Raw genomic sequence first — 57,193 nt, 5'->3', positions numbered from 1 at the left:
CCGCATGGCGCATGGGCGATATCGCACGCACCGAGAACCTCGACGCCGCAGAGGCAGAGATCATCTCCGGCGCCAAGGGCGTCGACGCCGGCGCCTGCCAGATCGTGGGCAGCTACGCCTGACGCGTGAGCACGGGCGCTCGAGCCCCTCGAGCTCGGCGGCGGCCCACGCAGAAGTCAGCACGACGAGAGCCTCCGTCCCGATGGGATGGAGGCTCTCGTTCACGTCAACTCAAGAAAAAGCGGGTTGCGCGCTCGTCGTGGTCAGTCGTCGTCCGAGGCCCACTTGGAGTAGCGGTCATACTCGTCGCCCTCGTCGTCGGCTTGCGCCTGACGCGTTTCGTTCGCGCTGCGCGAGGCACGGAGCTCTCGCTCCAACGCGCTGAGGTCGGTGTCCGGCGAGAAGTACTTGAGCTCGCGTGCAACCTTGGTCTGCTTGGCTTTGGCCCGGCCGCGCCCCATGGCGAGACCCCCTCTGTCGTGTTGCCAGGGCGGCCATCATCACCCCGCACGCGGGCGTGCGGACGTCAGGCGGAGGGCCCTGGGGATCCTAAGTTTCTGTCGTGGGGGTAACGCTACCTCAGGTGCGTTGATTTCCGCCCATCGACGCGGATCACCGGGCACCTCGCGCGGCCATGAGTGACCGGTCTCACTCCGTGTGGGTGGTGGCCAAGCCTGGATCGTCGACGACACGCCGTCGGGCGACGACGAACGCCCCCGCGAGGGCGAGCGCGCCGAGGCCGAAACCACCCAGGACGAGGGCAGGTTCGTTGTCGCCGGGCTCGTCGACCGTCGGCGTCGTCGGCCCCTTGACGGTGCTCGGGGAGGCCGTGGCGGTCTGCACGGTCAACTCCTGAGCTCCCTCGGACGCCCCGGCGGTGCTGCTCGAGCTCACACCCGGGCTGCGCGTGATGGCGGCGGCGGGTGAGGACGACCCCGCGGCGACGGCGAGCACGCAGGCACCACCGACGACGAGGGTGCGAGCGGATGCGGGCAGATGGCGCGACGTCATGCCCCCATTCTGACGCCCGCGCGACGGGGGCGCCACGTTCCGCGTCGTCGTTTCGCATCATCGCGCCCGGTATCGTCGCCGGACATGACGACGTCTCGGTTCACCACCCTCGCAGGCCCGGCCATCGCCGAGATCGAGGTGAAGCGCTCGCGGTTCCTGTGTGAACTGACGCCGGTGGGCGCGGGTGACGACGAAGCGTCGGAGGTGGCCGCACGGGCCGTCGTCGAGGCCGCTCGTAAGCAGCACTGGGACGCGCGTCATCACTGCAGCGCGTTCGTGCTCGGCCCCCAGCGTCAGGTGCGGCGCAGCAACGACGACGGCGAGCCGTCGGGCACGGCGGGCGCGCCGATGCTGGAGGCGCTCGTCGCCTCGGGTCTGAGCGACGTCGTCGCCGTCGTGACGCGCTGGTTCGGCGGCACGCTGCTCGGCGCCGGAGGGCTCGTGCGGGCCTACGGCGACGTCGTGCGCGCCGCGCTGGCCGAGGCCCGCGTCGTCACGTACGAGTGTCGCCTCGTCATGGCGGCCGACGTCGGCATCGCCGACGTCGGCCGCGTCGAGAACGCCCTGCGAGCCGCCGGGCGGCACGTCGAGGGCGTCGACTACGCCCAAGGCGCGGCCTCAGGAACGGCGCGCCTGGTGCTCGCCGTCACGGAGGCCGACCGCGCAGCGCTCGAGAGCGAGCTCGCGAGCCTGACGGGCGGTTCGGCCGACCTCGACGAGTGTGGGCAGCGCTGGGTCTCACTCGCCGACCAGCCTGGGTGAGGCGTCAGCCGGCCGGACCTTCGCGCGTCTTCGGGGCGCACCGGCCGCCACCCATCAGCGACACCACACCTGCCCCGGTACTTCTGCCGCGCCACGGCGCGTCTCCCGCGCCCTGAGACGGGGTTGGCGCGTGGGCGTGCGAACCCCCAGAGTGGCTCCATGAGTGAACCGAAGACCTTGACCCCCGACGAAACATACGCACTCGACCGGGCCCACGTCTTCCATTCGTGGTCGGCGCAGGCCGCGCTGAAGCCGATGGTCGTGACGAAGACGTCCGGCTCCCGCCTGTGGGACGGCGACGGCAACGAGTACCTCGACTTCACCGGCCAGCTCGTCTACACGAACGTCGGCCACCAGCACCCGCGCGTCGTCGAGGCGATCAAGACGCAGGCCGAGACGCTGTGCACGATCGGGCCGAGCAACGCCAACGACCAGCGTTCGCAGCTGGCGAAGATGATCAGCGACCTGCTGCCCGACACGCTCAACAAGGTGTTCTTCACCAACGGTGGTACCGAGGCGAACGAGCACGCCGTCCGCATGGCGCGCGAGGTGACGGGCCGTCGCAAGCTGCTCGCCGCCTACCGCAGCTACCACGGCGCGACGGCGCAGTCGATCCACCTCACCGGTGAGGCGCGCCGCTTCGCCAACGACAAGGGTGCGAGCGAGGTCGTCCACTTCTACGGTCCGTTCCTCTACCGCAGCGAGTTCTGGGCGACGAGCGAGGACGAGGAGTGCGAGCGTGCGCTGACGCACCTCGAGCACACCATCACCTCCGAGGGCGCCGACGCGTTCGCCGCTCTCATCCTCGAGCCCGTCATCGGTTCGGCCGGCATCATCCCGCCGCCGCCGGGCTACCTCGAGGGCGTCCGCGAGCTCTGCACGAAGTACGGCATCATCTTCATCGCCGACGAGGTCATGGCCGGCTTCGGCCGCACCGGTGCCTGGTTCGCGCACCAGCACGCAAATGTCGTGCCCGACCTCATCACGTTCGCCAAGGGCGTCAACTCGGGGTACGTGCCGCTCGGCGGTGTCGTGCTGAGCGACGAGATCGCCCACCACTTCGACGAGCGCGCCTACCCCGGCGGCCTCACCTACTCCGGCCACCCGCTCGCGTGCGCGGCGGGCGTCGCGACGATCGCCGCGATGCAGGACGAGGGCATCGTCGAGAACGCCGCCCGCATCGGTTCCGACGTGCTCGGCCCCGGCCTGCAGGCGCTCGCCGAGAAGCACGACGCGGTCGGCCAGGCGCGTGGCGTCGGGGTGTTCTGGGCGCTCGAACTCGTCGAGGACGCCGCGCGCACGCCCGACGTCGAGCGCGCCGCCGCCGTCGCGGCCGCGTGCAAGAAGACCGGCCTGCTCGTCATCGCCGCCGCGAACCGGCTGCACGTCGTGCCGCCGTGCAACGTCAGCGACGACGACGTCCGTGCGGCCCTGACGATCCTCGACGAGGCGCTCTCCGCGAGCTGACGACGACGCGCCGTCGGTGGGTGGTCGGCCGTTGCGACGCTGCCGAACGAGGCAGCGTCGCACCCGGTGCAACGTCGGGGGTGCCGCGGCGTGGAACGCGCCTCGAACCGGGAGGCATATCGAACCGGGAGGCATGCAGAACACGAGAAAGCCCCCGAGACGAATCTCGGGGGCTTTCTCGGTGGAGCGTGGCCAGAGACGGGGTCGAACCGCCGACCTAGCGATTTTCAGTCGCTCGCTCTACCAACTGAGCTATCTGGCCCTTGGGAAAGGGATGGCGACCCCGACGGGACTCGAACCCGCGACCTCCGCCGTGACAAGGCGGCGCGCTAACCAACTGCGCTACGGGGCCTCGTGAAAGGCCGATCTGTGCGTGGTATCCCCAACGGGATTCGAACCCGTGCCGCTGCCGTGAAAGGGCAGTGTCCTAGGCCGCTAGACGATGGGGACTACACAAATCATTCCCGCGAGCCGCTCACCTTCCGGTGTTTGCCCCGCTGGAACTTGCGTAACTTTAGTACACGTTCGCCGGGCAACGCAAAACGCCCGGAATGGCGGGGATTCCGGCGGCATGGCGTGCGGTGCGCTGCCCGGCCCGGGCGGCGTCGAGGCGCTTCTCAGGCGATCTCCTTGCGCGCGAACGTACGCACCCGCTCGACGTCCCACGTCGTGATGACGCGCTCGAGCGGCACGCCGAGCTCCTCGATGCGGGCCGCGCCGTACTGGAGGAAGTCGAGCTGGCCGGGCGCGTGCGCGTCGGCGTCGAGGGAGAAGTAGCAGCCGGCGTCGATCGCCTCGCGGATGAGATCGTCGGGCGGGTCGCAGCGTTCGGGGCGCGCATTGATCTCGACGGCGACGCGGTGCTCGGCGCATGCAGCGAACACGGCCTTGGAATCGAACGTCGACGGTGGGCGGACGCCGCGTTCGCCGTCGACGAGGCGGCCGGTGCAGTGCCCGAGGATCGTCGTGTGGGGGTTCTCGATGGCGCCGAGCATGCGTTTCGTCATGGCGGCCGGGCCCGAACGCAGCTTGGAGTGAACCGACGCGACCCGCACGTCGAGGCGGTCGAGCATGTCGGCGCGCTGGTCGAGGGAGCCGTCCTCCTTGATGTCTACCTCGATGCCCTTGAGCAGGACGAACGGGGTGCCCGTCGCCCCGAGGGCCGAGTTCATCGCGTCGATGACGCCGAGCTGCTTCGTCAGCCGCTCGGCACTCAGCCCGTTGGCGACGCGCAGCGAGGGGGAGTGGTCGGTCTGCACGATGTACTCGCGCCCGAGGGAGATCGCTGCCATGACCATCTCGTCGATCGGTGAGCCGCCGTCGCTCCAGTCGGAGTGGGTGTGGCAGTCGCCCTTGACGGCGGCCATGACGCGCTGCGCGCCCTCGACGAGGTGCTCGGGGCTCGATTCCTCCAGCTGGTCGAGGTAGCTCGGGACGCGGCCGTCGAGTGCCTCGGTGATGACGGCGAGCGTCGTCTTGCCGATGCCGGAGACGTCCGCGAGGGAGCCGTCGGCGGCCTTCGCGCGCAACGTCTCCTCGTCGAGCGCGGCAATCGCGCGCGAGGCGCCACGGAACGCCTTGACGCGGTATGTACCCGCACGGCGACGTTCGAGCAGGAAGGCGATGCGGTCGAGCGCTTCGCGAGGCGTGGGAGCACCGGTCATGTGGTCACTGTACGAACATCGCCCGGACTTGCCCAGGGCCTCCGCCTTGCCCAAGGATCCTGATTTGCCCAGAGGTTAGGAGCCTTAGTTTGGATTTGGCTCGTCTGCGTGGCCTCGGTGTCGTTCCTTCGTGGGTGTCACTGGAAATGGCCGATCAGGATCGCAGCGAGGTGCCCTGCGGCGCCGAGGAGCCCCGACGAGACGAGGACATCGTGACGAACACCGAAGCAGCGCCGGCCTGCCCGCGGCGAACGCCCACCCACGTGAGAGTCGAGCAGACCGAGCGGCTGACCCGCGACCTCGTGCGCGTCCACTTCAGCGGGGACGGGCTGCGCGCCCTCGAGCCGAAACCGGTGACGGACGCCTACGTCAAGCTGCTCTTCCCGCCGCGCGGGGCCGACTACGCAGCGCCGTTCGACCCCGAACAGATCCGCGCCGAGCGGCCTCGTGAGGAATGGCCGGTGACGCGCACCTACACGATCCGGGCGATCGACCACGCGGCCGGAACGATGGCGATCGACTTCGTCGTGCACGGTGACGCCGGCCTCGCGGGGCCCTGGGCGGCTGCGGCGCGAGCGGGCGACGTCATCGGCTTCCTCGGCCCCGGCGGCGCGTGGGCGCCCGAGTCGGAGGCCGCTCATCACCTCTTCGTCGGCGACGAATCGGCCTACCCCGCGATCGCCGCGGCGCTCGATGCGCTGCCGCAGGACGCCGCGTGCACCGTCGTGCTCGAGGTGGCCGACGCGAGCGTGCACCCTCCGGTGCGCGCACTGGCGCACATGAACCTCGTCTGGGTGCACCGGGACGAGACGCGCAGCCACGGCGGCGGGCTCGTCGACGTCGTCGCCGCAGCCGACGTGCCGGGTCTGCGCGACGGTGATGCCCCCGACGGGCTGCGCGTGTTCGTGCACGGCAACGCCGAGATGATCAAAGAGATGCGCCGGTTGCTCATCGTCGAGAAGAGCGTCGCTCGTGCGCACGCGTCGATCTCCGGATACTGGCGCCCCGGCCATGACGAGGACGCGTGGCAGTCGAGCAAGCGCGAGTTCGTGCAGCAGATGGAGCAGGAACAAGACCGCGCCTGACCCCCGCGCCTCGCCCCCTGTGCCCATCCGCGATTCTCGTCCCCAACGGCGAACGGCGTCCCCATCGGCGATTTTCGTCCGCATTCGTCGAGGTCACGCTGATGGCCGGGCGCTCGCCCCCGCGTCACTGATCGCCTCGGCGCGATCGACGCCGAGGTCCGCGACGACAACGACGTCGAACGCGGCGCGCGGTCGCGGCGAAACGCGAGACAATGCCGCGGTGAAGTCCTGGTTGCTCCTGCTGCTCGTCGTCGCTGCTGCGGCCTTCGTCCTGCTGACGCGTCGTTCGGTGCGGACGTCCGTCGTCACGTGGATGGCGGCGCGGCTCGGCCCCGACGCGCGCAGCGGCCGGCGGGCCGCGCTGCTGTGGCACGGTTCGGCGTTCCTCGCCGCCGTCGCAACACTGACGGGCGCCTGGTTCGGTGTGCGCGCCGGGGGAGCGGCGCGCTGGGTCGGGGATGCGGCGGCGATCGCGGTCGTCCTCGGCTACCTGCCGTTCACGTCGCTGGGCGCGCCGAAGATGACGCGGTGGCAGAAGAGCTTCGGGCAGCACCTCGCCGAAGCGGGTGCCGCCCGAAGTGCCGCGACGGCCTGTGCCGACGTCGCGCGTGTGTTCTCAGTGGTCGGTGTGCTCGTCGCTCTCGCGGCGCTCGTCGTCGTCGCCGGCCGCGGGGCGTGAGGTGTTCGCGGACTCGATCTGACCGGCCGGCGCAGACGCCTTCTGCTTCGTGCCGAGCGGGTCGCTGAGCGTCGACTCGAGCGTCTCCTTCGGCAGCGCCTTCTCCTGCAGACGGGCCGTGGACGCCTGGATCTGCTTCGTCACGTACGGCCCGACGAGGCTGATCGCCGCAGCTCCGACAGCCATCCACAGACGCGGGTGGCGCACGCCGCGCTTGAGCAGCATTTTCTCGACGTTCTTGTCGATGCGCAGCGCGAGCCCGGACGTCACGAGGCCCATGCCGGCCGTCGCGGCGGCGGCCAGGTCGCTCATCGACGACGACGTGGCGCGCCCGTCGACGACGTTGATCGCCTTGTTCGAGTCGGCCAGGCGCGAGCTCGCGGGGCGGCGCTCGCCCGCCATCGCCATGCCGACGCTCGTCAGCGTCGACGACATCGCGACGCCGCGTCGCACCCAGCGCGGGAAGCGCGCGGGACGCACCAGCGTCGTGGCGGCCGCCGTCGCGGCGGAGATGGCGGCCTGCGCGGCCGGGGAGTCGAGAGCGGGAAGCGTGAAACGAGGCATGACCTCAGCCTAACGAGAGGCGCTGGCGCGGCACCACCACGTCAGCGACGTCGGCTGGTCACACCTGCGCAGCGCGCGCTTGCGCGCGCCGCAACAAACCGCGCGTCGCGACGGCGAGGACGAGGGCGACGCTCGTCGCCGTGAGCGTGACGGCGAACGCGGCCGTCGCGCCGTGGGCGTCGACGAGGCGTCCGGCGATGCCCGCTCCGCTGGCGTAGCCGAGGCCTGTCGCGCCGGCGAGGAACGTCATGGCCGTCGCGAGGCGCCCGCGATCGGTGATGAGTTCGCCGAGCGTGAACGTCGTGATCATGTACGGCGCGATCGCGAAGCCGAGGATGACGAGCTCACCTGCGAGCCCCCACAGCCCGTCGACGGCGAGCAACGGCAGCGACAGCACCCACATGGCCGTCGCGAAGAGGAGCAGCCGGCGCGCGTGATCCGGGGTGCGGCGCACGCGGCCCAACGCGAGGCCGGCGCTGACGGAACCGATGCCGAGCAGCGCGTGGAACAACCCGGCGCTCTCGGCGTGGCCGGCGGCGCGCGTCATCATCGTCGTACCGGTCTGGATCGAGCCGAACAGGTTGCCGATGAGGAACTGCGCGACGAACAGGACGGTGAACGCGGCGCTCCACACAGGTATACGCGACGAGCCCGTCGGGGCCGGCGTGACCAGTGAGGCGCTGGGGTGACGTGCGAACTGCAGACCGAACCACAGCAGCAGCGCCGAGGCGGCGAGCAGCGGCGCCCACGTCCCGAACAAGGCCGCGAACGCGCCGACGAGCATCGGGCCGACGACGAACGACGCCTCGTCCGCGGCTCCCTCGTAGGAGAATGCGGTCGTGACGAGCCGCCCATCGGCGCCGTGCGATCCGATGATAGGACGCCAGCGCACGCGGGCGAGCTGACCGATCTGCGGCAGCGCGAACCCGGCGAGCGCCGCGACGATGGCCGTCAGCCACCAGGGCGTATCGAAGTAGCGGGTGGCGACGACACCGACGAGGCCCGCCGCGCCGCCGAGGCACTGCACGAGAAGGATGCGCGTCTGGCCGAGCCGGTCGGTGAGGGAACCGAACCAGGGCGAACCGATGGCGTTGCACACCGCCAGCGCTCCCGCGCAGATGCCGGCGTAGGTGTAGGAGTCGGTCGTCGTCGCGACGAGCAGCAGCGTGCCGAGTTGCGACATGGCCAGTGGCAGGCGCGCGATGAACGCGACGACGACGTACCAACGGCCCGTGAGCCCGAACAACCCTGAATACCCGACGTGACTCACCCGCCCATGCTACCGGCGCCGTGAGGGCGCCGAAACCGCCGACAACCGCGACCTGACGGGGTTGTCGGTCCTGGCGCACCTAGGCTGAGCACGTGCTCGTCTCACTCGTGCGTCAGTCGCTGGCGCCCCATGGTCGGTTGCTGCTCGGGCTCGTCGCCGCGCAACTCGTCAGCGTCGCCGCGTCGCTGTATCTGCCGAACCTCAACGCCGACATCGTCGACCACGGCGTCGTACGCGCCGACACCGGTTACATCTGGCGCACCGGCGGCTGGATGCTGCTCGTCAGCGTTGTCCAGGTGTGCGCCGCGATCTGCGCGGCCTGGTTCTCGGCCCGCATCGCGATGAACGCCGGACGCGACATGCGGGCCCGCGTCTTCGGCGCCGTCCAGCGCTTCAGCTCGCGCGAGGTCGCCGAGTTCGGCGCGCCGTCGCTCATCACGCGCTCGACGAACGACGTGCAGCAGGTGCAGATGCTCGTTCTCATGGGCGCCAACCTCATGGTGACGGCGCCGATCATGATGGTGGGCGGCGTCATGATGGCGCTGCACCAGGACGTCGGGTTGTCGTGGCTCATGGTCGTCGCCGTGCCGGTGCTGGCCGTCGCGATCGGTCTCATCGTCTCGCGCATGGTGCCCGGGTTCCGCACGGTTCAGGAGCGGCTCGACGGCGTCAACCGGGTCATGCGCGAGCACCTGTCGGGCATCCGCGTCGTGCGTGCGTTCGTCCGGGAACCGCACGAGTTGCAGCGTTTCGGCGCCGCCAACTCGGCGCTCGCGAACGCGCAGATCCGCGTCGGCAACCTCATGGCCTTCATGTTTCCGACGGTGTTCCTCGTCATGAACCTCTCGACGGTCGCCGTCTGGTGGTTCGGCGGCCACCGCGTCGGTGACGGCGACCTGCAGATCGGCGCGCTGTCGGCGTACATGAGCTATCTCATGCAGATCCTCATGGCCATCATGATGGCCACGTTCATGCTCGTCATGATTCCGCGTGCCGCAGTGGCTGCCGAGCGCATCACGGCGGTACTGGACACGCGCTCGAGCGTGGTCGAGCCTGCGTCACCGATCCTGCCCGACGGTGGGGTGCGCGGCGTCGTCGAACTCGAGCACGCCGAGATGCGCTATCCGGGCGCCGACGAACCTGTCGTGCGCGACCTGTCGTTCACCGCCCGCCCCGGCCAACGCGTCGCGCTCATCGGCTCGACCGGTTCGGGCAAGTCGACGGTGCTCGGCCTCGTCGCGCGACTGTTCGACGTGTCGGCCGGCGCGGTGCGCATCGACGGCGTCGACGTGCGCGAACTCGACCCGCAGGCGCTGTGGGGCAGCATCGGCCTCGTCCCGCAGCACGCCTATCTGTTCTCCGGCACCGTCGCGTCGAACCTTCGCTACGGCAAACCCGACGCCACCGACGACGAGCTGTGGTCCGCGCTCGAGACGGCACAGGCGCGTGACTTCGTCGAGAGAATGGACGGCGGCCTCGACGCCGTCATCGAGCAGGGCGGTAGCAACGTCTCCGGTGGCCAACGGCAGCGATTGTGCATCGCTCGGGCGCTCGTCGCGAAGCCCCGCATCTACCTGTTCGACGACTCGTTCAGCGCACTCGACCTCGCGACCGACAGGCGGCTGCGTGCCGCGCTCGCGCCGCAGGTGAAGGACGCGACGGTGCTCATCGTCGCCCAGCGCGTCTCGACGATCACGGACGCCGACCTCATCATCGTCCTCGAGGACGGCGCGGCCGTCGGCATGGGCACGCACGAGGAACTGCTCGCCACGTGCGCGCCGTACCGCGAGGTGGTCGATTCGCAGCTCGGACGTCAGGAGGGAGCGGCGTGAGCCGCCGTCAGCCGTCGGGGCCCGCCGCATCGGCCGCATCGCCCGGCTCGGGCACTCGCCCGCCGGGCCCGCCGGCCGGAGGGCCGCGTCGCGGGGGTCATGGCGCGGCGATGGCGCCCGCGGAGAAGTCGCTGAACTTCGGCGCATCCGCGCGCCGCCTCATCGGGCTGCTGAAACCGCATCGGCTGCGCGTCATCGCGGTACTGGCGCTCAGCGTCACGGCCGTCGTCATGAACGTCGTCGCGCCGAAGGTGCTCGGCAAGGCCGTCGACGCAGTGTTCGCGGGCTCGGTGAGCATGCATCTGCCCCTGGGCTCGACGAAGGCACAGGCCGTGGCGGCGCTGCGCGCGTCGGGGCAGTCGAAGATGGCCGACATGGTCGCGGCGATGGACCTCGTACCGGGCGCGGGCATCGACTTCGACCGTGTCGCGACGATCCTGCTCACCGTCGTCGCGCTCTACGTCGTTGCATCGCTGCTGCAGGTCGTGCAGGCGCGTCTGCTCAACACCGTCGTACAACGGACGGTGGAGAAACTGCGCGCCGACGTCGACGCCAAGCTGCAGCGCGTGCCGCTGTCCTATGTCGACTCGCGCCCGCGCGGCGAGCTGCTCTCGCGCGTGACGAACGACATCGACAACGTCGGGCAGTCGATGCAGCAGTCGGCGGGGCAGCTGCTCGTGTCGATCTGCACGGTGCTCGGCGTCGTCGTCATGATGCTGACGGTCTCGTGGCAGCTGACGATCGTCGCACTGCTGACCATTCCCCTCGTCATGCTCGTCGCCGGGCAGATCATGAAGCGTTCGCAGGGGCAGTACGTGGCCCAGTGGGCGCACACGGGCACGCTCAACGGGCAGATCGAGGAGGCGTTCACGGCGCACGAGCTCGTCAAGGTCTTCGGGCGCGGGCCGCAGGTGGAGGCGGCGTTCGCGTCGACGAACGCCTCCTTGACGGAGGTCTCGCGCCGCGCGCAGTTCCTGTCGGGGCTGATGATGCCGATCATGATGTTCGTCGGCAACCTGCAGTACGTCGCGATCTGCGTCATCGGCGGCGTGCGCGTCGCGTCGGGGCAGATGACGCTCGGTGACGTCACCGCGTTCATCCAGTACTCGCGCCAGTTCACGCAGCCCGTCACGCAGATCGCGTCGATGATCAACTTGCTGCAGTCCGGCGTCGCGAGCGCCGAGCGCGTGTTCGAGGTGCTCGACGCGCCGGAGGAGTCGCGCGACGCCCGCGGGCGCGGTGCCGGCGAGAACGCGCACCTGCCGACGCCGCTGCGCGGAGAGGTCGTCTTCGATGACGTGCGCTTCGGTTACGACCCTGACGCGTCGCTCATCACGGGCCTCGACCTGCGGATCGAGCCCGGCCAGACGGTCGCCATCGTCGGGCCGACGGGTGCGGGCAAGACGACGCTCGTCAACCTCGTCATGCGCTTCTACGACGTCGATGCGGGTCGCATCCTCGTCGACGGGGTCGACGTGCGTGACGTGCCACGCGAGGAGTTGCGCTCCCACTTCGGGATGGTGCTGCAGGACAGTTGGCTGTTCCGCGGCACGATCGCCGACAACCTGCGCTACGGGCGGCTCGACGCGAGCGACGACGAACTGCTCGAAGCCGCTCGCGCGACGTTCGTCGACCGGTTCGTGCACTCACTGCCCGACGGCTATGACACGATCATCGACGACGAGGGCGGCTCCATCTCGACGGGTGAGCGTCAGCTCATCACCATCGCGCGCGCCTTCCTCGCGCGGCCCGACATCCTCATCCTCGACGAGGCGACGTCATCGGTCGACACGCGCACGGAGGCGACGCTCCAGCAGGCAATGGCGGCGCTGCGTCAGGATCGCACGAGCTTCGTCATCGCCCACCGACTGTCGACGATCCGTGACGCCGACATCATTCTCGTCATGGAGAACGGCGGCATCGTCGAACAGGGCTCGCACGACGATCTGCTCGCCGCGCGCGGCGCCTACTGGCGGTTGTACGAGGCACAGTTCGCCGGGGCGGCGCAGACCGACACGGACGAGGGGAAGGCAGCGGACGTGCGACCGGCCTGACGGGAGCCGGATGATTCCGGCGTCGTCGTCCGCATGCTTCGGCCGGGAAGACCGCCCCGACGTTCTCGAGGGCCGGGGCGGTCGACGGCATCTCAGCCCCGGGCGTGCTCCCACGCGCCGCGCGTGTACTGCGCCGGATACGGCGTCTCGCGCCATGTCAGACCCAGTTCGGCGGCGGCGCGCAGCGGCCAATACGGCTCGCGCAGGCCTGCTCGTCCGATGAGGACGACGTCGGCGTCGCCCTCGGTGAGGATCGCCTCGGCCTGCGCGGGCTCCGTGATGAGTCCCACGGCTCCGGTCGCAATATCGGCGCCGCGCCGGATCTCGGACGCGAAACGCACCTGGTAGTTGGGCCCGACGGGGATGTCGGCGGGCACGTTGCCGCCGGTGCTCGTGTCGACGAGGTCGACGCCGACGGACTTCAGCTCGCGAGCGAGGCGGACGGTCTCGTCGATGTTCCAGCCCGTCTCGGCCCAATCGGTGGCCGAGACCCGCACGAAGAGCGGCTTCGCCTCCGGCCAGGCCGCGCGCACCTCGGTCGCGATGCGCAGCAGCAGACGGGCGCGGTTCTCGAAGGAGCCGCCGTACTCGTCGTCACGGCGGTTGGAGGCAGGGGAGAGGAACTCGTGCAGCAGGTAGCCGTGCGCTGCGTGGAGCTCGACGACGTCGAAACCGGCCTCGTCCGCGCGTCGGGCGGCGTCGACGAAGGCGTCCACGACGTCGTCGATGTCGGCGAGCGTCATGGCGCGGGGCGTTGCGTAACCGTCGAAGGCGACCGCGGACGGGCCGAGAGCCTCCCAACCGCCTGCGTCGACGGGCACGCTGCCGGAGGGCTCACCCGCGAAGGGGCGGTAGGTCGAAGCCTTGCGTCCGGCGTGCGCGAGCTGGACTCCGATCTTCGCGCCGTTCGCGTGGACGGCGTCGACGACGCGGCGCCATGCGGCCACCTGGTCGTGGTTCCACAGGCCGGCGTCCTGGGGGCTGATGCGCCCCTCGGGCGCGACGGCGGTGGCCTCCGTCAGCACGAGCCCGAAACCACCGACGGCGCGCGTCGCGTAGTGGACGAAGTGCCACGCGGTCGGGATACCGTCGCACGCCTCGCAGCTGTACTGACACATCGGCGTGAGCCAGATGCGGTTGCGGAATTCGACGTCGCGCAGGGTGAGGGGTTCGAACAGCTGGGGCATGCGGGGGCCTTTCGTCAGGATCGGGCGCGGCCACGGACCGCGCCTCGTGGGGCCCATGCGACAACGGTGGTTAGGGACGCGATATTTCCTCGGCCCGTTGTTCTGGCCGCCAACCGCTCCGTCAGAACGCCGCCGATGCCTCGCCGCGCTTGACGTCGGCGCGCCATCGCGTGAGGAACGCGGCACCGGCGGCGTCGTTCGTCAGCGCCGGATCGGGCGCGACCTCGACGGGGTAGGTGCGCTCGAGCAGGCCGTCGGCGGGGCGAACGTCGCCGTGGCGCACGACGAATCCACGCTCGTGCAGACGATCAGCCATCGCGTAGTCGCTGCGTGAATCGCCGAGGGTGCGCCACTCGCGCGGGGTGATGCCGCGCGCGGCGAGCAGTTCGATCGCCTTGTCGGCACCGACGTTCTTGCCGACCCCGACGTGCTCGATGTCGGTCGAGATGATCGTCGGATCGATGCGGACGGCGATGTCTTCACTGCCGTTGAGCGCTTCTCGCTCACCCCAGACGACGCCGATCTCCTGCTCGGCGAGGTAATCCCAAACCCGCTGATCGAACGCGTGCTGACGTTCGCGGTAGACGTCGAGGTCGATGCCATGGTGCGCCTCGAGGCTCACCATGGCCTTCTTCGTGTCGTCGAAGAACATGGCGTCGTCGAAATCGGGGGCGATACTGCGGCAGTACTCGACGAGCCCCGTCGGAACGCGCAGGGCGTCGTCGACGCGCAGGTCGACGCCCGCGTTGCGCAGGTGCGCGCGCGTCGGGGTGAACCACGTCGCGCCCTTCTCACAGACGGCGATGACGGGCGCGTCGTCGGGTAGTCCGGCGTCGAGCAGCGCGGGCATGACGGTGGCTGCGACGAAGTCGTCGGAGCGACCCGTGTTGAACACGATGGGGACGCCCGCCCGCGCCATCGCGACGAGATCCGTGGCGATCGACGGGATCGCGACGGTGCGCGTCACCGGGCTCGCGATGGGTCCGTCGACGTCGAGGAGGAGGCCGTACAGGGGTTCGCGCAGCTGGCTCGTCATGCTCGAAGTGTCGTCGCGCGCGGGGCCGGTCGCAAGCCGCACCCCCACGCCTCGGTTAAGGATGATTAACTGAAGTCGGCATGGTGTGAGGTGCATCTCACGAAGCGCGATCTGGAGGGTTCATGGACAAGGTGGTGGCCTCGGCCGCGGAAGCGGTCGCCGACATCGGTGACGGTTCGTCGCTCGCCGTCGGAGGGTTCGGGCTGTGCGGCATCCCGAGCGTCCTCATCGCGGCGCTGCACGAGCAGGGCGCGAAGGATCTTGACGTCGTCTCCAACAACTGTGGGGTCGACGACTGGGGTCTCGGCGTGCTGCTGCGCGACGGGCGCCTGCGCACCGTCATCGCGTCGTACGTGGGCGAGAACAAGGAATTCGCGCGCCAGTACCTCGAGGGCGAGCTGGAGGTGCACCTGACGCCGCAGGGCACCCTCGCGGAGAAGTTGCGCGCCGGTGGCGCAGGCATCCCCGCGTTCTACACGGCGACGGGTGTGGGTACGCAGGTCGCCGACGGCGGCATGCCGTGGAAGTACGCGGCCGACGGCTCGGTGGAGAAGGCCTCACCGGCGAAGGAGACGCGCGTCTACGGTGACGGCGACGACGCGAAGCCGTACGTGCTCGAGGAGGCCATCACGACGGACTTCGCACTCGTGCGTGCGGCGAAGGGTGATCGTCACGGCAACCTGGTGTTCAACCTGTCGGCGCGCAACTTCAACCCGCTGTGTGCGATGGCGGGCCGCGTCGTCGTCGCGGAGGTGGAGCAGCTCGTCGAGCCGGGCGACATCCACCCCGACGACGTCCACCTGCCCGGCATCTACGTGCAGCGAGTCGTGGAATTGACGTCCGAACAGGCTGACGACAAGCGGATCGAGAAGCGCACGACCCGCGAGACGGAGGGTGACTGAGATGGATGGGCGACTGTTCGGGGGGCGTGCGTTCGACCGAGAGTGCGAGAAGCGCACGACCCGCGAGACGGAGGGTGACTGAGATGGATGGGCGACTGTTCGGGGGGCGTGCGTTCGACCGAGAGTGCGAGAAGCGCACGACCCGCGAGACGGAGGGTGACTGAGATGGATGGGCGACTGTTCGGGGGGCGTGCGTTCGACCGAGAGTGCGAGAAGCGCACGACCCGCGAGACGGAGGGTGACTGAGATGGATGGGCGACTGTTCGGGGGGCGTGCGTTCGTCCGAGAGTGCGAGAAGCGCACGACCCGCGAGACGGAGGGTGACTGACATGGCCTGGACGCGAGAGCAGATGGCGGCGCGTGCTGCGGCGGAGCTGCAGGACGGCGATTACGTCAACCTGGGCATCGGGTTGCCGACGCTCGTGCCGAACTACGTGGCGGACGACGTCGAACTCGTCCTGCAGTCGGAGAACGGGCTGCTGGGGGTAGGCGCGTATCCGAGCGATGGCGCCGTCGATCCCGACCTCATCAATGCGGGCAAGGAGACGGTGACGCTGCGGCGCGGCGCCTCGACGTTCGACTCGGCGATGTCGTTCGGCATGATCCGGGGCGGCAAGGTCGATGCGGCCATCCTCGGTGCCATGCAGGTGTCGGCGGACGGTGACATCGCGAACTGGATGATCCCGGGCAAGATGGTCAAGGGCATGGGTGGCGCGATGGATCTCGTGCACGGCGCGAAGAAGGTCATCGTCCTCATGGAGCACTGCGCGAAGGACGGATCGCCCAAGATCCTGCCCGCGTGCACCCTGCCGATCACGGGGCTCGGTGTCGTCGAGCGCATCATCACCGACCTCGCCGTCATCGACGTGACGCCCGACGGTCTCGTCGTCACCGAACTCGCACCGGACGTGACGTTCGCCGAGCTCGAGTCGAGGACGGGCGTGCCGCTGACGGCGGCGGCATCGGTGGGCTGAGGCAGCCATTCGGGCGCCGTGGGTGATCGACGGCGATCCGGGCGCGCGGGTGAGCTCGGGGCGTCGTCGGAGACCGATGACACCCCGAGCTCCAGCGCGGCCTCGGGACGACGCGGCGATCGATGGCGACGCGGGGGATGCCCAGTGTGACCTCGGGCGGCCCCGGGGGTGTTCCATAGTGCGACAACGCAGTAGCGTGGCAGTGAGGAAAGGTGGTGCGTCATGGGGACGTGGAACTACGTGGTGAACGAGAAGTTCACCGAGGAGTACGGCGAGGGTTCGCTCAGCCGGTTCGCGGACATGCTCGGCGACGTCGCCGGGCGAGTGCGGCCGGGCGATCGTGACGGCGCGATGGAACTGCTCGACGCAGGCTTCGAGCGTCTGGGCATGAACATGCCGAAGCTCACGCGTGACCAGCTCGCCGAGAACCTGACGATGGCGGAGCACAGCACTATCGTCATCAGCGATGACTCCGGTCGCATCATCGCCGAGCACGCGCTGCCCGGTGCGGTGACCAGCACCGACGAGGAGCGGCGCACGCACGTCGAACCCGAGGACGGCGACCGCCCGGCCTACAGCTGAGCCGCCGCTCGCCCCGTTCGTCGGCACCCGCTCGCAAGGCTCGCCCCGCCCGGTTCGTCGTGGCGCGTCGGGCGGGGCTAGGCTGTCTCGCGCTGCACGGTGGCCGTGCGAGTCGACGATCGTGAGTCGGACGACTCGTCACGATTCTCTTCTGGCGCATCGAGCCCGATGCAAGGATCTGGGTGCCAGGAGCCGAGCAGCAAGGGCCTTTAGCTCAATTGGCAGAGCTGCGGACTTTTAATCCGTAGGTTGTGGGTTCGAGCCCCACAGGGCCCACCACTCGTCGGCGCGACGAATGTGGACGAAAACCGCCGTTGTGCCAGGTCCCGACCTGCCCGTCCCTTCTGCGATTTGCAACGACATTCGGTCCAGCAGACACGCGGGTCACGACGCAGGTCGCGTCGCTCCACTCCTCGCGGCCCCGCCCATCGACGCACCACTCGTCGGCGGCAGGGGCTTGGCGTACTTGCCCATCGCGCGGGTGATGGCGGCGACGTAGTGTTCCGTCTCCGCGAACGGCGGGACGCCCTGGTACTTCGTCACGTTGCCGAAGCCTGCGTTGTAGCCGGCGAGCGCGAGGCGCATGGGGTTGTCGGCGATGCCTGAACGTTCGGCCCGCTGCTTCAGCTCACGCATCAAACGCCCCTGTGCGGCGATGGCGTCGGCGGGGTCGAACGGGTCGCCCTTGCCGTGGCTGGCCCACGCGTCGGGCGTGAACTGGGCGAGCCCCTTGGCGTTCGCGTGCGAGACGGCCTTCGGGTTCCACTTCGACTCGACCTCGAGCTGCGCAGCGAGCACAGCGCCGGGCACGCCCGATTCGCGCGACGCCGCCGCGACGAGCGGCCCCCAGCCGTTCGGCACCTTCGACTCGTCCAGCGCGCCGAGGGGCGCGTCGAACGACGGGACGAGCTGCGGGTCCGAGCGTGTCGACGTCATGAGCAGCAGCAATCCCGCGCACAGCGCGACGACGAGGCACGTCACGACGATGCGCCCACGCCGCGTCAGACGGATGGGCGCGGACGATGACGCGGCGCGTCGTGGGGTCATGATCTTCTCGTTCGCTCTCGTCTCGCGCGTCTTGAGGTCCGACTCTCGGCCGAACCCGGCTGCTTGCCCGCTGCTGCCTCACACGCTGCCAAACGATCAGGGGGCGTAGAACCCTGTCGATGTACGCATCCCCTCCGCAAGGCCGGGGTAGCGGGATGCTCCAGTCTGACAGGCTGCCGGCGCCCGTCTCGGCTGCCACGCTCCGAGGGCCTGACGACGACGCGTCGCTGCAACGTCGCACAACACGTCGACAGATGGTCGCAGCCCCCCGACGACGGGCAGCCCTGATAAATCGACGAACACATGAACGTCCGCCCAGACCTCATCCACGCGCCTCGTCGAGGTGAAGGGATCGAAGGGGGCGATGAGTAGCCCTTGCTGTTCGATCGACACCGCACCCTCGGGCGCCGTGGGCGCCTCAGATCTGGAGAAGACGATGACGAACACCCCGATCACCGCCGGCAACACGATCGGCGAATGGCTGGAGCACGCCTCGACCACCTTCCTGTTGAGCGACGACTCGACCAACATCAACGGCGCGGTGCTCACCTCGGACGGCGGGTGGTCGGCGGCCTGAGCCTCAGGGGCTCGGATTCGGCGGAATTCCGGGGTTGTCGGCATGATGTGGTTGGGTTGTCCTCGACGAGGAGAACCCGACCACACCGACGCCGAGGAGGCGCACCGATGGTGAACGACACCCCCGCAGCATCCGACGACCGCTCGAACGGCACGTGGCGCGACGTCGCGTCACCGCAGGCGCAGGCCGACCTCGACGAACTGCTCTCCGCAGCGCTCGGCGCGGCGATGGAGCACCTCGAGAAGAACGGCGAGTTCTACCCGTTCGCGATGTCGGTCGACGGCGAACCGACGATCGACTCCACCGGTGAGCCGACGGCCGCGAGCAACCAGGCCGTCGCGCCGGACGTCGACATCGTCTTCGCCGACCCCGCCGCGCTGGGCGAGCAGCCCGAGCCCGAAGCGGTGCTGGCCGAGCTGCGCCGCGTCCTCGCGGTGCGCGCCGAGAACGAGAACCGCACGGTCGCGCAGCGCGCGACGGCCATCGTCCTGTACGTCGTCGTGCCCGAGTTCGGTGACGCGGTGCGCGTCGACCTCGAGCACGCCGAGGGTGTGCAGCTCATGGTGCTTGCGCCCGTCAAGGGCAAGGGCAAGTCGCGCAAGCGCACCTTCGAGTACGGCGACCTGCGGCTGCTGCCGGGCCAGCGCCACATCTGGTGAGCCGCGCCCTCGACCTTATCCGCGATCCCGCACGTCGACTTCGCGCTGCGGAATGCCCCGTCGACCACACCGAGCAGCAAGGCTGACATGACGAACGAATCGCCCGACGACGCCGCGGCCGGCGCCGTCGAGACCGTCCATCCCGGCGCGCAGGACGTCGCGGGCGACTTCGCCGCGTCCGCGGATGCCGCTGCGCGGGAGGCGAACCCGCGCGTCAAGACGCTGACGCAGCGGTTGCCGAAGACGTTTGACGCCGACCGCATCTACGAGGAGTTCACCGCCTGGGCGGGCGATCGTGGCCTCAGCCTCTATCCGCACCAGGAAGAGGCCATCATCGAGGTGCTCGACGGCAAGAACGTCATCCTCGCGACGCCCACGGGCTCGGGTAAGTCGATGGTCGCGACGGCGGCGCACTTCGCGGCGCTCGCAGGCGACCGGGTGAGCTTCTACACAGCGCCGATCAAGGCTCTCGTGAGCGAGAAGTTCTTCGCGCTGTGCGAGATCTTCGGTGCCGAGCACGTCGGCATGCTGACGGGCGATGCCTCGGTCAACGCCGACGCGCCCATCATCTGCTGCACCGCGGAGATCCTCGCCAACATCGCCTTGCGCGAGGGCAAGGACGCCGACGTCGGCCTCGTCATCATGGACGAGTTCCACTTCTACTCCGAGGGCGATCGCGGCTGGGCGTGGCAGGTGCCGCTGCTCGAACTGCCGCAGGCGCAGTTCCTGCTCATGTCCGCGACGCTCGGTGACGTGCGCCGTTTCGAGGAGGACATGACGCGTCGCACCGGCCGCGCCTCCGTCACCGTCGCGGGGGCCGAGCGTCCCGTGCCGCTCAGCTATCACTGGTCGACGACACCACTCAACGAGACGATCGAGGAGCTGCTCGAGACGCGTCAGGCGCCCGTCTACGTCGTGTTCTTCAGGCAGGCCCAGGCGCTGGAGAACGCGCAGGCGCTCATGTCGCTCAAGGTCGCCTCCCGTGAGGATCGCGACAGGATCGCCGAGATGATCGGCGACTTCCGCTTCTCCACCGGCTTCGGCAAGACGCTCTCACGACTCATCCGTCACGGCATCGGTGTGCACCACGCCGGCATGTTGCCGAAGTACCGCCGTCTCGTCGAGACGCTCGCGCAGGCCGGTCTGCTGAAGGTGATCTGCGGCACCGACACGCTCGGCGTCGGCATCAACGTGCCGATCCGCACCGTCGTGCTCTCCGGCCTGACGAAGTTCGACGGCACCCGCCAGCGCATGCTCAAGTCGCGCGAGTTCCACCAGATCGCCGGGCGGGCCGGCCGTGCGGGGTTCGACACGAGCGGCACCGTGGTCGTCCAGGCGCCCGAGCACGTCATCGAGAACACACGCAACATCGCGAAGGCCGGTGACGACCCGAAGAAGCTCAAGAAGGTGCAGCGCAAGAAGCCGCCGGAGGGTTTCATCAACTGGAGTGAGGAGAGCTTCGAGCGCATCGTCGCGAGCGAGCCCGAAGCGCTCGTCAGTCGCATGCGCATCACGCACTCGATGCTGCTCAACCTCATCGCCCGCGACGGCGACCCGTTCGTCGCCGTGCGCGATCTCGTGCGCGACAACCACGAGGATCGCAAGGGGCAGGCGAAGCTCGCTCGCCGCGCGATCGGCCTCTACCGCGAGATGCTGGCCGCCGGCGTCGTCCGGCGACTCGACGAACCGCAGGCCGACGGGCGCCAGGTCGACCTCACGGTCGACCTGCAGGACAACTTCGCGCTCAACCAGCCGCTCGCACCGTTCGCCCTCGCCGTCCTCGACATGCTGAGTCCCGACGACGCCGCCCCCGCCCGCGGTGACGCGCCGGAGGTCGACACCTCGACGAACGAGGGCGCACGCGCTGCGGCGCGCACGAACGCACAGGATTACGCGGTCGATGTCGTCAGTGTCATCGAGTCGATCCTCGACGACCCTCGCCCGGTGCTCATGGCGCAACAGCACAAGGCGCGCGGCGTGGCGATCGCCGAGATGAAGGCCGACGGCATCGAGTACGACGAGCGCATGGAGCGCCTCGAGGACGTGACGTGGCCGAAGCCGCTCTCCGACCTGCTCGACGCGGCGTTCGAGACGTACGCGCAGAGCCAGCCGATGGTGCGCATGTACGAACTGTCACCCAAGTCCGTCGTGCGCGAGATGTACGAGAATGCCTGGGGTTTCGGCGATCTCATCCGCTTCTACGACCTCGCGCGCAGCGAGGGCGTCGTCCTGCGCTACCTGACCGACGCGTACCGCACCCTGCGTCAGAGCGTGCCCGAGTCGAAGAAGAACGAGGAACTCGCCGACCTCATCGAGTGGCTCGGGGAGGTCATCCGTCAGACCGACTCGAGCCTGCTCGACGAGTGGGAGGCCCTGACGCACCCGGGTGACGCGCCGGTGCAGCAGGAGACGGTGCTGAAGCAGCGTCCCCTCACGGCCAACCCGCGCGCGATGAAGGTCGCCATCCGCAAGGCGATGTTCAAGCGCGTCGAGCTCGCAGCGCGCGACGACGTCGACGGCCTCGCCGCGCTCGACGCCGCCGTCGCGGCGACGACCGACCCGCCGACCGAGATCGTCATGGATGCCGACGCGTGGGATGCCGACCTCGGCGCCTACTACGACGAGCATGACGAGATCCTCCTCGACGCGGACGCCCGCGGGCCGAGGATGCTGCGCATCACCGAGCAGCCCGACAAATGGGAGATCCGCCAGGTCATCCACGACCCCGATGACGACAACGACTGGGGGATCGACGCGGAGGTCGACCTCGCCGCCTCCGACGAGGCGGGCGTCCCGCTCGTCGTCGTGGTCGGCCTCAACCGCCTCGGGGACTGACGCGCGTCCGCGACGAGCGGCGGTCATCGAGAGCCGCATACCGGCCAAGGACGAAAAGCAGCCGAGCCAATCTTGTGAGCACGGGGAGCCCCTGACGACGAACACCGAACGCACGGGCTCGGGTCGAGCACGTACCCTGACCCGGTTGTCGGCCGGCGCGGTGTCGCACGAGCGTGCCCAGCGCGACGCTTTCAATGAGACAGCCACGCCTCACCCCAGCTCGTCGAAGGAGAACACGGTGGATCAGCAGGTCGGCGCCCACGCGGTCGAGGGCTCGGCGAGCACGGACGCCCCGGCGAGCTCAGAGGGTTCGAGTGGCCTGACGCGCAGCCTCGGGCATCGCACCATGCTGATGATCGGTCTCGGTTCGGCGCTCGGCACGGGCCTGTTCTTCGGTTCCGGCGCGGCGATCGGGGTGGCCGGCCCGGCGGCCGTCGTCAGCTTTGCGCTGGGCGCGCTGCTCATCGCCGTCATCGGCCTCGCCATGGCGGAGATGGCGACCGCCCGCCCCGAGCCGGGCAGCTTCGGCGCCGCCGCGGGGCGTTACCTCGGGGAGTGGGCCGGCTACGTCTCTCGCTGGTGCTACTGGGCGGCGAGCGTCATCGCGCTCGGCGGCGAGGTCGTCGCGGCCGGCGCGTATCTGCAGTACTGGTGGCCGCAGACGTCGCTCTCCGTGTTCGTCGCCCTCGTGGCGCTCGCGATCATCGTCATCAACCTGCTCTCCGTGCGCGCGTTCGGCCGCGCCGAGGTCGTCTTCTCCACGCTCAAGGTGACGGCTCTCGTCGCGTTCATCCTCGTCGCGCTCGTCCTCGTGCTGTTCGGCGTGCCCGGCCATCCCGCCACCGGGTTCGCTCACCTCACCGACCACGGCGGGTTCATGCCCGGTGGTATGGAGTCGATCTGGTTGTCGATGTCGATCGTGATGTTCGCCTTCGTCGGCGTCGAGGTCGTGCCGATCACCGCGGCCGAGGCCGACGACCCGCGCCGCAGCGTCCGCACCGCGATGCGCGCCCTCGTCGCCCGGCTGGGGTTGTTCTACGTCATCGCGGTGGGTCTCATCGTCACGCTCAACGCCTGGACCGACGTCGCGTCCGCGAAGGGCCTGACGGCGAGCCCGTTCGTCAAGGCGTTCGACGCCGTCGGGCTCCCGGCCGCCGCGGGCATCATGAACGCCGTCATCCTCGTCGCCGCGCTGTCCACGGGCAACGCGCAGCTGTACGGCGCCGGTCGGCTCGTGCACTCGCTCGCCGTCGATCGTCTCGCACCACGATTCCTCGCCCGCACGACGTTGCGGGGCGTGCCGCTCGCGGCCACGCTCGTCTCGACGTTCGGCCTCGTCCTCGCGATCTACCTCGCACAGACGGGGGTTGCCGACATCTTCACCAAGCTCGCCTCCATCGCGATCTTCTCCGTCATGGTGACGTGGCTGCTCGCCCTCGCCAGCTTCATCGCGTTCAAGCGCCGCGGCGACGTCGATGGCAGCGTCCACCTGCCCGGCGGCAGTGTGACGGCGGCGCTCGGCGTCGTCGGCGTGCTCGCCGTGATGGCCACCGCGTTCGAGGTCGACGACATGCGTCAGGCGGCGCTCATCGGCAGTGGCTGGGTCCTCGTGCTGCTCGTCGCGTACCTCCTCACGCGGGCCGGGCGAGCCCGGGCCCGTACCTCCTGACGCCCCACCTCACCCCTGCGGTGGGATGCTGCGGCCCCGACTCGATTTTCCGCGCGAATGGTGGTGGGGTTGGAGGCATGAGCGCGCCCGTGACGTCCACCTATCGCTTCCAGCTGCACGCCGACTTCCCGTTCGACGCTGCCCGCGCGCAGTTGCCGTACCTGAAGAAGCTCGGCATCTCGCACGCCTATTGCTCGCCGATCCTCACCGCCGTCCCCGGTTCGGTCCACGGCTATGACGTGCTCGACCACACCCGTGTCAACCCGGAGCTGGGCGGCCGCGAAGCGTTCGAGCGGTTCGCCGACGCCGCGCACGAGCTGGGGCTCGGTGTCGTCGTCGACGTCGTGCCGAACCACATGGCGTTCGTCGCGCCCGAGTCGAGCAACGCGCCGCTGTGGGCGCTGCTGGCAGGGGGGAAGGACGCCTCGACGGCGCATTGGTTCGACGTCGACTGGGACGCGCTCGACGGCGCGCTCGGCGTCCCGATCCTCGGCAAGCCGCTCGACGAGGAGATCGCGGACGGCTCGATCACGCTCGACCGCAGCGGTGACGAACCCGTCATCCGCTACTACGAACACGTCTTCCCCGTCGCCGACGGTTCCCTCGACGGCATCGGCGAGGCGCCGCAGGGCGACGAACTCGCCCGGCTTCTCGAGCGTCAGCACTACCGGCTCGCGTTCTGGCGCGATCGTGACGCGGTGCTCAACTATCGTCGCTTCTTCGAGGTCAACGAGCTCATCGCCGTGCGCGTCGAGACCGACGACGTCTTCGACGCGACGCACGCGCTGCTGCTCGAACTGCATCACGCCGGCCACATCGACGGCTTCCGCATCGACCACCCGGACGGACTGGCCGACCCGGCCGGATACCTCGCGCGACTGACGCAGGAGTGCCGCAGGGGCACGCCGATCTGGGTCGAGAAGATCCTCGAACCGGGCGAGCACCTGCCGAGCGACTGGGCCTGCGCGGGCACGACGGGTTACGACGCGATGGCCGCCATCACTGCCGCGCTGGCCGATGACGTCGCCGCCCCGACGATCGAGGCCTGCTGGCAGCGTGCGCTCGGTGACGGCGACGCCCGCGACGTCGAGGTCGCGACGCGCGAGGCGAAGCGCTTCGTCGTCGAGAACGGTCTCGTGCCGGAGGCCGAGCGGCTGACGCGTCGCGCCGCCGAGGTGCGCCCCGACCTGCAGCGCGAAGCACTGCGTGCCGCGATCGTCGAGCTGCTCGTCGCGGCGCCCGTCTACCGCGCCTACCTCGTCCCGGGCGCCCGCATGGCACCGGAGTCGAAGCACCACCTCGACGAGGCGCTCGAGGCCGCGCGCGAGGCCCGCCCCGATCTGGCCGACGAGCTCGATGCTCTCAAGCGCATCGCGCTCGTGCGTCCGCACGCCGGGGCCGACGAGTTCGACGACATCGAGCCGGCCGCGTCCGACTTCGCGGTGCGTCTGCAGCAGACATGGGGCCCGGTCATGGCGAAGTCGATCGAGGACACCCTCTTCTACCGGTGGCACGCGTTGACCGCCCTCAACGAGGTCGGCGGCGACGTCGACGTCCTCGTGGACGCCGGCGCGCACCGTCTGAACGCCTGGGCGCAGCACAACGCCGAATACTGGCCGCGCACGATGACGACGCTGTCGACGCACGACACGAAGCGCAGCGAGGACGTTCGCGCGGCGTTGCTCGCGATCGCCGGTGACGACGAGGCGTGGACGGCGTGCAGCGACGCCGCGTTCGCGCTCGCCGACGCGATGGGCGTCGACCGGCCCGCGGCGGCGCTGGCGTGGCAGACCATCGCTGGATTCTCCACCGCCTACGGCCCGTTCGACACCACCGATGCTGACGGCGCCGCACCCGACGCCGTCCACGGGCGGCGCGATCTCGGCATCGACGCGGATCGCCTGAGCGAGTACCTGACGAAGGCGCTGCGCGAGGCGAAGGTCTACACGGCCTGGACCGACGGCGACGAGGCGTACGAGAAGCAGGTGCTCGCCTTCGCCACCGCTGTCCTCGAGGCTGACGACGCCGCCGCCCCTCGAACGGGGGAGAGCGCTGCATCGGCGCCGGCCGCCGAGACGCTCGCCGCGGATCTACGCCGCAGCCTCCTCGACGCGCGTCGACGGAACGCCGAGGCGATCACGCTGACCGGGCACACTCAGAAGGTGCTCGAGCTGTTCCTTCCGGGCATCCCCGACACCTACCAGGGCTCGGAACGTCCGACGCTCAGCCTCGTCGACCCCGACAACCGTCGCCCGGTCGACTACGGCGAACTCGAGCAGCTCCTCGACGTCGGGGGCTCGCGTCCGCGCCTCGTGCAGCGTTGCCTCGCCGCGGACGTCCATGCGCCGGCGAACCCGGGGTCGGGTTACGAACCGCTCGAATCCGACAGCGAGTTCCTCGTCGCGTTCGAGAGGACGGTGCCGGCAGCGTCCGTGGTGCGCCGTCAGATCGCCGAGGCCGGGCGTCTCGTCGAGGCCGCGGGGCGTCAGGTGAGCAAGTTGGTCAAGCGCGCCCAGGGCGGCGAGCAGACTGACGCACCGACGCCCGCCGAGGCGGACGCGACTCCGCTCGCCGTCGCCGTCATCGGGGTGCGCGCTGCATCCCGGGCACTGCGCACGGGCGCGCTGGCCGATGCCCACGTCAGCCTGCCTGCCGGAGAGTGGCGGCACGCCTTCACCGGCGAACGCCTCACCATCACCGACGCGCCGGTCGCGTTCGGCGATCTCGGTGACCACGAGTTCGGCCACGTCCACGTCCTCGTTCAGGAGAAGCGATGAACACCTACTCCTCGCCCGGTTTTCACGGCGCGACCCAGACGATCTCGGTGTGGGCGCCGGCCGCCGAGCGCATGGTGCACCTCGTCGCGGACGGCGTGAAGGCGCCCATGAAGGCCGGCGAGAACGGCTGGTGGCATTCGCCCGAGCCGGTGCGCGTCGGCAGCGAGTACGCCTTCAGCATCGACGGCGGCGACCCGCGCCCCGACCCGCGTTCGCTGCTGCAGCCCGAGGGCATCCACGGCCCCAGCGAGGTCGTCGACCTCGCGGCCCACGACTGGCAGGACGACGGTTGGCGCGGCCACCACGCGGACGCGGCCTCGCACGACGACGCGATGCGCGGCGCGGTCTTCTACGAGCTGCACATCGGCACGTTCACCGAATCCGGGACGTTCGACTCGGCCATCGAACGGCTCGATCACCTCGTGACGCTCGGGGTGACACACGTCGAGATCCTGCCGGTGAACGGCGTTCCGGGAGAGCGAAACTGGGGCTATGACGGTGTCAACTGGTACGCGACGAGCGCCGCCTACGGTGGCCCGGCCGCCTTCCAGCGCTTCGTCGACGCGTGCCACGCGCGCGGCCTCGCCGTCTGCCTCGATGTCGTCTACAACCACCTCGGCCCGAGCGGCAACTACTTGCCCGAGTTCGGCCCCTACTTCAATGCGCTGCACCACACGCCGTGGGGCCCCGCCGTCAACCTCGACGGCCCGCAGAGTGACGAGGTGCGCCGCTTCATCATCGAGAACGCGCTCATGTGGTTCACCGAGTTCCACGTCGACGCGTTCCGCCTTGACGCCGTCCACGCGCTCGCCGACGACACGGCCGTCCACATCCTCGAAGAGCTCACGGCCGCACTGGAACTCGCCGCCGAGCAGACGGGTCGCAACGTCGTCGTCGTCGCCGAGTCCGACCGCAACGACCCGGCCACCGTCACGCCGCGTGCGCGCGAACCGCGCTCGGGTCAGCGCGGACTCGCGGTCGCCGACGGTGGCAGCGCCGGCCTCGGGCTGAGCGGGCAGTGGGCCGACGACATCCACCACACCCTGCACGTGCTGCTCACCGGTGAGACGCAGGGCTACTACGAGGACTTCGCGGCCCCCGCGGCTCTCGCCAAGATGTACGCGACGCCGTTCTTCCACGACGGCACGTACTCGAGCTTCCGCGAGCGCCGCCACGGCCGCCCCGTCGATCCCGAAGCGACGCCGGGTTGGCGCTTTGTCGCGTCCCTGCAGACGCACGATCAGGTCGGCAACCGCGCGACGGGCGAGCGCCTCTCGCAGCTCGTCGGCGTCGACCGGCTGGCCTGCGCGGCAGCGCTGCTGCTGACGTCGCCGTACACGCCGATGCTCTTCATGGGTGAGGAGTACGGTGCGCAGACCCCCTGGCAGTTCTTCACCGACCACGTCGACCCCGAGATCGCCGAGGGCACCTCACGCGGGCGCGCGGCCGAGTTCGCGGCCCACGGCTGGGGTGACGCGGTGCCCGACCCCCAGGAGGAGTCGACCTTCCGCAACTCGGTGCTGCGCTGGAGCGAGATCGACGACCCCGACGGCGAGCAGTCGCTCCTGCTCGACTGGTACCGCACCCTCATCAGGCTGCGCCGCGAGGTGCCCGACCTGTCCGACCCGACCCTCGGCACGAGCCGGGTCGAGCGTGACGGCGAGGGCCCGACGAGCGTCGTGACGGTGCACCGCGGCGACTGCCGCGTCGTCGTCAACCTCTCGGGCGAGGCGACGACGATCGACGCCGACCGTGTCATCGCCGCATGGCACATCGTCGACGAGCGCCCCGCCGACGGCGGGGGAGTGCGCGTCGTCATCCCGGCCGACGGGGTGGCCATCGTCCGCTGACCCGTAGCAGGGTCGTGCCGCCCGGTGCGACCCTGTGGAGTTCGCGGCGACGGCGTCCGGCGGATGTCTCGACGGCGCCCGGCGGAATGCCGCCCGCCCGCGCGTCGTTGACCCGATGACGCACTCGACGCCTCGTCGAGGCACCGAAGGAGCCTGCCGTACCCGTGACGCGTTCCCACCACAAGCCGTTGTTCTTCACCGACCGCGAGTTCCAGGCGTTCGAGGGAGCACCCGACCCCGCCGATGTCACCGCCATCGCGCACGAGAGCGCCGCCATCCTCGTCGGCGCCGGGCGCACCAACGCGGACCCGGAGGTGACGGCCCGGCTCATCGCGCTGACGGACGAGATCGGCTTGTCGACGCTCGCGCAGCTGTGGGCCGGGCGCCCGGCCGTCAGCCTGCCCGGCGTGCTGTGGCGCCTCTACACGCTGCGCGAATGGGTGCGCCGCGACGCTGTAGGCGCCGCGGGCGACTACAACGCCGGTATCCGGCACGCTCACGTCTCCCACGCCGTCGCGGGATCGGCCGACCCTAGCGGACCTGCCGAGATCAAGGTGCTCGCCGACCGCATCCTCGAGGGCGCCTACACCGGCGACTTCGCCGTCGCGCTCGAACGCGCCGCAGCCTTCTGTCGCGTCGTCGCCTCCGGCCGGGCCGAACGCGCCGAGCGTCACGACGGCCATGACGATGCCCTGGCCGCGCGCGAGGCGCTCAGCGCCGCACGGCTCGGCGACACAGCCCGTGACCTGACGAAGGCCGCCTCCGCCTGGCGCACCGGCAACCTCGACTGATCCGACCCGACTGACTCGACTCAGGTCATTCGACCCGGGCGGCCCGTCTCGACTGGTGCATCCCGACCGGTTCATGGGTTGCGCTGTCTGGTCTCGACCGGTGGTGACGCCTCGCCAGGCGTCGCCGGCTCCGGGACGACACTGCACTGCGTGACGTTTCTCGCAGCCGCCGGGAATGCGAGGGCCGGTGATGTTCGTTAAGGTGGATGAGCACGCTGGGCCGCGGCAGCCCCGGGTCCCAAATTCAGCCGCTACGAGCGGCCTAGTGCCGAGAGGCGCTCCCGGTCCAGCGTGTCTCACATCTCTCGCGGCGCGGCCATCCCCTGCGCCGCTACCGCACCTCTCGCGAGCGGCGAAGCACCTGCATCGCGCCGGGATGTATTGGCATTCGACCGTGCCGTGGTGGTCAGTGCGCCAGGAGGTAGTGCTCCGCCGCGTCGCGGCGGGCCTTCTCGCGGGCGCGACGCCCACCGCCCTTCCAGTCGCAGACGTGGCAGACGCCGTAGCTGAAGTTGCCGTCGTCGACGATTCCCGGGGTGTCCGAGAAGACGATCTCGTCAGGGGTCGGGTGAGCGCCGCGCGCGATCGCCTGCTTCTTGCGGTTCTTGAGCAGCGACTTGCGCGACCACGTTCCAATACGAGTTGCATCCTTCGGCACAAGCACAGTGTGCATGAAATCGGGATGAACGGCCCCTGAAGCATTGAGTCGATTTGCCCGACCCCGGGCACGATGTTCAGCGCCGGCTCGCGCTATGCCGAAGAGGGTTGCGCCCCAGGGAAACTCGATCGGCACACGGTCATAGCCCCCGCTCATATGTGATGTGAGTCATTCTGCATCCCGACGTGCAGCGACGCCTGCAGCGCCTCCCAGCGTGAAGTCAGGTTGACGCCGCAGGAACGCTGCCCGGCAACGCAGGCGCCCCCCACCGTCACGACGGTGGGGGGCGCACAACGCACGATGGATCAGCAGTGCTTCTCGGGCTGAGCTCGGGGGCGCCTGCGGACCTCGCTTCGTTCGTGTCCTCGGCACCCTTTCGCTTTCACCTGACGGGCTCGGAGGGCCGCGCCGGGCCGGTGCTCGCTTCGCTGCGCCCCGGTCCTCACGGCCCTTTCGCCCGGCTGTCAGCCGAAGCGACCGGAGATGTAGTCCTCGGTCGCCCGCTGATCCGGGTTGCTGAACATCTTCTGCGTGTCGTTCATCTCGACGAGCATGCCGGGCTTGCCCGTCGCCTCGAGGTTGAAGAACGCCGTCCGGTCAGCCACACGCGCCGCCTGCTGCATGTTGTGCGTGACGATGACGATCGTGTAGTCCTTCTTCAGCTCCAGCATCAGATCCTCGATGGCGAGCGTCGAGATCGGGTCGAGAGCCGAGCACGGCTCGTCCATGAGGAGCACGTCCGGCGACACCGCGATGGCACGCGCGATGCACAGACGCTGCTGCTGACCGCCCGACAGGCCGGCACCCGGCTTGTCGAGGCGATCCTTGACCTCGTTCCACAGGTTCGCGCCACGCAGCGACTGCTCCGTCTTCTCGGCGAGCACCTTCTTGTCCTTCACGCCGTTGAGGCGCAGACCCGCGACGACGTTGTCACCGATCGACATCGTCGGGAACGGGTTGGGGCGCTGGAACACCATGCCGACGGTGCGGCGCACCGCCACCGGGTCGACGCCCGGCGCGTACAGGTCCTCGTCGTCGAGGAGCACCTGACCCTCGACGCGGCCGCCGGGGATGACCTCGTGCATGCGGTTGAGGGTGCGCAGGAACGTGGACTTGCCGCAGCCCGACGGGCCGATGAAGGCCGTGATCGAGCGGGGCTCGATCGTCATGGAGACATCGTTCACGGCGAGGAAGTCGCCGTAGTAGACGTTGAGGTTGTGAACGTCGATCCGCTTGCTCATTGAACTCGGGTTCCTTTACGAGTCGTATCCGCGCGAGCGGATGTCAGTTCTTGACCTTGCTGAAGCGGCTGATGAAGCGGCCCAGCAGGTTGAGAAGAAGGATGAGGAGGATGAGGGTGCACGCCGCCGCCCACACGCGCTGCGCGGAGGCGTCGACGGCCATGTTGTCCTTGCCGTTGTAGATCATCGTCGGCAGCGTGCCCATGAGGCCGCCGAACAGGTTCGTCGACAGCGACTTGAAGTACGGCGCGAGGATGATGAGCGGTGCCGTCTCGCCCATGACGCGGGCGAGGCCGAGCAGCACACCGGTGACGATGCCGGAGAACGCCGTCGGGAGAACGATCTTGAGGATCGTCTTCCACTTCGGCACGCCGAGGGCGTACGCGGCCTCGCGCAGCTCGTTCGGCACGAGCTTCAACATCTCCTCCGTGGAGCGCACGACGACGGGAACCATGAGCAGCACGAGCGCCAGGCACACGGCGAACGGGATGCGGTCGAAGCCGAACGTCGTCACCCAGACGGCGTAGACGAACAACGCGGCGACGATGGAGGGGACACCGGTGAGGATGTCGACCATGAAGCTGACGATCTTCGCGGCACGGCCGCGCCCGTACTCGACGAGGTAGACGGCGGTCATCACGCCGATCGGCACGGCGATGAGAGCCGTGACGAAGGCCTGGATGAGGGTGCCCTGGATGGCGTGGGCGGCGCCGCCGGCGACCTCGCGGCGGCCGACGCCGCGCTGGCTCTTCGTCCACCAGTCGACGTGCAGGAGCAGCTCGCCGCCCTTCATGATGACGGTGGCGATGATCCACACCAGCGGTACGAGGGCGACGAGGAACGCGGCCCACATGACGACGGTGGCGATCGTGTTCTTCGTCGCGCGGCCGCCGGACTGGCCCTTGCCGGAGAGCGAGTTCTTCGACCGGGGCTCGGGAGCGGGGTTCTTCTCGAGGGAGTGGGCTGCGGTGCTCATTCGGTGAACGCCTTCCTGCGCTCGATGACGACACGGGCGATCGCGTTGACGACGAACGTCAGGATGAACAGGACGAGGCCCGCCGCGATGAAGGCCCCCGTCTTCGAGGGGTTGTCGAACTCGCCGGCGTTGTTGGCGATCTTCGAGGCGAAGGTCTCACCGCCCTTGAAGATCGAGAAGTTCCAACCCTCGCTGCCGTTGAGGGCGGAGACGATCATCATGACGGCGACGGTCTCACCGAGCGCGCGCCCGAGGCCGAGCATGGACGCGCTGATGATGCCGGGCTTGCCGAAGGGGAGCACCGCGGTGCGGATGACCTCCCACTTCGTCGCGCCGAGCGCCGTCGCCGCATCCTTGTGGGCCTGCGGCGTCTGCGCGAAGACCTCACGCGTCAGGGCCGTGATGATCGGCAGGATCATGATGGCGAGGATGATCGAGACGAAGGCGATGGTGCTCGCGGGGGAGGTGTCCGTCTTGGCGAACAGGGGGCACCAGCCCAGCACGTCCTGGATGACCTTGGCCACCGGGTCGAAGTACTGACCGACGGTGAACACGCCCCACAGGCCGTAGACGATGGACGGCACGGCCGCCAGCAGGTCGATGAGCGCAGCGCCCGGCTTCGCCAGCCACTTCGGCGCGTACTGCGTGAGGAACAGCGCGATGCACACGGCGAGCGGCACGGCGATGAGCATGGCGAGCACCGAGGAGGTGACCGTCACCCACAGCAGGCGGGCGATGCCGAAGTGCATCGGGCTCGAGTCGACGTCCCAGTCCTGGGAGGTGAGGAAGTTCGAGTGGTCGTCCATGATGGCGGGAACCGCCTGGATGACGAGGAAGGCTCCGACGAGCGCGACGAGGACGACGACGAGGAGGCCCGCGCCGCGCGCGAGGCCACCGAAGATCATGTCGCCCCTGCGGCCCGTCGCTGCGCGGTCACCGGAGGGGGCGTGTTCGCCGGGGCCCTCCCCGGGGGTGTGACCGTCGTCGGGGCCGGGTGCGTCGGCCACCGAGACGCCGGTGATTGAACTCATGAGGTTTCCTGCCTCTGCTCGAGCTGGTACGGGTGGAACGCGAGACTATGGACTCGCTCCGACGCGCAGACGGGGTGCTCGGGCGCCGAAGCGCCCGAGCACCCCGTCAGGCGCTGTGCGTCACTGGATGGCGTTGACGGCCGTCTTGACCTTGCCCTGGATGTCGGCCGGCAGCGGCGCGTAACCCTGGGATTCGAGGTTCTTCTGGATGTCGTCGCCGGCGAAGTAGGTGAGGAACGACTTCACGGACTTGCCGATCTCGGCGTCCTTGTACTTCGAGCAGACGACCTCGTACGTGACGAGGACGATCGGGTAGGCGCCCGCTTCCTTCGTCGCGTAGTCGAGCTTGAGGCGCAGGTCGTTGCCCGTGCCGTCGATCTTCGCGGCAGAGATGGCCTTGGACGCCGAGGCGCCGGTCAGCTCGACGGCGCCCGCGCCGTTGTCGATCTTCGCGACCTGCAGCTCGTTGTCCTTCGCGGCCGACCACTCGGCGTACGTGATGCCACCGTCGGTCGACTTCACGGACGAGGTCACGCCGGCCGTCTTGGCCTTGCCTTCGCCCTTGCCCGTCCACTTCTTGCCGGGCTCGGCCGTCCACTTGTCCTTCGCGGAGGCGGCGAGGTACTTCGTGAAGTTCTCCGTCGTGCCCGACTCGTCCGAGCGGAAGAAGACCTTGATGTCCTTGGCCGGCAGGGTGACGCCCTTGTTGACCGCGGCGATCGCCGGGTCGTTCCACTTCGTGATCTTGCCGTTGAAGATGTCGGCGAGGACGGCCGGCGTCAGCGTGATCGGGTCCTTGACGTCCTTCAGGTTGTACGAGACGGCGATCGGGCCGGTCACCATCGGGATGTTCCAGGCCTCGGAACCGCAGGCCGTCTTGGCCTCGTCGGTCTCGATCTTGCCGTCCTTCGGCTTCGTCTTGAGCGCGGAGTCAGAGCCGGCGAAGTTGACCTGGCCGGCGATGAACTGCTTGATGCCGTTGCCGGAACCGGTCGCGTTGTAAGTGACGTTGTTGTCGCAGGTCTTGCCGTACTTCTCGATGGCGTCCTGGATCGCGTTGTCCTGGGCGGAGGAACCCTCGGCCTTCAGGTCCTTCTTGCCGCAGTCGGCCGAACCCGAGTCGCCGCCGGACTTGGCGGCGTCCGTCGCGCTGGAGCCTGCGGACTTGGCGCCGTCGGTGGCGGAGTCGGACGACTCGCTGCCACAGGCGGACAGGGCAAGGGCGCCGGCCAGCGCGACGCCGGAGATGCGGGCGATGCTCGTGATCTTCACGGGATACAGACCTCTCGTCACAAAGTATTTCCGGGCACGTGCCTGGACGCTTGGAACCTAGGTCGTTCACGTGTCGCGAATCCCCCTTCGAGGTAAACGTTGAGTGAACGCAGTCTGAGGGGTGTGAGAGGCCTTGGGCAGTGGGAGATTGCCGGTCGGAATCGGTGCTCAGCGTTCCCGGGGTGGGGTGCGCAACCGCTCCACCGAGACGATCCGCGCCTCCTGGCCGCCACCGAGGACCTGGCAGACGAGCACCTCGCCCTTGTCCATCCCGTGCGCCTTGATGTGGTCGAGGCAGCGACGCGTCGCCGACCCGGTCGACGCGAGTGCGGACAACCCCGCCACGAGATCGGGGATGAGGGGGCGGTGAGTGCACAACGCCGTCGCATCGGCGCGCTCGAGGGCGCGCGTCAACTGGCGGGCGGCCTTCTCAGGACGAGCGGCGAAGGTCTCCTCCGACAGCGCGCTCCTCGTCTGCAACCGCGTCCCGCTCGCGGACGTGAACGGCTTGACCGTCTGCACGCACCGCGTCGACGACGACGACACGACGCGCTCAGGAGCCCACGCCCCGAGGACGGGGACGAGCGCAGCGGCCCGTGCGCGGCCGCGCTCGCTCAGCGGGCGGCGGGCGTCGTCGTCACCCCGATACGCGGCGCGCGCCTGGGCGTGGGCGTGACGCACGAGCAGCAGCGGCCACGTCTCGAGGCGGCCGTCACGCTCGGCTTCGAGCAGGGCGTCGAGGGGGATGCGGTCGCGTGCGTAGGTGAGCGTTCGTCGAGCCGTCTCGACGTCGAGCCAGCGCACCTCGTCGACCTCGTGCTCGAGCACTCCGCTGCCGCCGACGACCTGGGCGGCCCAGTACCGGACGAGCTTCGTCGCGCCGTTGTCGAGGCCGTAGACGAGCTCGGGCAGGGGGATGCCGAGACGCACCTGCAGCCCCGTCTCCTCGAGCACCTCACGCGCAGCGGCCTGAGCGAACGTCTCATCGGGGTCGAGCTTGCCCTTCGGCCACGACCAGTCGTCATAGCGCGAACGATGAACGAGCGCCACCTCGATGCGGCTGCGGCGGCGGCGCCACACGAGCGCCCCGGCAGCAGGCACCAGCTCGGGGTTCCTGCCGCGCGTCACCGCCGGCGGGCCTTGCGACGACGCTTCGAGTACGCCTCGATCAGATCGGCCTGGTAGTCGTTCTTCGGCGCGCCGTCGGGCGTGAGGTTCTCCCGGATCCAGCGGCCCTCGGCGTCGAGACGCCACGACGAGGTCTGCGGGCTCATGCCGGTGGCGACGAGGTCGACGACCGTCGCGACCTGGCGCTCGTCCGTAAGCCGCACGAGCGCTTCGACGCGGCGGTCGAGGTTGCGGTGCATCATGTCGGCGCTGCCGATGTAGGCGATCGGCTCCTGGCCCTCGACGTCGAAGACGAACACACGGCTGTGCTCGAGGAAGCGCCCGAGGATCGAGCGCACCTCGATGTTCTCGCTCAGTCCGGGTACGCCCGGACGCAGCGCGGAGATGCCGCGCACGAGAACGTTGACCTTCACCCCGGCCTGCGAGGCGCGGTAGCAGGCGTCGATGATCTGCTCGTCGACGATAGAGTTGACCTTGAATGACACGCTCGAGGCCTTGCCGGCCCTGGCCGCCTCGATGCACCGGTCGATCTGCTCGATCAAGCCGGAACGCACCGAACGCGGCGCCACGAGAAGGCGCTTGAACTTGGCGCGCGGCGCCATGCCCGACAGCTGGTTGAACAGCCGGCCCAGGTCCTCGCCCACATCGGGGTCAGTCGTGAGCAGCCCGAGGTCCTCGTAGAGACGAGCCGTCTTGGGGTTGTAGTTGCCGGTGCCGACGTGGCAGTAGCGGCGGATGCCGTCGCCCTCATGCCGCACGACGAGGCACAGCTTCGCATGCGTCTTGAGCCCGACCATGCCGTAGACGACGTGCACGCCCGCGCGCTCGAGCTTGCGCGCCCACGTGATGTTGTTCTCCTCGTCGAAGCGCGCCTTGATCTCGACGACGGCGAGCACCTGCTTGCCGGCCTGCGCTGCGTCGATGAGTGCCGAGATGATCGGCGAGTTGCCGCTCGTGCGGTACAGCGTCTGCTTGATGGCGAGCACGTCTGGGTCGGCTGCGGCCTGCTCGACGAACGCCTGCACCGACGTCGAGAACGAGTCGTAGGGGTGGTGCAGCAGGATGTCGCTCGAACGCATCGCGCCGAGGACGTCGGGGGCCTCGGAGCGCTCGACCGGCGCGAGCAGCGGGTGGGTCTTCGGCATGAACCGTGGCCACTGCAGCTCGCTGCGGTCGAGATCGGCGATGTCACCGAGGCCGCGCAGGTCGAGCGGCTCGGGCAGGCGGAAGACCTCGTCGTCGCTGACGCCCAGCTCACGCGTCAGCAGGTCGAGGACGTGATCGTCCATGTCGTCGGCGACCTCGAGACGCACCGCCGCGCCGAAACGGCGTCGCGTCAGCTCCTTCTCGAGGGCGGTGAGCAGGTTCTCGGCGTCGTCCTCCTCGACCTCGAGATCCTCGTTGCGCGTGACGCGGAAGGTGAATTGCTCGTGCACCTCCATGCCGGGGAACAGCACGTCGAGATGCTCGGCGATGACGTCCTCGAGGGTGACGAAGCGCGCGTCGTACAGCGGGTCCTCGCCTTCGCCCGTCGGCAGCTTGACCATGCGTGGCAGCAACGGCGGCACCTTCACGCGAGCGAAGTGCTCGCGGCCCGTCTTGGGGTCGATGAGCAGCACCGCGAGGTTGACCGACAGGCCCGAGATGTACGGGAAAGGATGCGCCGGGTCGACGGCCAGCGGGGTGAGGACGGGGTAGACCTGCGCCTCGAAGTAGGTGCCCAGGTAGTCACGGTCCGCGTCCGTCAGCTGCGAGAGCTTGAGCAGGCGGATGCCCTCATCCTCCAGGGCCGGGCGGACCTGGCGCTGGAAGATGCCGGCGTGCAGATCCATGAGGTCGTGCGAGGCGCGCGTCAGGTCGTCGAGCAGCTCGCGCGGTTCGAGACCGGACGCCGAGCGCACCGCGAGGCCGGCGGCGATGCGGCGCTTGAGGCCCGCCACACGCACCATGAAGAACTCGTCGAGGTTCGACGAGAAGATCGACAGGAAGCGGGCGCGCTCGAGCAGCGGCACGTTCGGGTCGGTCGACAGCTGCAGGACACGCTCGTTGAACTGCAGCCACGACATCTCGCGGTCGAGGAAACGGTCTGCGGGCAGCTCCGGCTCGTCAGCAGAGGCGGTCTTCGTCGACTTCGCCTTCTCCGTCGTGGCCGCCGAGCGCGCGACGTTGCGTGGACGAGAGGCCGCGCGTGGCTTGAACCGGGCGACGGCCGTCGACGGAGACGAGGGAGTAGTCTCGGGCGGCGAGTCGTCGGCGCGGCCCGCATCCTGCGGTTCCTTGGAGGCGGCGGTCTTGGGCGCAGTGCTCATGGCTCTATCTTCACATCGCCCGGGCAGGCGTGTGGACGTACATCACGTCGTGAGCAGCACGGACGAACCCACGCCGCGTGTAGGTGGCCTTGGCCGGTTCGTTGTCGCCCTCGACGTAGAGCTCGACGCTGCTCGCCCCCGCGTCACGCAGGTGAGCCAGGCCGAGGGCAGTGAGCGGCCCGGCGATGCCTCGTCCTTGCCACTCGGGTGCGACCGCGACGACGTACACCTCGCCGGCCTCGTCGCCCGGCTCGTGCTTCGTCCAGTGCGAGGCGACGAGCTCTCCGCTCGCCTCGTCCCACACGAGGATCAGACCCGCCGGGTCGAACCACTCCTGCGCCTCGCGCTCGCGGAAGTCGGCGAGCGTCATACGCCCCTGTTCGGGGTGATGCGCGAAGGCGCGCGCGTTGAGATCGACCCAGGCCTGCGCCTCGCGCTCGCTGCCGTCGTAACCGCGCGCGACCAGACCCGCGGGGAGTGCGACGTCGAACGTCTCGTCGGCGGTGAGCGGACGCGTCATGCGCCACAGCTCGCGCGCCTTGCGCGCACCGAGGCTCGCAGCGAACGCCTGGGCAGCGGGCAGATCGCCGTGGGCCCAAAGGCGTACGGGCGTCGCAGTATCGCTCCTGGACTCGTCCAGGGCCACGAGCAGAGCCCGTGCGACACCCGCGCGGCGGGCGTCGGGCGCCGTCACGAGATCGCATCCGCTTGCATCTGACTGCGCGTCGACGAGCACGCCGACCGGTGAGCCCTCCCGGGAGGCGACGAGGACGCGGGCCGGTGGCGCGAGGCGCTCCAGCGCGAACAGCGACTCCTCGTTGAGGGCAGCCACACCGTCGCTCTTCGCCGCGGAGCGCGCGAGCGCCAGCACGGCGTCGACCTCGTCGGGGCGGGCCGGGTGGACGTCGAGGTTCTGTGCGTCGATCTTCATGGCGTTCACGCTAGCGCGCACGGGTGACAACCGCGGAACGACGGGAGATGCAGAAGCCAAGATCGCGCCGGGAGCGCTGCTCGCGTCGGCCCGCACGGAAGCGTCACGCGCCGTTCACGCCACCATCGACGAAGCGGTACCCGACGTTGCGGACCGTGCCGATCGACGTCTCGTGCTCGGCTCCGAGCTTGGCCCGCAACCGTCGCACGTGGACGTCGACGGTACGCGTGCCGCCGTAGTAGTCGTAGCCCCAGACCTCTTGCAGCAGCTGCGCGCGGGTGAAGACCCGCCCCGGGTGCTGCGCGAGGTGCTTGAGCAGCTCGAACTCCTTGTAGGTGAGGTCGAGCGACCGCCCACGCACCCGCGCCGAGTACGACTCCTCGTCGATGACGAGGTCGCCGGCGGTGATCTGCGTGTTCGCCTCGTCGGGCTGCGAACCGGCGCGGGCCAGAGCCAGACGGATGCGGGCGTCGACCTCGGCGGGGCCCGCGACATCGAGGACCACGTCGCTGATCAACCACTCGGGGGTCAGTGCGACGAGGCCGCCCTCGGTGAAGATGGCGAGGACGGGCGTACCCGGCCACGCGGCCTCGACCATGCGGGTGACGCCGCGCATCGCGACGAGGTCGGTGCGCGCGTCGACGATGACGACGTCGGCGTCGAGCGGAGCGGCGAGCCGATCCGGGTCGGGCGTGCTCACGCGCACCCGGTGGCTCAGCAGCCCCAGAGCAGGAAGCACCTCGACGCTCGCGCCGCGAGCCGTCGTCAGAAGCAGGAGGTGCGCCACGCGTCAAGACTACGGTTAGCGTGGAGAGGCTGCAGGAGCATGGTCGAAGGATGGAACATCGGATGACGACAGACGTGGACGCTCGCCCGAGTGTGCGGGTGCGCTACTGGGCGGGTGCGGCGCAGGCCGCCGGGTGCGACGAGGAGAGCCTGCCGCTCGCGGTGGGTGAGGCGCCCCAGAGCCCCGAGATCACCGGCCGCGACGTACGCACGCTCATCATGCGGGCCCACCCCGACATCGAGGCCGTGCTCGCACGCTGCAGCCTGCTGCACGGCGGCCGTCGCCTCGCCGATGACGCCTCGTTCGAGCCGGCAGACGTCGTCGAGGTGCTGCCCCCGTTCGTCGGGGGATGAGCCGTCAGGGGATGAGCACCGGCGCGCGGGATGCGAGGATGGGCGCGTGACCTCCGCCAAACCACCGACGCCGTCGATGCGCGCCTCCGGCGCGTGCGCCGGAGCTGTTGCGTCCGCCGCGATCTGCGCGGCGTCCTTCGCGCCGGTGACGCTGATCGCGCTCGTCTTCGTGGTACTCGGATGTGGCCTCGCATGGGGGTGGCCACGACTGGTCAACCTACCGAGCCCGCGCGGGACGACGTCCGTGCTGACGGGCACCGCCGTGGCGCTCGCCGTCACGATGCTCGCCAGTGGCGCCGGGGATCGCACGCGGTGGGCCGGTGCCGTCCTGTGCGTCGGGCTCATCGCGAGCTTCCTGCACCAACTGCTGCGCGAGGACGGGCGTCCGCGCCTCGTCATGACGCTCGCCGGCACGGCGCTCGGCCTCGGCGTGCTCGGGGCAGGCGCCTACTTCATCGACGCCGCCGACTCGTCCCAGACGCGCCACCTCATGCTCGCCACAGGCCTCGCGACGCTCGTCGGCAGCGTCCTCGACGGCGTGGCGGGGGCGACGTCACGGCGCCTTGAACTGGGTGCGGCGCAGTGCGTGCTCGGCGCGATCGCCGGGTGCGGCGCCGTCATCGCGGGCGCATCGGTCGCGTCGGCCGCCCTGGCTGGTGGCGCGGCGGGCCTGTTGTCGTGGGCGTGCCTGCGTACGACGGTGACGCTCGCGACGTCCGCCCACACGCGGGCGCAGCTCGCCGCGGGGTGTGCGTGCGTCCTCGTCTGTGGCCTCGTGCCCGTCGCGGTGGCGCGTCTCGTCTGAGCGCCCGCAAGCCCGGTTGTCCGCACCAGGTCGTCGGCACGATTGCCGCTCGAACCACCACGGACGCCGATGGGCGCCGCACCCGGTGAGGGAGGCGGCGCCCATCGGCGCGTCAGGCAGGAGCGCAGAACGTCAGTCGACGCGCTTGAGCTCGGCGGAGGCGTAGCTCTGCAGCGGTTCGCCGTTGAGCGCCGCGTCGTAGGCCCACATGAGGTTGGAGTTGACGTAGCCGAGCATGCGCGCGCCGGCCGTGTACTCGGGCGCCTGCGGCGAGCGGATGACGCCGTCGGTGCGCAGTTCGATCTTCGCGGGGGAGGTGTTGCCGTAGTACATCTCCACGATGCCGCTCGGGTGCGTCACCATGAACTCGACCTCGTTGTTCTCCAGCGGGCGCCAGTAGCCGAACTCCGTGTCGATGGCGTCCGTTTTGTTGCCCTGCTCGTCGAGCTTCCACATGCGCGAGTGCCACTCGAGGAAGGGGCGCTCGTCGTGGCTGACGACGAGTTCCTGGCCGAAGTTGGCCGACTCCATGCCGGGGTAGCCGATGACACCGGCGCCCTCCCAGCGGCCGACGAGCCAGGCGAGGGGGGCGAGTTCGATGGGCATGTTGACATCAAGTTCGAAAGGCACGGCACCAGGTTATCCGGTGACGTGCCTCTCGATCGAGCCGCGCGCAGGGGCTTTCCGCATCCTGGGCCTCAGCTCGCAGCGCCCACGCGCCCGTTCGGGACGCCGGACATGTCGTCCTTGCGCAGGCCGTCGCTCAGCTTCTCGAGGCCTGCCTCATCGACGTAGTCGACCGATCCTGCGGCGCCCTCGTTGCCGAAACCGGTGTACGGCGCCGTGTAGAAGGTGATGTTCTGCGTGTCGAGGTCGCGCAGGCTGTAGGCGAGGCTCGTCATGTACCCAGAGGTGAATCCGTCGTCGACGGCCAGGTTGTCGGAGATGTCGCCGACGAGCTTGGTGATGGTCACCGGGTTGGTCAGGACGCCCTGGGTCTTGGCTTTCTTGAACATGGCGAGAATCCAGGCCTGCTGGTTCTTGCCACGGTCGATGTCGCCGTTCTTGAGCTGGTGACGCTCCTGGACGTAGTGGCGCGCCTGGGTGCCGTTCATGTGGTTCATGCCCTTGGACCAGCTGCCGTATCCCTTCTCGTCGAAGGCCTGCGGCACGTAGATGTCGACGCCGCCCATGTCGTCGGTGAGCTTCTCGAAGCCCTTGAACCCGATCTGCGCGACGTGATCGATGTGGACGTTCGTCGCCTTCTCGATTGTCTGGATGAGCAGGGTCGGGCCGCCGTACGCGTAGGCGGCGTTGATCTTGTTCTTGCCGTGGCCCGGGATGTCGACGTAGTAGTCGCGCGGGAAGTGCACGACGGAGACCTGCTTGCGGTCGTTGCTGATGTGGACGAGCTGGATGACGTCGGAACGGCTTCCGTCACGCAGGCTCGTGTTACGGCTGTCCGAGCCGAGCAACAGGATGTTCTGGGCGTCCCCGGCCGCGGCGTCTCGCGTCACGTTCGAGCTCGGCAGGAGCTTCTCGCGCGAGACGTTCGAGTCGAACACGTACTTGAGGTACAGGAAGAACCCGCCGATGACGAGGGCGACGATGAGCAGCAGCGCGAGCAGCGTGTAGAGCAGGACACGCAGCTTGCTACGCCTCCGTCGCCGGCCGGGGGCCTTCGTCGCGCGGGAGCTGGCACCGTCGCTCGTCTCGCCCGTCGCGCTCGTGCCGTCGTGGGGCGAAGGGCCCGGGGTGCCGGGCGCGTCGTCGGCGTGCGGCATCGAGGTCTCGTCTGACATGGCCCCAGCATAGGTGGGCCGACCGAGGCTCACCTGGGAGCCGCGCGGACCCGCGCGTACGGTGGTGCGGTGAATGATATGCAGCCCCTGCCCCCTGAGGTCTCGGACGCGGACCGGGCCACGAATCCGGACACCGTCGACGCCGCCCATGCCGGCGCGACGACGAACGCCCCCGCGTCGCAGCATGAGGCGGCCCACGCGGGCGACCGCTCGCCGTCCCTCGACCTGCCCGGCGCCGTGGCGGCCGACGGCGTCTGGGCGTCGGTGCCCGCCCACTACGGCAACCCGGTCGCCGAGCAGCGTGCGCTCGAGCAGGGCCGGGCTCACGTCGACCTGTCGGCCCGCGGCGTCGTGCGGGTCGCCGGCCCCGACCGCCTCTCCTGGCTGCACTCGATGACGACGCAGCACCTCGCCGACCTGGCGCCGTTCACCTCGACGGAGACGCTCGTGCTCAGCCCGCACGGGCACGTCGAGTTCGCCCTGCACGTCGTCGACGACGGCGAGGCGACGTGGCTGACGACCGATCCCGGCCGCAGCGCCGAATTGGCCGCATGGCTGCGACGCATGCAGTTCATGCTGCGCGTCGAGGTGGCAGACGTCTCCGACGAACACGCAGTCATCGGTGAGGTGAACGACGAGGAGTCGACCCCCGAGCAGGTGCGGGAGACCGGCGTCATCGCCTGGCGTGACCTGTGGCCGGCGCTCGGCCCCGTGAGCGCGGCGTACGGTCCGAGCGCGCAGCACCCTGGTTCGGAGCGTCGGTGGCGCGAACTCATCGTGCCGCGCGAGCGGTTCGAGGCGGTCTTCGCCGAGGCTCAGCCGGCGGGCCTGTGGGCCGCGGAGGCGCTGCGCGTCGCGGCCTGGCGACCCGACGGGCTGCTCGAGGTCGACCACCGGACCATTCCGCACGAGCTCGACTGGCTGCGCAGCGCCGTGCATCTGCAGAAGGGGTGCTACCGGGGGCAGGAGACCGTCGCCCGCGTCCACAACCTGGGTCGCCCGCCGCGGCGGTTGGCGTTCGTCCATCTCGACGGCAGCGACCACACGCTGCCCGAGGTCGGCGCCGAGGTCATGGTGCCCGGAGCCCCCCGTGCTGCGGGTCGGCTGACGTCAGTGGCGCGTCACCACATCGACGGGCCGATCGGCCTCGTCGTGCTCAAGCGTTCAACCCCAGCCGACGCGCCGCTGCTGATCGGCGGGGTGGCCGCCGCGCAGACCGTCATCGTCGCGCCCTGAGTGTTCGCGGCCGTGATGCTCGGGGCGGGGTCAAGGGGTCCTGACCGTGCAGGGTCTCAGATGAGTCTACCGGGACGGGATGCAAAAAATGTGATTCATGTCACAAAACCGATGGGTAGCGGTTGTCTGTATTGGCCATAGGGGTGGAGCTGTCACCCCTATGAGGCCGCAAAACGGCCCTGAAGCGTGTGGGGGTCCACTCCCACGGGTGAGATCCGAGGGGCGGGTGACGCGGAGGAGACCCCCAGGTTGCATCCTGTCCAGACCCCTTTCGCGGCCGGGGGTGGTGACAGCGGCCAGGAAAAATGATCGGCTGATGCCAAGCCGCACGGCGACCTGGACGGATGCGAATCCGGTCGGATCGGCGTGCATCCGCCATCACGAAGGAGAACGAAAATGCTTTCCGTTGACGACGTTCTGGCCACCCGATCCGGCAAGGCCTACGACAGCGACGGCGACAAGATCGGTTCGGTCGGCGAGGTCTACCTGGACGACCAGACGAGCCAGCCCGCCTGGGTCACGGTCAACACGGGCCTGTTCGGTACCTCCGAGTCCTTCGTCCCGCTCGAGGGCGCCCGCGTGGAGGGTGAGGACCTGCACCTCCCCTACACGAAGGCCAAGATCAAGGACGCCCCGCGTCAGGACGCTGACAAGCACCTCGACGTCGAGCAGGAAGAGGCGCTCTACCGCTACTACGGCCTGTCGAACGGTGGCACGACGCACGACGGTGACCGTCGTGACTTCGACGGCCGCGACGCCGCTGCCGCCGGCACGGCCGGAACCGCCGGTCACCACGACCACGACGCCAAGGACCGTGTGGAGGGTCGCGTCGACGAGGCTCGCGCCGACCACGAGTTCCGCAAGGAAGAGCACGACGAGCGTCGCGTCGAGCGTGACGAGCGCAACCTCGAGCGCGACGAGAACGGCGTCGTTCTTCACGAGGAGCGCCTCAACGTCGCCAAGGAGCGTCGTGAGGCCGGCAAGGCTCGCCTGCGCAAGTACGTCGTCACCGAGCAGCAGCAGGTCGAGGTCCCCGTCACCCGCGAAGAGGTTCACGTGACCCGTGAGCCCGTCAACGAGCGCGTCGACGGCAATGTCCAGCTCGGCGAGGAGACGCAGACGGTGACGCTGCACGAGGAGCGCCCGGTCGTCGACAAGGAGACCGTCGCCACCGAGCGCGTCGGCCTCGACGTCGACCAGGTCCAGGAGACGCAGCGCGTCCAGGCGGAGGTCGGTCACGAAGAGGTCCGCGTCGAGAACGGCGTCGAGGGCACGCGTGGCACCGACGGCGTCCGCGACGGTGACGACCGCTCCTTCGCCGACAAGGCCAAGGACAAGGTTCGCGACGTGAAGGACAACCACTGAGGTTGACCGCATCTAGCCTCGGCTAGTCGCAGACGAAGGCCCGTCGCTCCCTGGGGGAGTGACGGGCCTTCGTCATGCCCGCGCCAGCCCGTAAGGTCGGAGCATGAGTTCGCCCACCGCTGATCAGATCACCGCGATGCTCGCCGGGGCGCCGGTCATGGCCCGCGTCGACCGCTCAGGTTTCGTCGAGTCCGTCCATCGTGCGCTCGCGTGCGTCACCACTGCCGAGGGGGTCGTTCAGGCCGCGTGGGGCGAGCCGGACGCCGTCATCTATCCTCGCTCGTCGAACAAACCGTTGCAGGCGCTCGCGATGGTGCGTGCCGGCCTCGATCTGCCGCCGCAGCTGCTCGCGCTCGTGTGCTCGAGCCACTCGGGTGAGCGCTTCCACCTCGAGGGGGTGCGCAGCATCCTCGAACGGCACGGCCTGAGCGTCGAGGACCTGCAGAACACCCCCGACCTGCCGTACGACGACGTCGATCGTCGCCAGTGGCTGCGTGAGGGCCGCGAGCCCGAGTCGCTGGCCCAGAACTGCTCCGGCAAGCACGCCGGCATGCTCGCGACGTGCGTCGTCAACGGCTGGGACACGACGACGTACCGCGACGTCGACCACCCGCTGCAGCGACTCATGGCCACCACGCTCGAGCAGATCGCCGACGACACCGTCGAGGCGACTGGCGTGGACGGTTGTGGTGCTCCCGTCATGACGCTGAGCATGGACGGGCTGGCGCGTGCCTTCGGGCGACTTGCCGCGGCGGCGCCCGGCAACGCAGAGGCGCGGGTGGCCGACGCGATGCGCGCCGCGCCGCGCTACCTCGGGGGCACACGCCGCGACGTCACGAAACTCGTCGAGGGCGTCGATGGCCTCATCGCGAAGGACGGGGCGGAGGCCGTCTACGCGATCGGCCTCGCCGACGGACGCGGCGTCAGCGTCAAGATCGCCGACGGCTCCCAGCGCGCGCGCCCCGTCGTGGCTGCGGCGATCCTGCGGGCGATGGGGGTGGACGCGCCGGTGCTGGACGATCTCGCGTCGGCACCGATCCTCGGCCACGGTGAGCCCGTGGGCGCTGTCACGGCCGTGCTGCCGGAGCCGACGACGGGTTCGCTCGCCGCGGCGCACCGATGAGGGCCGTCCTGCAGCGAGCGCTCGAGGGGAGCGTCAGCGTCGCGGGCGAGGTCGTCGGCCGACTCGACGCGCCGGGTCTCGTCGTCCTGCTCGGCGCCACCCATGACGACGGCGGCGCCCAGGTCGCGGCGATGGCGCGCAAGATTGCCGGGTTGCGCATCATGCCCGGGGAGGTCAGCGTCAGCGACCTGCACGCCGGCGACCTCGAGACAGGTGAGGCGTGCACCCGCCTGCTCGTCGTCAGCCAGTTCACCGTGTACGGCGACACGCGCAAGGGTCGGCGCCCGTCGTGGGGAGCGGCTGCGCCGGGTGAGGTCGCGGAACCGCTCGTCGACGCCGTCGTGGCGGCGCTGCGCGGCGAGGGGTTGCGCGTGGCGACGGGCCGCTTCGGCGCTGACATGCGTGTGAGCCTCGTCAACGACGGGCCGTTCACCGTCGTCGTCGACGTATGAGGGCGACGTCCCCGGCCGCCACCTCGAGAACGCCCCGTCCGGCGCGGGTTGTCGGACCTCTCGCCTAGGCTGGAGGCATGGAGGTCATCTCTCAGATCCAGGCGTACGCGATGGTGGCGCTGGGCGTCATCGTGCTCGGCGTCGAGATCTTCGCGCTCATCGAGGCCGCGCGCGGTTCGGCGATCATGTATCAGGTGCACGGCAAGCTCTCGAAGCCCGCCTGGTTGGCGATCACGGCGGTCGCCGTCCTGCTCGGTTTCATCTCGCTGCTGCGGCCCGTCAGCCTGCCGGGCATCATCGGCATCGTCGCCGCCGGGGTGTTCCTCGCCGACGTCCGACCCATCGTCCGACCGAACAAGCCGAATTCCAACGGCCCGTACGGCCCCTGGTGATCCGCGGTGGCTGCTGAGTTCGTCGACGGCCCGAGCGGCCCGCTCGAGGTGGTGCGCTCCGGTCGCGGGGAGCCGGTGACGGTGTTCGCGCACGGCATGGGCGCCTCCATCCCCTCGACGCGTCCGTACGCCTCGGGCGTCTCGGGCACGCGCGTCTTCTTCCACTTCCGTTCGCACGGCCGCTCGGCGCCGGCGTTCGACGGGTGGGACTACGACCACACCGCCGACGAACTCCTGGCCGTCAGCGACCATGCCGCGGCGACGCGGGCGCTGGGTGTTTCGATGGGTGCCGGTTCGATCCTGCGCGTCCTGCTGCGCGACCCACGACGCTTCGAGCGGGTCGTCCTCGTGATCCCCGCCGTCGTCGACTCGCCGCGCAACAGCGCGGGCCTCGTGCGCTACGAGGCGATGGCGCAGGCCTCGCGTGACGGCGACGCCGCCACGATCCGTGCCCAGCTGGAGCGCGAGCTGCCGGCGTCGGCGCGTGGAAGTGACGCGGCGCAGGCCTGGGTCGATCAGCAGACCGAGGTGTTCCTGCGCCCCGGCATGGCCGAGGCGTTGCGCGACATGCCGCACGCCGTCCCGGTCGCCGACGTCGAGGCGCTGCGCGGCCTCGAGCTGCCCGTGCTCATCCTCGCCCAGCGCGGCGACGAGGTGCACCCGGTGAGCTCGGCCGAGCGTCTCGCACAACATCTGCCGAACGCGCGTCTCGAGGTCTTCGACGAGCACGGGCTGCTGTGGGGGCACCGCGCGCGGGTGCGGAAGGTCGTGGGGGAGTTCTTCGACGACCCCGCCGACGACATACGATGACGCCCGTCATGGGTGCAGTGGGGGAGGGGGCGCCGTGCTGAAGTTCGAGCCGTTCATCAAGGATTACGCGTGGGGTTCGCGTGAGGCGTTGGCAAGCCTCGCCGGGCGCGCGCCGAGCGAGGAACCCGAGGCCGAGCTGTGGGTGGGGGCTCACGAAGCGGGGCCGGGCACGTTCGATCAGGGGGGGCGTCGCTGCGGCCTCGACGAGCACATCGCGAGCGACCACGCCCACCATCTCGGTGCCCGCTCGCGTGAGCGTTTCGGCGACCGTCTGCCGTTCCTGCTCAAGATCCTCGCGGCCGACAAGGCCCTGTCGATCCAGGCGCACCCGGACGCGAGCCGCGCGGCGTCGGCGCCGGAGGGCACCTACTCCGATGCGTGGCCGAAGCCCGAGGCGTGGATCCCCCTCGTCGAGAGCGAGGCGTTCGCCGGCTCGTTGCCCTTCGCGCAGGTGCAGGAGCGCCTCCGCGCGCTCGGCCTCGTGAGCCTCGAGGCGATGATCGACGCCGCGCGCGGCACCGAGCGTCCCGAGCACGCGCTGCTCAGCATGATCCTCACGCTCGAGACGGAGCGTCAGGGCCCGTTCGTGCAGGAGGTCGTCGCGGCGCTCGAGAGCGTCGTCAAGACGATCGAGGACGACGCCGAGGCGCGCGCCCTGCGCACGGTCCTCACCGTGCACGAGCAGTTTCCGGGCGACATCGGCGTCGTCGTCCTGCTCACGATGCAGCACCACCTCATGACGCCCGGGCGCAGCTACTTCATCGGCGCTGGCGTCCTGCATTCCTTCGTCCGCGGCACGAGCGTCGAGATCCTCGCGAACTCGGACAACGTCGTCCGCGGCGGGTTGACGCCGAAGAAGGTCGACGTCGCCGAACTGCTCGCCATCGTCGACGTGTCGACGCCCGTGACGGCGGACGAACCCCGGCGCCCGCAGCCCGGGATGGCGCGATACCACTCCGAGGTGCCGCACTTCGCGCTGTGGGAGCTTCGACCTCAGAGTGAGCCCCTTGACGTGCCCGCCCACGGCGCGCCCGGTCTCCTGCTCGCGCTCGATGCGCCCGTCAGCGTCGAGTGCGCCGACGAGCGTCTGGTGCTCGGGCCCCTGGAGTGCGCGTGGTGGCCGGCGGGCGACCCACCGGCGAGCGTCACCGGTGAGCGGGGCGCGAGGTTGTTCGTCGCGACGCTCAACGACGAGTGATGCGGGCGCCGTCGTCCGCGGGTGCCACGGCTGCCCAGGCGACGGTGATCTCGCCGAGGCGCCAGCGGTGGACGTCGTCGAGCAGCGGCCAGCCCGACGCCCGCATCGCGCGGGCCGTCGCGATGAACCGCTGACGAGCCCCGTGCGGCGCCAGCGGCGCACTGAGCGTCCAGTGGTGTGACAGTGCAGCGAGGTAGTCGTGGATGCGCTCGCCGGGCACGTTGCGGTGGATGAGGGCCTTGACGAGCCTCGGGGCGATGTCCGCGGGGTCGGCGAGGCCCGCGAGGCGGTAGGAGAGCGTGAGGCTGACGGGCCCGCTCGCCTCGAGCGCCACCCACGTCGAACGGCGCCCCAGCTCGTCACACGTGCCGTCGAGCAGCAGCCCGCCCGGCGCCAACCGCTCGAGCACGTGCGCCCAGGCGCCGGCCACCTCGCTCTCGTCGTACTGACGCAGCACGTTCGCGGCCCGCACGATGACAGGGCGCTCGCCGCCCGGTAGCGGCACCTCGAAACCGCCACGGGCGAAGCTCAACCCCTCGAGCGGCGTGCGCGCGATCAGTCGGCGGCCCATCTCGACGCGGCTCGGTTCGATCTCGATGCCGACGGTGCGCACGTCACGGCGCACCGCGCGCAGTCGCGTGTGCAGTTCGACGGCGGTGATGGGGGAGGCCCCGTACCCGAGATCGACGACGACGGGCGAGCCCTCCGAGCGGCGCAGCCGCCAGGCCTGCGGCCCCGCCAGCCACCGGTCCTGACGGCGCAGCCGGTTGGCGTTGGTCGTGCCGCGGGTGACGGCGCCGACGGGTCGGGAATGCACGTGGCGAATCTACCGTTGCCGATGGCGTGGACGAACCCGACGTGAACGATGCCGCTGCCCGCGCGTGGCCACCGAGCGCCCCCGCCGCACCGTCGGACGGGCGCGGAGGAACGAGTCCGGCCACCTCGGCGTCCGGTGAGGCTCCAGAGCGCGAGGTCAAGCACGTCGCCATGGTGAGCGTCCACACCTCACCGCTGTCGCAGCCGGGGACGGGTGACGCGGGCGGCCTCAACGTCTACGTCGTCGAGACGGCGAAGCGGCTCGCGCAACGCGGCGTCGCCGTCGACATCTTCACGCGGCGCACGAGCGCGTCCGTGGGTGAGCAGGTCGAACTGGCGCCCGGCGTGACCGTCCACCACATCGCCGCCGGGCCGTACGAGGGGCTCGGCAAGGACGATCTGCCGGGCCAGCTGTGCGCGTTCGCGGCCGGCATGATGCGGGTCGGCGCGTCGAAGCCGGAGGGGTACTACGACCTCGTGCATTCCCACTACTGGCTCTCGGGCCAGGTCGGGTGGCTCGCGGCCGACCGGTGGCGGGTGCCTCTCATCCACACGATGCACACGATGGCGCGGGTCAAGAACAGTCAGCTCGCCGCGGGTGACACTCCCGAGCCGGCGGGGCGCGAGATCGGTGAGGAGCAGGTCGTCGACGCGGCCACGACGCTCGTCGCCAACACCCCCGGCGAGGCCCGAGAACTCATCGACCTCTACGGAGCCGACCCGGCGAGGGTCACCGTCGTCACCCCCGGCGTCGACCTCGACGTGTTCAGCGCGGGCGACGACATCGTCGCCGAACGTCATGCTGCGCGAGCGGAACTCGGCTTCGAGGAGGACGCTGACGTCGTCCTCTTCGTCGGCCGCATCCAGCCGCTCAAGGCGCCCGACGTCCTCGTGCGTGCCGTCGCTCGCATGATCGAGGACGCCCCGTGGCGCCGCGAGAAGCTGCGACTCGTCATCGTCGGCGGGCCGTCGGGCTCAGGCCTCGACAAGCCTCTCGCGCTGCAGGCGCTCGCACGCGAGCTGGGCGTCAAGGACGTCGTCGACTTCGTGCCGCCCGTCTCGCGGCGCGAACTCGTCACCTGGTTCCATGCGACGGATGTCGTCGCGGTGCCGTCGCACAGCGAGTCGTTCGGGCTCGTCGCGATCGAGGCGTCCGCCTCCGGCACGCCCGTCGTGGCCGCAGCGGTCGGTGGGCTGCCTACGGCCGTCGGAGACGGCGGCGTCCTCGTCGACGGCCACGACCCGGCGACGTGGGCGCAGGAGCTCGCTGCATTGCTCGACGACCCGCCACGCATCGATGAACTGGGCCGTCGCGCCGCCCGCCACGCTCAGGACCACAGCTGGGACGCGAGCGTCGACAAGCTCCTCGCCGTCTACGAGGACGCGTGCCGGCGGGAGACGAGCTCCGACATCGACGCCTCCCGTGCGCTCGCCGGTGTACCCAGCGCCATCGTGCCGTGACGGTCTGACGGTCTGAGCGTGCGACGGCCTGACGGTGCGAAGGCCTGACCGGGTGATGCCGCGAGCGGCGACGGCCGCGTAGGTTGGTGTCATGTCTGACGCTGACCTGGTCGAAGCCGCCACCGCCCTCGTGCGCGAATGGTTGGAGGAATCCGGCCTCGAATGGGATCTCGGGGCGCGCGAGCGCGAGTTCGTCGTCACGCTGCCGGGGGAGAAGAAGCTCAAGACGGTCGTCTCGCTCGTCGTCGGGGATCGCACGCTCAAGGCGATGGCGTTCGTCGTGCGCAACCCCGACGAGAACCACGAGGACGTCTACCGGCTGCTCCTGCAGCGCAACCTGCGCCTGCCGGGCGTCGCCTACGGCATCGACTCCTCCGGCGACGTCTACCTCACCGGCCGACTGCCGCTGGCGGGGCTCGACACGGCGGGCCTCGACGTCCTGCTCGGCGCGATGCTCGAGGCGAGCGACGGCATCTTCAACGACGTCCTCGCGCGTGGCTTCCTGTCGTCGATGAAGAAAGAATGGCACTGGCGCGTCACGCATGACGAGTCGACGCGCAACCTCGACGCCTTCCGCCACCTCCTCGAGAACGACCGCGACGACGAGGCTAGGGCGGACGATGAGGCAACGGCGAAAGATCCGACCACCGAGCCGTGACGCCCCACCCTCACACGGGCGTCGGCGATAGGCTGGAGGCATGACGCACACGCTGATCCTGCTCCGTCACGGAGAGTCCGACTGGAACGCCAAGAACCTGTTCACCGGGTGGGTCGACGTGCCCCTCACCGACAAGGGCAGGGCCGAGGCCACGCACGGCGGTGAACTGCTCGTCGAGAACGGCATCCTGCCCGACGTCGTCCACACGTCGCTGCTGCGCCGCGCCATCATGACGGCCAACCTCGCACTCGACGCAGCCGACCGTCACTGGATCCCGGTCAAGCGCAGCTGGCGCCTCAACGAGCGGCACTACGGCGCCCTCCAGGGCAAGAACAAAGCCGAGACGCTCGCCACGTACGGCGAAGAGCAGTTCATGACGTGGCGCCGCTCCTTCGACACGCCCCCGCCGCCCATCGAGAAAGGCAGCGAGTGGAGTCAGGACGCCGACCCGCGCTACGCCGACCTCGGTGACGACGCGCCGCTGACGGAATGCCTCAAGGACGTCATCGAGCGCTTCCTGCCCTACTGGCACGACGAGGTCGTCCCCGACCTGCAGGACGGCAAGACGGTGCTGCTCGCCGCGCACGGCAACTCGCTGCGCGCCGTCGTCAAGCACCTCGACGGCATCAGTGACGACGACATCGTCGGCGTCAACATCCCCACCGGCATGCCCCTCGTCTACGAACTCGACGACAACTTCGAGCCCGTCACCAAGGGTGGACGCTACCTCGACCCCGAAGCCGCCGCCGCAGCCGCTGCCGCCGTCGCCAATCAGGGCAAGAAGTAAGCACCCGCATCTGATGAAGCCCGCCACACCGATCGGTGTGGCGGGCTTCATCAGATCTGGTGCCCAGCGCGCGTTTTGTTTTGCGCGCTTCGTCAACGCTCGCCGACGCTGGAACTGGCTGGCCTCGCAAGCTCGGGCCCCAGCCCCGCGACGACGAGCTTGATCCTCAGCGCGCGTTTCCTCTTGCGCGCTTCGTCAACGCTCGCCGACGCTCGAGCTGGCTGGCCTCGCAAGCTCGGGCCCCAGCCCCGCGACGACGAGCTTGATCCTCAGCGCGCGTTTCCTCTTGCGCGCTTCGTCAACGCTCGCCGACGCTCGAGCTGGCTGGCCTCGCAAGCTCGGGCCCCAGCCCCGCGACGACGAGCTTGATCCTCAGCGCGCGTCGCGCGAGAGGCCCTCGTCCGGGTTGCCGTAGCGACCCGTCACGAGGTACACGATGCGGTCGGCGACGGCCACGGCGTGGTCACCGAAGCGCTCGTAGTAGCGCGACAGCAGCGTCGCGTTGACGCCGGCCTCCATGCCATGCTGCCAGTTGTCGAGCAGCGTCGTGAAGACCTTCTTGTGCAGCTCGTCCATCGCGTCGTCGATACGGCCGATCTCGACGGCCGCGTAGACGTCCTTGGACGAGATCGCATCACCGGTCGCCTTGACGAGACGCTGACCGACGGCCGCCATCTCGGCGATGATCGGGCGCATGTCGTCGGGGATGGCGAGGTTCGGGGCCGCCATGCGGGCGACCTTCGCGATATGACGGGCGAGGTCGCCCATGCGCTCGATGTCGGAGCTCATGTGCATCGCCGTGACGACCATGCGCAGGTCGGTTGCGACGGGCTGCTGGCGAGCGAGCAGGTCGACGGCGAGGTCGTCGATCTCCCGGCGCAGCGTGTCGATGTCGTCGTCGGCGGCGATGACGCTCTCGGCGACGGTGCGATCGCCCTCGAGCAGGGCGGTGGTGGCCCGCTCGAGAGCGGTGGCCACCATCGTCGTCATCGTGACGAGCTGGTCGGAGATCTTGTCGAGATCCTCGTGGAATGCGTCGCGCATTCGCGTCCTCCTCAGGCTGGCTCCGTGGAGCGCGTGCAGGCATGGCGGATGACCACCCTGCGGTGGTTCCCAACAGACGTTTCCATGACCTCATGAACGAAGACAAGCGCGAAGGTGAACATCCGGCGACATGTGCGAGGCGCCCGCGCTCAGGGCGCCGCCCGCGGCCATGGTGTGCGTACCCTTGCCCTGTGTCAGACCTCCTCGCCCTCGCCGCCGGTGCAGCCGTCGCCGCCCCGTTGGCCCTGGGCGGGGGATACGCGCTCGGTCGGCGTCCCGAACGACCGCCGCAAGGGGAGACGAGGGGCGCGGCGACAGCCGTGGCCGCGCCGAGCCTGATCGACACCCCTGCCGCGTCGACGACCGACCTCGTGCCGCGCATGCTGTCGCAGGACGCCGCGCGCCTACTGCGCCTGCTGCGCTCGGGTTGGCTCCTCGTCGACCGTTCTGACCGCGTCGTCGCCTCGAGCGAGGACGCCTCCGCCCTCGGACTCGTGCGCGACGTCGACCTGCGGCACGAGGAGATGAAGCAGGTCGTGCGCCTCGCACGTCGCGAACGCCGCACCGTCGAAGGCGACCTCGACCTGCCGCGCGGCCCGATCGACGACGCCCGCGTCGACCTCGGCGTCCGCGTCACCCCCCTCAACGACGACCTCGTCGTCGTGCTCGTCGAGGACAGGACGCAGGCGCGTCGCATCGAGGAGACGCGCCGCGACTTCGTCGTCAACGTCTCGCACGAGCTGAAGACGCCCGTCGGCGGGTTGCGGTTGCTCGCCGAGGCCGTCGAGGACGCCGCGGACGACGCGGAGGCCGTCGCGCGCTTCGCCGGCCGCATGAAGACGGAGACGGTGCGCCTCGCGAACCTCGTGCAGGAGATCGTCGACCTGTCGCGCCTGCAGGGCGCCGACACCGTCGCCGCGGCCAAGCCCGTCGACCTCGGCGAGTGCGCCGTCCGCGCGACGGAGGAGACACGGCTGCTCGCCGAGAGCCGCAACATCGAGGTGCTGCTGCGCGCCGACGAAGAATCGCACGTCGTCCTCGGCGACGAGAACCTGCTGACGACGGCCATCCGCAACCTCGTGAGCAACGCCGTCAACTACTCGCCGGCGGACACGCGGATCTCCGTGGTCGTCAGGACCGACGACGACGATGTGGCCGTGCAGGTCACCGACCAGGGAATCGGATTGTCCGCGGCCGACGTGGAGCGCATCTTCGAACGCTTCTACCGTGTCGACCCCGCACGCTCGCGTCAGACCGGCGGAACCGGGCTCGGGCTCGCCATCGTCAAGCACGTGTGCGCCAACCACGGCGGCCGCATCCGCGTCTGGAGCGAACCGGGCGTCGGTTCGACGTTCGAGATGCAGTTCCCCTGCTGGAGCGCCGAGCGCGAGCACCACCTCGCCGACCCCGACGCGCCCCTCACCCCCTCAGCCCGCCCGGTGCTCGCGACGAGCGGCGCCCCGACGAAGGAAGTCCAGTGACCCGCATTCTCATCGTGGAGGACGAGGAGTCCTACTCGGAACCGCTCGCGTACATGCTGAAGAAGGAGGGCTACGAGGCCGTCGTCGCAGCCACCGGCCCCGAGGGCATCGACACCTTCGAGCGCGGCGGCGCGGACCTCGTCCTGCTCGACGTCATGCTGCCCGGCATGTCGGGCGTCGACGTGTGCCGCGAGCTGCGCAGCCGCTCGGGCGTGCCCATCATCATGCTGACGGCGAAGGACAGCGAGATCGACAAGGTCGTCGGTCTCGAGATGGGCGCCGACGACTACGTGACGAAGCCGTACTCCGGGCGCGAGTTGCTCGCGCGCATCAAGGCCGTTCTGCGCCGCCGCGGCGAGGCGGAGGCGGGCGAGAGCGACGAGCTCGTCGTCGGGCCCGTGGCGATGGACGTCGAACGTCACGTCGTCACTGTGGGGGGCAAGGGCGTCGCGATGCCGCTCAAGGAGTTCGAACTGCTCGAGATGCTCATGCGCAACGAGGGGCGCGTCCTCACTCGCATGCAGCTCATCGACCGCGTCTGGGGCAGCGACTACGTCGGTGACACCAAGACCCTCGACGTCCACATCAAGCGCCTGCGCGCCAAGATCGAGCCCGACCCCGGCTCGCCACAGCACATCCTGACGGTGCGTGGGCTCGGCTACAAGCTCGAGGCCTGACGCGGCGGACCCTGCGTACCACCCGCAGCCCCGGCGCACGACGAAGGCCGGCATCCCGCGCAGGATGCCGGCCTTCGTCAGGCGTGGGACGCGAACACTAGTGGCTCGTGACGGACGTGCCCTTCTCCTCCTCGCCCGTGGGGGCGGGGGTCGATTCGCTGATGCCGACGTCGTGGCCCTCCTTCGGCTCGACGTCCTCGGCGTGCTCGACCGAGGCTGAGCCGTACGGGTACTGGTCGAGCACGACCGGGACGGCGACCTGCGTCGAGCCGCCGGGCGTGGCCTTGAGCGTCATGTCGATCTGGTCGCCCGGCTTCGAGTCGCCGATCGAGGCGACCTCGACGGGGCTGATCTTGGCGGAGCCGTTGCCGTTCGCCTTGCCGTCGAGGCGCACGCTCTGGCCTGCGGGAACGGTGACCTGCGTGTCGTTGCCCGCGACGGAGAGCGTCAGTTGACGATCTTCGTTCGCCTTGTTGTAGACGAGGCCCTCGAGAGCACCCTTGTGCGTCTTGTCGTCGTTGACGATGAGCAGGTTGACGGCCTTGAGGTCGCCCACCGTGGCAGAGACACCGTCAGCGGGGTCGTACTGCAGCTCCGTCGTGTACGGGTTGATGACCTGGCCGCAGCCGGTCAGGGTGGCGCCGAGCGTCACGGCGGCAAGAAGCACGCCTGCGCGGCGGCGCTGGGGGTTCATGATTCGTCGCGTCACGTGCCCAAGAGTATCGCCACCGCCGCGCGCATGCGCGCACCGGGTGCAGAGGTGACCGAATCGACACACAACTTTTTCGCCGTTCGCCGCGTGTCGCGCACCGCACGCACCTGCGAGGGGGCCTCATCAGGGTGTGCTATGGGCCGGTGGCGAGGTTGGAGACGCCGTCGTTTTGCCCGGAATGGCGCGGCTGCGTGGTATTCTTGGGGTCGCGAAAGGGGCTATTACCACATGGAATTCAAAGTCGGCGAGACCGTCGTTTACCCGCACCATGGAGCCGCCACGATCGAAGAGATCAAGGTGCGCAAGATCAAGGGCGAGGACAAGCAGTACCTCGTGCTCAACGTGGCTCAGGGCGACCTGACCATCGAAGTCCCTGCAGAGAACTGCGACCTCGTCGGCGTGCGTGACGTGGTC

General features: G+C 69.7%; 53 protein-coding genes, 4 tRNA genes and 1 pseudogene (2 of these 58 only partly in view). 33 read left to right on the top strand and 25 right to left on the bottom strand.

Features of this window, described 5'->3' with window-relative positions:
* Positions 1-122, top strand: partial view of a phosphoribosylformylglycinamidine cyclo-ligase gene (gene purM / locus EDC82_RS11755; protein WP_131941637.1) — the 3' end only. The gene continues 994 nt to the left of window position 1, outside the view; 122 of the gene's 1,116 nt are visible here — the last part of the coding sequence; its start codon lies beyond the left edge, outside the window; its stop codon occupies positions 120-122.
* 141 nt (positions 123-263) lie between these two features.
* On the opposite strand, the gene EDC82_RS11750 is transcribed toward purM, so the two are convergent.
* Positions 264-461 (bottom strand): DUF3073 domain-containing protein, encoded by a 198-nt coding sequence (locus EDC82_RS11750; protein ID WP_006943260.1) that lies wholly within the window; start codon positions 459-461, stop codon positions 264-266.
* A gap of 187 nt (positions 462-648) precedes the next feature.
* Entirely contained in the window at positions 649-1,011 is a 363-nt protein-coding gene (locus tag EDC82_RS11745; RefSeq protein WP_115296992.1) for a hypothetical protein, read from the bottom strand.
* 84 nt (positions 1,012-1,095) lie between these two features.
* Between EDC82_RS11745 and EDC82_RS11740 the strand changes: the two genes are divergently transcribed.
* A complete protein-coding gene (locus EDC82_RS11740; RefSeq protein WP_131941635.1) occupies positions 1,096-1,773 on the top strand; it encodes a YigZ family protein in 678 nt (225 codons plus the stop codon).
* A gap of 159 nt (positions 1,774-1,932) precedes the next feature.
* Positions 1,933-3,240 carry an aspartate aminotransferase family protein gene (locus EDC82_RS11735; RefSeq protein WP_131941633.1) on the top strand — a complete coding sequence of 436 codons (1,308 nt, stop codon included), beginning with the start codon at positions 1,933-1,935 and terminating at the stop codon, positions 3,238-3,240.
* Between the two features lie 189 nt (positions 3,241-3,429).
* On the opposite strand, the gene EDC82_RS11730 is transcribed toward EDC82_RS11735, so the two are convergent.
* The 4 genes from EDC82_RS11730 to EDC82_RS11715 form a co-directional block, all read right to left on the bottom strand.
* A tRNA-Phe gene (locus EDC82_RS11730) sits at positions 3,430-3,502 on the bottom strand.
* 13 nt (positions 3,503-3,515) lie between these two features.
* Positions 3,516-3,592: transfer RNA gene (locus tag EDC82_RS11725), tRNA-Asp, on the bottom strand.
* A 22-nt stretch (positions 3,593-3,614) separates the two neighbouring features.
* Positions 3,615-3,690, bottom strand: a tRNA-Glu gene (locus tag EDC82_RS11720).
* 167 nt (positions 3,691-3,857) lie between these two features.
* Positions 3,858-4,904, bottom strand: coding sequence for a PHP domain-containing protein (locus EDC82_RS11715; protein WP_131941631.1), 1,047 nt, complete (start codon positions 4,902-4,904; stop codon positions 3,858-3,860).
* Between the two features lie 263 nt (positions 4,905-5,167).
* On the opposite strand from EDC82_RS11715, the gene EDC82_RS11710 reads away from it, so the two are divergent.
* Positions 5,168-5,989: a siderophore-interacting protein gene (locus EDC82_RS11710; protein ID WP_074041021.1), complete on the top strand. Its 822-nt coding sequence runs from the start codon at positions 5,168-5,170 to the stop codon at positions 5,987-5,989.
* 220 nt (positions 5,990-6,209) lie between these two features.
* Positions 6,210-6,668 (top strand): hypothetical protein, encoded by a 459-nt coding sequence (locus EDC82_RS11705; RefSeq protein WP_131941629.1) that lies wholly within the window; start codon positions 6,210-6,212, stop codon positions 6,666-6,668.
* Here the strand turns inward: EDC82_RS11705 and EDC82_RS11700 are convergent.
* Both EDC82_RS11700 and EDC82_RS11695 read right to left on the bottom strand, forming a co-directional pair.
* Entirely contained in the window at positions 6,606-7,232 is a 627-nt protein-coding gene (locus EDC82_RS11700; RefSeq protein WP_074041014.1) for a hypothetical protein, read from the bottom strand. The two genes, EDC82_RS11705 and EDC82_RS11700, sit on opposite strands and share 63 nt — an antisense overlap.
* 58 nt (positions 7,233-7,290) lie before the next feature.
* Entirely contained in the window at positions 7,291-8,502 is a 1,212-nt protein-coding gene (locus tag EDC82_RS11695) for an MFS transporter (protein WP_074041013.1), read from the bottom strand.
* A 92-nt stretch (positions 8,503-8,594) separates the two neighbouring features.
* On the opposite strand from EDC82_RS11695, the gene EDC82_RS11690 reads away from it, so the two are divergent.
* Positions 8,595-10,334 carry an ABC transporter ATP-binding protein gene (locus EDC82_RS11690; protein ID WP_074041012.1) on the top strand — a complete coding sequence of 580 codons (1,740 nt, stop codon included), beginning with the start codon at positions 8,595-8,597 and terminating at the stop codon, positions 10,332-10,334.
* Positions 10,331-12,388 carry an ABC transporter ATP-binding protein gene (locus EDC82_RS11685; protein WP_074041011.1) on the top strand — a complete coding sequence of 686 codons (2,058 nt, stop codon included), beginning with the start codon at positions 10,331-10,333 and terminating at the stop codon, positions 12,386-12,388. The genes EDC82_RS11690 and EDC82_RS11685 overlap by 4 nt, the downstream gene beginning before the upstream one ends.
* 92 nt (positions 12,389-12,480) lie before the next feature.
* Here the strand turns inward: EDC82_RS11685 and EDC82_RS11680 are convergent, their stop codons facing one another.
* Together EDC82_RS11680 and EDC82_RS11675 are read right to left on the bottom strand one after the other, a co-directional pair.
* A complete protein-coding gene (locus EDC82_RS11680; RefSeq protein WP_074041010.1) occupies positions 12,481-13,575 on the bottom strand; it encodes an NADH:flavin oxidoreductase/NADH oxidase in 1,095 nt (364 codons plus the stop codon).
* Positions 13,576-13,696: 121 nt separating this feature from the next.
* Complete coding sequence (locus tag EDC82_RS11675; protein WP_074041009.1) at positions 13,697-14,611, bottom strand: hypothetical protein; 915 nt, start codon at positions 14,609-14,611, stop codon at positions 13,697-13,699.
* Positions 14,612-14,733: 122 nt separating this feature from the next.
* On the opposite strand from EDC82_RS11675, the gene EDC82_RS11670 reads away from it, so the two are divergent.
* From EDC82_RS11670 to EDC82_RS11640, 4 genes are all read left to right on the top strand, one after another.
* On the top strand, positions 14,734-15,513 hold the full coding sequence (locus EDC82_RS11670) for a CoA transferase subunit A (protein WP_074041008.1): 780 nt from the start codon (positions 14,734-14,736) through the stop codon (positions 15,511-15,513).
* Between the two features lie 329 nt (positions 15,514-15,842).
* The gene (locus EDC82_RS11650) at positions 15,843-16,487 is read left to right on the top strand and encodes a CoA transferase subunit B (protein WP_038569361.1); all 645 of its coding nucleotides are present in this window, start codon (positions 15,843-15,845) and stop codon (positions 16,485-16,487) included.
* Positions 16,488-16,709: 222 nt separating this feature from the next.
* A complete protein-coding gene (locus tag EDC82_RS11645; RefSeq protein ID WP_074041007.1) occupies positions 16,710-17,069 on the top strand; it encodes a hypothetical protein in 360 nt (119 codons plus the stop codon).
* Positions 17,070-17,272: 203 nt separating this feature from the next.
* Positions 17,273-17,348: transfer RNA gene (locus EDC82_RS11640), tRNA-Lys, on the top strand.
* Positions 17,349-17,453: 105 nt separating this feature from the next.
* Here the strand turns inward: EDC82_RS11640 and EDC82_RS11635 are convergent.
* Positions 17,454-18,116 carry a lytic transglycosylase domain-containing protein gene (locus EDC82_RS11635; protein WP_131941627.1) on the bottom strand — a complete coding sequence of 221 codons (663 nt, stop codon included), beginning with the start codon at positions 18,114-18,116 and terminating at the stop codon, positions 17,454-17,456.
* 490 nt (positions 18,117-18,606) lie between these two features.
* Here EDC82_RS11635 and EDC82_RS11630 point away from each other — a divergent pair.
* The 7 genes and pseudogenes from EDC82_RS11630 to EDC82_RS11600 all read left to right on the top strand — a co-directional run.
* A pseudogene (locus tag EDC82_RS11630) lies at positions 18,607-18,693 on the top strand (short-chain dehydrogenase); the annotation flags it as partial.
* Positions 18,694-18,800: 107 nt separating this feature from the next.
* The gene (locus EDC82_RS11625; protein WP_074041005.1) at positions 18,801-19,352 is read left to right on the top strand and encodes a hypothetical protein; all 552 of its coding nucleotides are present in this window, start codon (positions 18,801-18,803) and stop codon (positions 19,350-19,352) included.
* Positions 19,353-19,439: 87 nt separating this feature from the next.
* Complete coding sequence (locus EDC82_RS11620) at positions 19,440-22,187, top strand: RNA helicase (RefSeq protein ID WP_200829301.1); 2,748 nt, start codon at positions 19,440-19,442, stop codon at positions 22,185-22,187.
* Positions 22,188-22,425: 238 nt separating this feature from the next.
* A complete protein-coding gene (locus EDC82_RS11615; RefSeq protein ID WP_131941625.1) occupies positions 22,426-23,856 on the top strand; it encodes an amino acid permease in 1,431 nt (476 codons plus the stop codon).
* 77 nt (positions 23,857-23,933) lie between these two features.
* Complete coding sequence (gene treY, locus EDC82_RS11610) at positions 23,934-26,633, top strand: malto-oligosyltrehalose synthase (RefSeq protein WP_074041004.1); 2,700 nt, start codon at positions 23,934-23,936, stop codon at positions 26,631-26,633.
* Positions 26,630-28,483, top strand: coding sequence for a malto-oligosyltrehalose trehalohydrolase (treZ, locus tag EDC82_RS11605; RefSeq protein WP_074041003.1), 1,854 nt, complete (start codon positions 26,630-26,632; stop codon positions 28,481-28,483). The genes treY and treZ overlap by 4 nt, the downstream gene beginning before the upstream one ends.
* A 164-nt stretch (positions 28,484-28,647) precedes the next feature.
* Positions 28,648-29,274 (top strand): hypothetical protein, encoded by a 627-nt coding sequence (locus tag EDC82_RS11600; protein ID WP_074041002.1) that lies wholly within the window; start codon positions 28,648-28,650, stop codon positions 29,272-29,274.
* 406 nt (positions 29,275-29,680) lie between these two features.
* On the opposite strand, the gene EDC82_RS11595 is transcribed toward EDC82_RS11600, so the two are convergent.
* From EDC82_RS11595 to EDC82_RS11555, 9 genes are all read right to left on the bottom strand, one after another.
* Complete coding sequence (locus EDC82_RS11595; protein WP_062258103.1) at positions 29,681-29,947, bottom strand: hypothetical protein; 267 nt, start codon at positions 29,945-29,947, stop codon at positions 29,681-29,683.
* A 449-nt stretch (positions 29,948-30,396) separates the two neighbouring features.
* On the bottom strand, positions 30,397-31,173 hold the full coding sequence (gene pstB / locus EDC82_RS11590; RefSeq protein ID WP_006946474.1) for a phosphate ABC transporter ATP-binding protein PstB: 777 nt from the start codon (positions 31,171-31,173) through the stop codon (positions 30,397-30,399).
* Between the two features lie 43 nt (positions 31,174-31,216).
* A complete protein-coding gene (gene pstA, locus EDC82_RS11585) occupies positions 31,217-32,149 on the bottom strand; it encodes a phosphate ABC transporter permease PstA (protein ID WP_006946437.1) in 933 nt (310 codons plus the stop codon).
* On the bottom strand, positions 32,146-33,180 hold the full coding sequence (gene pstC, locus EDC82_RS11580; protein WP_131941623.1) for a phosphate ABC transporter permease subunit PstC: 1,035 nt from the start codon (positions 33,178-33,180) through the stop codon (positions 32,146-32,148). The genes pstA and pstC overlap by 4 nt, the downstream gene beginning before the upstream one ends.
* Before the next feature lie 120 nt (positions 33,181-33,300).
* The gene (gene pstS / locus EDC82_RS11575) at positions 33,301-34,452 is read right to left on the bottom strand and encodes a phosphate ABC transporter substrate-binding protein PstS (protein WP_074041001.1); all 1,152 of its coding nucleotides are present in this window, start codon (positions 34,450-34,452) and stop codon (positions 33,301-33,303) included.
* Positions 34,453-34,620: 168 nt separating this feature from the next.
* Positions 34,621-35,553 carry an NUDIX hydrolase gene (locus EDC82_RS11570; RefSeq protein ID WP_354082681.1) on the bottom strand — a complete coding sequence of 311 codons (933 nt, stop codon included), beginning with the start codon at positions 35,551-35,553 and terminating at the stop codon, positions 34,621-34,623.
* Between the two features lie 23 nt (positions 35,554-35,576).
* Positions 35,577-37,889, bottom strand: coding sequence for an RNA degradosome polyphosphate kinase (locus EDC82_RS11565; RefSeq protein ID WP_115297003.1), 2,313 nt, complete (start codon positions 37,887-37,889; stop codon positions 35,577-35,579).
* 10 nt (positions 37,890-37,899) lie between these two features.
* Positions 37,900-38,820, bottom strand: a complete 921-nt coding sequence (gene mshD, locus EDC82_RS11560; protein WP_040014911.1) for a mycothiol synthase — start codon at positions 38,818-38,820, stop codon at positions 37,900-37,902.
* 103 nt (positions 38,821-38,923) lie between these two features.
* Complete coding sequence (locus tag EDC82_RS11555) at positions 38,924-39,607, bottom strand: response regulator transcription factor (protein WP_038569345.1); 684 nt, start codon at positions 39,605-39,607, stop codon at positions 38,924-38,926.
* Between the two features lie 62 nt (positions 39,608-39,669).
* Here EDC82_RS11555 and EDC82_RS11550 point away from each other — a divergent pair, with 62 nt between their 5' ends.
* Both EDC82_RS11550 and EDC82_RS11545 read left to right on the top strand, forming a co-directional pair.
* Positions 39,670-39,960 (top strand): MoaD/ThiS family protein, encoded by a 291-nt coding sequence (locus EDC82_RS11550; RefSeq protein ID WP_131941621.1) that lies wholly within the window; start codon positions 39,670-39,672, stop codon positions 39,958-39,960.
* A gap of 46 nt (positions 39,961-40,006) precedes the next feature.
* Positions 40,007-40,765, top strand: coding sequence for a hypothetical protein (locus EDC82_RS11545; RefSeq protein WP_131941619.1), 759 nt, complete (start codon positions 40,007-40,009; stop codon positions 40,763-40,765).
* 132 nt (positions 40,766-40,897) lie between these two features.
* Here EDC82_RS11545 and EDC82_RS11540 read toward each other — a convergent pair whose 3' ends face one another.
* Both EDC82_RS11540 and EDC82_RS11535 read right to left on the bottom strand, forming a co-directional pair.
* A complete protein-coding gene (locus tag EDC82_RS11540; protein ID WP_038569341.1) occupies positions 40,898-41,395 on the bottom strand; it encodes an FABP family protein in 498 nt (165 codons plus the stop codon).
* Between the two features lie 68 nt (positions 41,396-41,463).
* The gene (locus EDC82_RS11535; RefSeq protein ID WP_050786567.1) at positions 41,464-42,567 is read right to left on the bottom strand and encodes an LCP family protein; all 1,104 of its coding nucleotides are present in this window, start codon (positions 42,565-42,567) and stop codon (positions 41,464-41,466) included.
* 78 nt (positions 42,568-42,645) lie between these two features.
* Between EDC82_RS11535 and EDC82_RS11530 the strand changes: the two genes are divergently transcribed.
* The 7 genes from EDC82_RS11530 (at position 42,646) to manA (ending at position 49,143) form a co-directional block, all read left to right on the top strand.
* A complete protein-coding gene (locus EDC82_RS11530; protein ID WP_131942084.1) occupies positions 42,646-43,803 on the top strand; it encodes a folate-binding protein YgfZ in 1,158 nt (385 codons plus the stop codon).
* 396 nt (positions 43,804-44,199) lie between these two features.
* Entirely contained in the window at positions 44,200-45,168 is a 969-nt protein-coding gene (locus EDC82_RS11525; protein ID WP_131941615.1) for a DUF2382 domain-containing protein, read from the top strand.
* Between the two features lie 103 nt (positions 45,169-45,271).
* Positions 45,272-46,291 carry an asparaginase gene (locus EDC82_RS11520; RefSeq protein ID WP_131941613.1) on the top strand — a complete coding sequence of 340 codons (1,020 nt, stop codon included), beginning with the start codon at positions 45,272-45,274 and terminating at the stop codon, positions 46,289-46,291.
* Complete coding sequence (gene dtd / locus EDC82_RS11515) at positions 46,288-46,743, top strand: D-aminoacyl-tRNA deacylase (RefSeq protein WP_131941611.1); 456 nt, start codon at positions 46,288-46,290, stop codon at positions 46,741-46,743. The genes EDC82_RS11520 and dtd overlap by 4 nt, the downstream gene beginning before the upstream one ends.
* A 77-nt stretch (positions 46,744-46,820) precedes the next feature.
* A complete protein-coding gene (locus EDC82_RS11510; RefSeq protein ID WP_006946484.1) occupies positions 46,821-47,135 on the top strand; it encodes a DUF2516 family protein in 315 nt (104 codons plus the stop codon).
* Positions 47,136-47,141: 6 nt separating this feature from the next.
* Positions 47,142-47,945 carry an alpha/beta fold hydrolase gene (locus tag EDC82_RS11505; protein WP_131941609.1) on the top strand — a complete coding sequence of 268 codons (804 nt, stop codon included), beginning with the start codon at positions 47,142-47,144 and terminating at the stop codon, positions 47,943-47,945.
* Positions 47,946-47,979: 34 nt separating this feature from the next.
* Positions 47,980-49,143 (top strand): mannose-6-phosphate isomerase, class I, encoded by a 1,164-nt coding sequence (manA, locus tag EDC82_RS11500; protein WP_074045664.1) that lies wholly within the window; start codon positions 47,980-47,982, stop codon positions 49,141-49,143.
* On the opposite strand, the gene EDC82_RS11495 is transcribed toward manA, so the two are convergent.
* A complete protein-coding gene (locus EDC82_RS11495; protein WP_131941607.1) occupies positions 49,130-49,960 on the bottom strand; it encodes a class I SAM-dependent methyltransferase in 831 nt (276 codons plus the stop codon). The two genes, manA and EDC82_RS11495, sit on opposite strands and share 14 nt — an antisense overlap.
* A 26-nt stretch (positions 49,961-49,986) precedes the next feature.
* Between EDC82_RS11495 and mshA the strand changes: the two genes are divergently transcribed.
* The 3 genes from mshA to EDC82_RS11480 all read left to right on the top strand — a co-directional run bounded on the left by mshA (position 49,987) and on the right by EDC82_RS11480 (position 52,865).
* A complete protein-coding gene (mshA, locus tag EDC82_RS11490) occupies positions 49,987-51,420 on the top strand; it encodes a D-inositol-3-phosphate glycosyltransferase (protein ID WP_131941605.1) in 1,434 nt (477 codons plus the stop codon).
* Positions 51,421-51,511: 91 nt separating this feature from the next.
* Positions 51,512-52,078 (top strand): YbjN domain-containing protein, encoded by a 567-nt coding sequence (locus EDC82_RS11485; RefSeq protein ID WP_131941603.1) that lies wholly within the window; start codon positions 51,512-51,514, stop codon positions 52,076-52,078.
* Between the two features lie 40 nt (positions 52,079-52,118).
* Positions 52,119-52,865 carry a phosphoglyceromutase gene (locus EDC82_RS11480; RefSeq protein ID WP_131941601.1) on the top strand — a complete coding sequence of 249 codons (747 nt, stop codon included), beginning with the start codon at positions 52,119-52,121 and terminating at the stop codon, positions 52,863-52,865.
* Positions 52,866-53,237: 372 nt separating this feature from the next.
* Here EDC82_RS11480 and phoU read toward each other — a convergent pair whose 3' ends face one another.
* Entirely contained in the window at positions 53,238-53,909 is a 672-nt protein-coding gene (phoU, locus tag EDC82_RS11475) for a phosphate signaling complex protein PhoU (RefSeq protein WP_115297011.1), read from the bottom strand.
* A 191-nt stretch (positions 53,910-54,100) separates the two neighbouring features.
* Here phoU and EDC82_RS11470 point away from each other — a divergent pair, with 191 nt between their 5' ends.
* Both EDC82_RS11470 and EDC82_RS11465 read left to right on the top strand, forming a co-directional pair.
* Positions 54,101-55,390 carry a cell wall metabolism sensor histidine kinase WalK gene (locus EDC82_RS11470; protein ID WP_235006217.1) on the top strand — a complete coding sequence of 430 codons (1,290 nt, stop codon included), beginning with the start codon at positions 54,101-54,103 and terminating at the stop codon, positions 55,388-55,390.
* Positions 55,387-56,067: a response regulator transcription factor gene (locus tag EDC82_RS11465; protein ID WP_115297013.1), complete on the top strand. Its 681-nt coding sequence runs from the start codon at positions 55,387-55,389 to the stop codon at positions 56,065-56,067. The genes EDC82_RS11470 and EDC82_RS11465 overlap by 4 nt, the downstream gene beginning before the upstream one ends.
* Positions 56,068-56,164: 97 nt before the next feature.
* Here the strand turns inward: EDC82_RS11465 and EDC82_RS11460 are convergent, their stop codons facing one another.
* On the bottom strand, positions 56,165-56,776 hold the full coding sequence (locus tag EDC82_RS11460) for a hypothetical protein (protein ID WP_147286927.1): 612 nt from the start codon (positions 56,774-56,776) through the stop codon (positions 56,165-56,167).
* A 231-nt stretch (positions 56,777-57,007) separates the two neighbouring features.
* Between EDC82_RS11460 and EDC82_RS11455 the strand changes: the two genes are divergently transcribed.
* Positions 57,008-57,193, top strand: the beginning of a protein-coding gene (locus EDC82_RS11455) for a CarD family transcriptional regulator (RefSeq protein WP_006946459.1). Its footprint extends 297 nt past the window's final position; the window shows 186 of its 483 coding nt (coding positions 1-186); the start codon lies at positions 57,008-57,010; its stop codon lies beyond the right edge, outside the window.

It is taken from the genome of Dermacoccus sp. SAI-028, assembly GCF_004346775.1.
Lineage (GTDB): Bacteria > Actinomycetota > Actinomycetes > Actinomycetales > Dermatophilaceae > Dermacoccus > Dermacoccus nishinomiyaensis.
The sequence above is the reverse complement of the archived record's forward strand: the minus strand, read 5'-3'. Positions and strand labels throughout refer to the sequence as shown.

Bases quoted from the DNA above. Each gene is read 5' to 3' on its own strand.
- EDC82_RS11750 (WP_006943260.1), bottom strand. From the start codon at position 461: ATGGGGCGCGGCCGGGCCAAAGCCAAGCAGACCAAGGTTGCACGCGAG.
- EDC82_RS11745 (WP_115296992.1), bottom strand. From the start codon at position 1,011: ATGACGTCGCGCCATCTGCCCGCATCCGCTCGCACCCTCGTCGTCGGT.
- EDC82_RS11740 (WP_131941635.1), top strand. From the start codon at position 1,096: ATGACGACGTCTCGGTTCACCACCCTCGCAGGCCCGGCCATCGCCGAG.
- EDC82_RS11735 (WP_131941633.1), top strand. From the start codon at position 1,933: ATGAGTGAACCGAAGACCTTGACCCCCGACGAAACATACGCACTCGAC.
- EDC82_RS11715 (WP_131941631.1), bottom strand. From the start codon at position 4,904: ATGACCGGTGCTCCCACGCCTCGCGAAGCGCTCGACCGCATCGCCTTC.
- EDC82_RS11700 (WP_074041014.1), bottom strand. From the start codon at position 7,232: ATGCCTCGTTTCACGCTTCCCGCTCTCGACTCCCCGGCCGCGCAGGCC.
- EDC82_RS11680 (WP_074041010.1), bottom strand. From the start codon at position 13,575: ATGCCCCAGCTGTTCGAACCCCTCACCCTGCGCGACGTCGAATTCCGC.
- EDC82_RS11675 (WP_074041009.1), bottom strand. From the start codon at position 14,611: ATGACGAGCCAGCTGCGCGAACCCCTGTACGGCCTCCTCCTCGACGTC.
- EDC82_RS11670 (WP_074041008.1), top strand. From the start codon at position 14,734: ATGGACAAGGTGGTGGCCTCGGCCGCGGAAGCGGTCGCCGACATCGGT.
- EDC82_RS11650 (WP_038569361.1), top strand. From the start codon at position 15,843: ATGGCCTGGACGCGAGAGCAGATGGCGGCGCGTGCTGCGGCGGAGCTG.
- EDC82_RS11645 (WP_074041007.1), top strand. From the start codon at position 16,710: ATGGGGACGTGGAACTACGTGGTGAACGAGAAGTTCACCGAGGAGTAC.
- EDC82_RS11635 (WP_131941627.1), bottom strand. From the start codon at position 18,116: ATGACCCCACGACGCGCCGCGTCATCGTCCGCGCCCATCCGTCTGACG.
- EDC82_RS11625 (WP_074041005.1), top strand. From the start codon at position 18,801: ATGGTGAACGACACCCCCGCAGCATCCGACGACCGCTCGAACGGCACG.
- EDC82_RS11620 (WP_200829301.1), top strand. From the start codon at position 19,440: ATGACGAACGAATCGCCCGACGACGCCGCGGCCGGCGCCGTCGAGACC.
- treY (WP_074041004.1), top strand. From the start codon at position 23,934: ATGAGCGCGCCCGTGACGTCCACCTATCGCTTCCAGCTGCACGCCGAC.
- treZ (WP_074041003.1), top strand. From the start codon at position 26,630: ATGAACACCTACTCCTCGCCCGGTTTTCACGGCGCGACCCAGACGATC.
- EDC82_RS11595 (WP_062258103.1), bottom strand. From the start codon at position 29,947: ATGCACACTGTGCTTGTGCCGAAGGATGCAACTCGTATTGGAACGTGG.
- pstB (WP_006946474.1), bottom strand. From the start codon at position 31,173: ATGAGCAAGCGGATCGACGTTCACAACCTCAACGTCTACTACGGCGAC.
- pstA (WP_006946437.1), bottom strand. From the start codon at position 32,149: ATGAGCACCGCAGCCCACTCCCTCGAGAAGAACCCCGCTCCCGAGCCC.
- pstC (WP_131941623.1), bottom strand. From the start codon at position 33,180: ATGAGTTCAATCACCGGCGTCTCGGTGGCCGACGCACCCGGCCCCGAC.
- EDC82_RS11565 (WP_115297003.1), bottom strand. From the start codon at position 37,889: ATGAGCACTGCGCCCAAGACCGCCGCCTCCAAGGAACCGCAGGATGCG.
- mshD (WP_040014911.1), bottom strand. From the start codon at position 38,820: ATGAAGATCGACGCACAGAACCTCGACGTCCACCCGGCCCGCCCCGAC.
- EDC82_RS11550 (WP_131941621.1), top strand. From the start codon at position 39,670: ATGACGACAGACGTGGACGCTCGCCCGAGTGTGCGGGTGCGCTACTGG.
- EDC82_RS11535 (WP_050786567.1), bottom strand. From the start codon at position 42,567: ATGTCAGACGAGACCTCGATGCCGCACGCCGACGACGCGCCCGGCACC.
- EDC82_RS11530 (WP_131942084.1), top strand. From the start codon at position 42,646: ATGCAGCCCCTGCCCCCTGAGGTCTCGGACGCGGACCGGGCCACGAAT.
- EDC82_RS11525 (WP_131941615.1), top strand. From the start codon at position 44,200: ATGCTTTCCGTTGACGACGTTCTGGCCACCCGATCCGGCAAGGCCTAC.
- EDC82_RS11520 (WP_131941613.1), top strand. From the start codon at position 45,272: ATGAGTTCGCCCACCGCTGATCAGATCACCGCGATGCTCGCCGGGGCG.
- dtd (WP_131941611.1), top strand. From the start codon at position 46,288: ATGAGGGCCGTCCTGCAGCGAGCGCTCGAGGGGAGCGTCAGCGTCGCG.
- EDC82_RS11510 (WP_006946484.1), top strand. From the start codon at position 46,821: ATGGAGGTCATCTCTCAGATCCAGGCGTACGCGATGGTGGCGCTGGGC.
- EDC82_RS11485 (WP_131941603.1), top strand. From the start codon at position 51,512: ATGTCTGACGCTGACCTGGTCGAAGCCGCCACCGCCCTCGTGCGCGAA.
- EDC82_RS11480 (WP_131941601.1), top strand. From the start codon at position 52,119: ATGACGCACACGCTGATCCTGCTCCGTCACGGAGAGTCCGACTGGAAC.
- phoU (WP_115297011.1), bottom strand. From the start codon at position 53,909: ATGCGCGACGCATTCCACGAGGATCTCGACAAGATCTCCGACCAGCTC.